The sequence below is a fragment of the Variovorax sp. Soil_C_33 genome (assembly GCF_057656935.1).
Genome location: NZ_JBDGJK010000004.1, coordinates 274,083 through 328,876, shown reverse-complemented (window position 1 = coordinate 328,876; position 54,794 = coordinate 274,083). Strand labels below are relative to the sequence as shown.

Annotated in this window: 55 protein-coding genes (2 of these 55 cut by a window edge); 8 read left to right on the top strand and 47 right to left on the bottom strand. The window is 67.8% G+C overall.

The window, feature by feature from the left end; genetic code table 11:
- The 6 genes in view from trpD to trpE are tightly spaced (at most 22 nt apart) and all read right to left on the bottom strand, a layout consistent with a single transcriptional unit that may run on beyond the window.
- A protein-coding gene (gene trpD / locus AC3A6B_RS09245; protein ID WP_214698559.1) for an anthranilate phosphoribosyltransferase crosses the window boundary here: on the bottom strand, window positions 1–295 show its beginning. Its footprint begins 731 nt before the window's first position; 295 of the gene's 1,026 nt are visible here — the first part of the coding sequence; it begins with the start codon at window positions 293–295; its stop codon lies off the left edge, out of view.
- Between the two features lie 22 nt (window positions 296–317).
- The gene (locus AC3A6B_RS09240; protein ID WP_487836417.1) at window positions 318–989 is read right to left on the bottom strand and encodes a LysE family translocator; all 672 of its coding nucleotides are present in this window, start codon (window positions 987–989) and stop codon (window positions 318–320) included.
- The gene (gene ltaE / locus AC3A6B_RS09235) at window positions 982–2,034 is read right to left on the bottom strand and encodes a low-specificity L-threonine aldolase (RefSeq protein ID WP_487836416.1); all 1,053 of its coding nucleotides are present in this window, start codon (window positions 2,032–2,034) and stop codon (window positions 982–984) included. Before ltaE ends, AC3A6B_RS09240 begins: the two co-directional genes overlap by 8 nt.
- A gap of 5 nt (window positions 2,035–2,039) precedes the next feature.
- The gene (locus tag AC3A6B_RS09230) at window positions 2,040–2,624 is read right to left on the bottom strand and encodes an anthranilate synthase component II (protein WP_487836415.1); all 585 of its coding nucleotides are present in this window, start codon (window positions 2,622–2,624) and stop codon (window positions 2,040–2,042) included.
- A complete protein-coding gene (locus AC3A6B_RS09225; protein ID WP_487836414.1) occupies window positions 2,621–3,010 on the bottom strand; it encodes a GxxExxY protein in 390 nt (129 codons plus the stop codon). Before AC3A6B_RS09225 ends, AC3A6B_RS09230 begins: the two co-directional genes overlap by 4 nt.
- Window positions 3,010–4,512, bottom strand: coding sequence for an anthranilate synthase component I (gene trpE, locus AC3A6B_RS09220; RefSeq protein WP_487836413.1), 1,503 nt, complete (start codon window positions 4,510–4,512; stop codon window positions 3,010–3,012). The genes AC3A6B_RS09225 and trpE overlap by 1 nt, the downstream gene beginning before the upstream one ends.
- A gap of 282 nt (window positions 4,513–4,794) precedes the next feature.
- On the opposite strand from trpE, the gene AC3A6B_RS09215 reads away from it, so the two are divergent.
- On the top strand, window positions 4,795–5,385 hold the full coding sequence (locus tag AC3A6B_RS09215) for a chalcone isomerase family protein (RefSeq protein ID WP_487836412.1): 591 nt from the start codon (window positions 4,795–4,797) through the stop codon (window positions 5,383–5,385).
- Here the strand turns inward: AC3A6B_RS09215 and AC3A6B_RS09210 are convergent.
- The 22 genes from AC3A6B_RS09210 to AC3A6B_RS09105 form a co-directional block, all read right to left on the bottom strand.
- Window positions 5,382–5,888 carry a MarR family winged helix-turn-helix transcriptional regulator gene (locus AC3A6B_RS09210; protein WP_487836411.1) on the bottom strand — a complete coding sequence of 169 codons (507 nt, stop codon included), beginning with the start codon at window positions 5,886–5,888 and terminating at the stop codon, window positions 5,382–5,384. The genes AC3A6B_RS09215 and AC3A6B_RS09210 overlap by 4 nt on opposite strands.
- Entirely contained in the window at window positions 5,885–6,661 is a 777-nt protein-coding gene (locus tag AC3A6B_RS09205; protein WP_487836410.1) for an SDR family NAD(P)-dependent oxidoreductase, read from the bottom strand. Before AC3A6B_RS09205 ends, AC3A6B_RS09210 begins: the two co-directional genes overlap by 4 nt.
- A gap of 50 nt (window positions 6,662–6,711) precedes the next feature.
- On the bottom strand, window positions 6,712–7,482 hold the full coding sequence (locus AC3A6B_RS09200; RefSeq protein WP_487836409.1) for an SDR family NAD(P)-dependent oxidoreductase: 771 nt from the start codon (window positions 7,480–7,482) through the stop codon (window positions 6,712–6,714).
- 7 nt (window positions 7,483–7,489) lie between these two features.
- Entirely contained in the window at window positions 7,490–9,100 is a 1,611-nt protein-coding gene (locus tag AC3A6B_RS09195) for an ATP-dependent acyl-CoA ligase (RefSeq protein ID WP_487836408.1), read from the bottom strand.
- On the bottom strand, window positions 9,087–9,818 hold the full coding sequence (locus AC3A6B_RS09190; protein ID WP_487836407.1) for an ABC transporter ATP-binding protein: 732 nt from the start codon (window positions 9,816–9,818) through the stop codon (window positions 9,087–9,089). The genes AC3A6B_RS09195 and AC3A6B_RS09190 overlap by 14 nt, the downstream gene beginning before the upstream one ends.
- Entirely contained in the window at window positions 9,815–11,599 is a 1,785-nt protein-coding gene (locus AC3A6B_RS09185) for a branched-chain amino acid ABC transporter ATP-binding protein/permease (RefSeq protein ID WP_487836436.1), read from the bottom strand. The genes AC3A6B_RS09190 and AC3A6B_RS09185 overlap by 4 nt, the downstream gene beginning before the upstream one ends.
- An 83-nt stretch (window positions 11,600–11,682) precedes the next feature.
- Entirely contained in the window at window positions 11,683–12,738 is a 1,056-nt protein-coding gene (locus tag AC3A6B_RS09180; protein WP_487836406.1) for a branched-chain amino acid ABC transporter permease, read from the bottom strand.
- Window positions 12,739–12,779: 41 nt separating this feature from the next.
- The gene (locus AC3A6B_RS09175) at window positions 12,780–13,940 is read right to left on the bottom strand and encodes an ABC transporter substrate-binding protein (protein WP_487836405.1); all 1,161 of its coding nucleotides are present in this window, start codon (window positions 13,938–13,940) and stop codon (window positions 12,780–12,782) included.
- 18 nt (window positions 13,941–13,958) lie between these two features.
- Window positions 13,959–14,423, bottom strand: a complete 465-nt coding sequence (locus AC3A6B_RS09170) for an aromatic-ring-hydroxylating dioxygenase subunit beta (protein ID WP_487836404.1) — start codon at window positions 14,421–14,423, stop codon at window positions 13,959–13,961.
- Window positions 14,420–15,736: an aromatic ring-hydroxylating dioxygenase subunit alpha gene (locus AC3A6B_RS09165; RefSeq protein ID WP_487836403.1), complete on the bottom strand. Its 1,317-nt coding sequence runs from the start codon at window positions 15,734–15,736 to the stop codon at window positions 14,420–14,422. Before AC3A6B_RS09165 ends, AC3A6B_RS09170 begins: the two co-directional genes overlap by 4 nt.
- 147 nt (window positions 15,737–15,883) lie before the next feature.
- Complete coding sequence (locus tag AC3A6B_RS09160; protein WP_487836402.1) at window positions 15,884–17,029, bottom strand: ABC transporter substrate-binding protein; 1,146 nt, start codon at window positions 17,027–17,029, stop codon at window positions 15,884–15,886.
- A gap of 133 nt (window positions 17,030–17,162) precedes the next feature.
- Window positions 17,163–18,320 (bottom strand): ABC transporter substrate-binding protein, encoded by a 1,158-nt coding sequence (locus tag AC3A6B_RS09155; RefSeq protein ID WP_487836401.1) that lies wholly within the window; start codon window positions 18,318–18,320, stop codon window positions 17,163–17,165.
- Between the two features lie 134 nt (window positions 18,321–18,454).
- Window positions 18,455–19,186 (bottom strand): SDR family NAD(P)-dependent oxidoreductase, encoded by a 732-nt coding sequence (locus tag AC3A6B_RS09150; RefSeq protein WP_487836400.1) that lies wholly within the window; start codon window positions 19,184–19,186, stop codon window positions 18,455–18,457.
- On the bottom strand, window positions 19,183–19,995 hold the full coding sequence (locus AC3A6B_RS09145) for a cyclase family protein (protein WP_487836399.1): 813 nt from the start codon (window positions 19,993–19,995) through the stop codon (window positions 19,183–19,185). Before AC3A6B_RS09145 ends, AC3A6B_RS09150 begins: the two co-directional genes overlap by 4 nt.
- Window position 19,996: 1 nt before the next feature.
- Window positions 19,997–21,247 carry an SDR family NAD(P)-dependent oxidoreductase gene (locus AC3A6B_RS09140; protein ID WP_487836398.1) on the bottom strand — a complete coding sequence of 417 codons (1,251 nt, stop codon included), beginning with the start codon at window positions 21,245–21,247 and terminating at the stop codon, window positions 19,997–19,999.
- Window positions 21,248–21,332: 85 nt separating this feature from the next.
- The gene (locus tag AC3A6B_RS09135; protein WP_487836397.1) at window positions 21,333–22,502 is read right to left on the bottom strand and encodes a thiolase family protein; all 1,170 of its coding nucleotides are present in this window, start codon (window positions 22,500–22,502) and stop codon (window positions 21,333–21,335) included.
- Entirely contained in the window at window positions 22,499–24,121 is a 1,623-nt protein-coding gene (locus tag AC3A6B_RS09130; RefSeq protein ID WP_487836396.1) for an AMP-binding protein, read from the bottom strand. The genes AC3A6B_RS09135 and AC3A6B_RS09130 overlap by 4 nt, the downstream gene beginning before the upstream one ends.
- Window positions 24,121–24,600: an aromatic-ring-hydroxylating dioxygenase subunit beta gene (locus tag AC3A6B_RS09125; RefSeq protein ID WP_487836395.1), complete on the bottom strand. Its 480-nt coding sequence runs from the start codon at window positions 24,598–24,600 to the stop codon at window positions 24,121–24,123. The genes AC3A6B_RS09130 and AC3A6B_RS09125 overlap by 1 nt, the downstream gene beginning before the upstream one ends.
- Entirely contained in the window at window positions 24,600–25,913 is a 1,314-nt protein-coding gene (locus tag AC3A6B_RS09120) for an aromatic ring-hydroxylating dioxygenase subunit alpha (protein WP_487836394.1), read from the bottom strand. Before AC3A6B_RS09120 ends, AC3A6B_RS09125 begins: the two co-directional genes overlap by 1 nt.
- A 15-nt stretch (window positions 25,914–25,928) precedes the next feature.
- Entirely contained in the window at window positions 25,929–26,912 is a 984-nt protein-coding gene (locus AC3A6B_RS09115) for a PDR/VanB family oxidoreductase (RefSeq protein WP_487836393.1), read from the bottom strand.
- Window positions 26,913–26,933: 21 nt separating this feature from the next.
- Window positions 26,934–28,433, bottom strand: coding sequence for an indolepyruvate oxidoreductase subunit beta family protein (locus AC3A6B_RS09110; protein WP_487836392.1), 1,500 nt, complete (start codon window positions 28,431–28,433; stop codon window positions 26,934–26,936).
- 10 nt (window positions 28,434–28,443) lie between these two features.
- Entirely contained in the window at window positions 28,444–30,627 is a 2,184-nt protein-coding gene (locus tag AC3A6B_RS09105) for a thiamine pyrophosphate-dependent enzyme (protein WP_487836391.1), read from the bottom strand.
- 137 nt (window positions 30,628–30,764) lie between these two features.
- Here AC3A6B_RS09105 and AC3A6B_RS09100 point away from each other — a divergent pair, with 137 nt between their 5' ends.
- A complete protein-coding gene (locus AC3A6B_RS09100) occupies window positions 30,765–31,250 on the top strand; it encodes a MarR family winged helix-turn-helix transcriptional regulator (protein WP_487836390.1) in 486 nt (161 codons plus the stop codon).
- 7 nt (window positions 31,251–31,257) lie between these two features.
- On the opposite strand, the gene AC3A6B_RS09095 is transcribed toward AC3A6B_RS09100, so the two are convergent.
- The 8 genes from AC3A6B_RS09095 to AC3A6B_RS09060 form a co-directional block, all read right to left on the bottom strand.
- Window positions 31,258–32,115, bottom strand: coding sequence for a quinone oxidoreductase family protein (locus AC3A6B_RS09095; RefSeq protein ID WP_487836389.1), 858 nt, complete (start codon window positions 32,113–32,115; stop codon window positions 31,258–31,260).
- Entirely contained in the window at window positions 32,112–32,912 is an 801-nt protein-coding gene (locus AC3A6B_RS09090; RefSeq protein WP_487836435.1) for an alpha/beta fold hydrolase, read from the bottom strand. Before AC3A6B_RS09090 ends, AC3A6B_RS09095 begins: the two co-directional genes overlap by 4 nt.
- A complete protein-coding gene (locus AC3A6B_RS09085; protein WP_487836388.1) occupies window positions 32,912–33,916 on the bottom strand; it encodes a 3-hydroxybutyryl-CoA dehydrogenase in 1,005 nt (334 codons plus the stop codon). The genes AC3A6B_RS09090 and AC3A6B_RS09085 overlap by 1 nt, the downstream gene beginning before the upstream one ends.
- A complete protein-coding gene (locus tag AC3A6B_RS09080) occupies window positions 33,906–34,979 on the bottom strand; it encodes an NAD/NADP octopine/nopaline dehydrogenase family protein (protein ID WP_487836387.1) in 1,074 nt (357 codons plus the stop codon). The genes AC3A6B_RS09085 and AC3A6B_RS09080 overlap by 11 nt, the downstream gene beginning before the upstream one ends.
- Window positions 34,980–35,063: 84 nt before the next feature.
- Window positions 35,064–35,741 (bottom strand): phosphoglycolate phosphatase, encoded by a 678-nt coding sequence (locus AC3A6B_RS09075; RefSeq protein WP_487836386.1) that lies wholly within the window; start codon window positions 35,739–35,741, stop codon window positions 35,064–35,066.
- Window positions 35,742–35,752: 11 nt separating this feature from the next.
- Entirely contained in the window at window positions 35,753–36,649 is an 897-nt protein-coding gene (locus AC3A6B_RS09070) for a DUF1266 domain-containing protein (RefSeq protein WP_487836385.1), read from the bottom strand.
- A gap of 85 nt (window positions 36,650–36,734) precedes the next feature.
- Window positions 36,735–37,265 (bottom strand): protein kinase family protein, encoded by a 531-nt coding sequence (locus AC3A6B_RS09065; protein WP_487836384.1) that lies wholly within the window; start codon window positions 37,263–37,265, stop codon window positions 36,735–36,737.
- A 233-nt stretch (window positions 37,266–37,498) separates the two neighbouring features.
- Window positions 37,499–38,173 (bottom strand): response regulator, encoded by a 675-nt coding sequence (locus AC3A6B_RS09060; RefSeq protein ID WP_487836383.1) that lies wholly within the window; start codon window positions 38,171–38,173, stop codon window positions 37,499–37,501.
- A 234-nt stretch (window positions 38,174–38,407) separates the two neighbouring features.
- Between AC3A6B_RS09060 and AC3A6B_RS09055 the strand changes: the two genes are divergently transcribed.
- Both AC3A6B_RS09055 and AC3A6B_RS09050 read left to right on the top strand, forming a co-directional pair.
- Window positions 38,408–39,733 carry a DotU family type IV/VI secretion system protein gene (locus tag AC3A6B_RS09055; protein ID WP_487836382.1) on the top strand — a complete coding sequence of 442 codons (1,326 nt, stop codon included), beginning with the start codon at window positions 38,408–38,410 and terminating at the stop codon, window positions 39,731–39,733.
- A gap of 20 nt (window positions 39,734–39,753) precedes the next feature.
- Window positions 39,754–40,842: a type VI secretion protein IcmF/TssM N-terminal domain-containing protein gene (locus tag AC3A6B_RS09050; protein WP_487836381.1), complete on the top strand. Its 1,089-nt coding sequence runs from the start codon at window positions 39,754–39,756 to the stop codon at window positions 40,840–40,842.
- Between the two features lie 8 nt (window positions 40,843–40,850).
- Here AC3A6B_RS09050 and tssJ read toward each other — a convergent pair whose 3' ends face one another.
- Window positions 40,851–41,408, bottom strand: coding sequence for a type VI secretion system lipoprotein TssJ (gene tssJ, locus AC3A6B_RS09045; RefSeq protein WP_487836380.1), 558 nt, complete (start codon window positions 41,406–41,408; stop codon window positions 40,851–40,853).
- 71 nt (window positions 41,409–41,479) lie between these two features.
- On the opposite strand from tssJ, the gene tssA reads away from it, so the two are divergent.
- The 4 genes from tssA (at window position 41,480) to AC3A6B_RS09025 (ending at window position 45,215) form a co-directional block, all read left to right on the top strand.
- Window positions 41,480–42,508, top strand: coding sequence for a type VI secretion system protein TssA (gene tssA / locus AC3A6B_RS09040; RefSeq protein WP_487836379.1), 1,029 nt, complete (start codon window positions 41,480–41,482; stop codon window positions 42,506–42,508).
- Window positions 42,509–42,553: 45 nt separating this feature from the next.
- A complete protein-coding gene (gene tssB / locus AC3A6B_RS09035) occupies window positions 42,554–43,075 on the top strand; it encodes a type VI secretion system contractile sheath small subunit (protein ID WP_487836434.1) in 522 nt (173 codons plus the stop codon).
- Window positions 43,076–43,108: 33 nt separating this feature from the next.
- The gene (gene tssC / locus AC3A6B_RS09030; protein ID WP_487836378.1) at window positions 43,109–44,605 is read left to right on the top strand and encodes a type VI secretion system contractile sheath large subunit; all 1,497 of its coding nucleotides are present in this window, start codon (window positions 43,109–43,111) and stop codon (window positions 44,603–44,605) included.
- Window positions 44,606–44,729: 124 nt separating this feature from the next.
- The gene (locus tag AC3A6B_RS09025; RefSeq protein WP_487836377.1) at window positions 44,730–45,215 is read left to right on the top strand and encodes an Hcp family type VI secretion system effector; all 486 of its coding nucleotides are present in this window, start codon (window positions 44,730–44,732) and stop codon (window positions 45,213–45,215) included.
- Window positions 45,216–45,273: 58 nt separating this feature from the next.
- On the opposite strand, the gene AC3A6B_RS09020 is transcribed toward AC3A6B_RS09025, so the two are convergent.
- The 10 genes in view from AC3A6B_RS09020 to AC3A6B_RS08975 are tightly spaced (at most 28 nt apart) and all read right to left on the bottom strand, a layout consistent with a single transcriptional unit that may run on beyond the window.
- Entirely contained in the window at window positions 45,274–46,059 is a 786-nt protein-coding gene (locus AC3A6B_RS09020; protein ID WP_487836376.1) for a PP2C family protein-serine/threonine phosphatase, read from the bottom strand.
- Between the two features lie 22 nt (window positions 46,060–46,081).
- On the bottom strand, window positions 46,082–47,689 hold the full coding sequence (gene tagH, locus AC3A6B_RS09015) for a type VI secretion system-associated FHA domain protein TagH (RefSeq protein ID WP_487836375.1): 1,608 nt from the start codon (window positions 47,687–47,689) through the stop codon (window positions 46,082–46,084).
- A gap of 28 nt (window positions 47,690–47,717) precedes the next feature.
- Window positions 47,718–47,891 carry a hypothetical protein gene (locus AC3A6B_RS09010; RefSeq protein ID WP_487836374.1) on the bottom strand — a complete coding sequence of 58 codons (174 nt, stop codon included), beginning with the start codon at window positions 47,889–47,891 and terminating at the stop codon, window positions 47,718–47,720.
- Between the two features lie 4 nt (window positions 47,892–47,895).
- A complete protein-coding gene (locus tag AC3A6B_RS09005) occupies window positions 47,896–49,164 on the bottom strand; it encodes a TIGR02270 family protein (protein ID WP_487836373.1) in 1,269 nt (422 codons plus the stop codon).
- 15 nt (window positions 49,165–49,179) lie between these two features.
- Window positions 49,180–50,139 carry a hypothetical protein gene (locus tag AC3A6B_RS09000; RefSeq protein WP_487836372.1) on the bottom strand — a complete coding sequence of 320 codons (960 nt, stop codon included), beginning with the start codon at window positions 50,137–50,139 and terminating at the stop codon, window positions 49,180–49,182.
- 17 nt (window positions 50,140–50,156) lie between these two features.
- Window positions 50,157–51,233 (bottom strand): PAAR-like domain-containing protein, encoded by a 1,077-nt coding sequence (locus AC3A6B_RS08995; protein WP_487836433.1) that lies wholly within the window; start codon window positions 51,231–51,233, stop codon window positions 50,157–50,159.
- 26 nt (window positions 51,234–51,259) lie between these two features.
- Complete coding sequence (locus AC3A6B_RS08990) at window positions 51,260–52,285, bottom strand: hypothetical protein (RefSeq protein ID WP_487836371.1); 1,026 nt, start codon at window positions 52,283–52,285, stop codon at window positions 51,260–51,262.
- Window positions 52,286–52,287: 2 nt separating this feature from the next.
- Complete coding sequence (locus AC3A6B_RS08985) at window positions 52,288–53,412, bottom strand: DUF2169 family type VI secretion system accessory protein (RefSeq protein ID WP_487836370.1); 1,125 nt, start codon at window positions 53,410–53,412, stop codon at window positions 52,288–52,290.
- A gap of 17 nt (window positions 53,413–53,429) precedes the next feature.
- Window positions 53,430–53,894 (bottom strand): DUF6484 domain-containing protein, encoded by a 465-nt coding sequence (locus AC3A6B_RS08980; protein ID WP_487836369.1) that lies wholly within the window; start codon window positions 53,892–53,894, stop codon window positions 53,430–53,432.
- 23 nt (window positions 53,895–53,917) lie between these two features.
- A protein-coding gene (locus AC3A6B_RS08975) for a type VI secretion system Vgr family protein (protein WP_487836368.1) crosses the window boundary here: on the bottom strand, window positions 53,918–54,794 show its end. It continues 1,505 nt past the right edge of the window; only the last 877 of its 2,382 coding nucleotides appear in the window; its start codon lies off the right edge, out of view; it ends in the stop codon at window positions 53,918–53,920.

Sequence of the window (54,794 nt, the reverse complement as noted above, 5' to 3'; positions counted from 1 at the left end):
AGCAGGTCGAGATGTTGAAGGTATGCGAGCCGTCGCCGCCGGTGCCGACGATGTCGACCAGGTTCGTGGTGTCGGCCACGGGCACCTTGGTCGATACCTCGCGCATCACCTGCGCGGCGGCGGTGATCTCGCCGATGGTTTCCTTCTTGACGCGCAGGCCGGTGATGAGCGCCGCCATCATCACCGGCGAGCATTCGCCGCTCATGATGAGGCGCACGATGTGCAGCATCTCGTCGTGGAACACCTCGCGGTGCTCGATGGTGCGCTGCAGGGCTTCCTGGGGGGTGATGGGCATGATGAAGTCTCCCTCGGTAGTTTCAGTGAGCATGGGCTGCCGCGAGCGGATTCTCGGACAGTGCGAGCTTGATGCCGAAGCCGACGAACAGGGCGCCCGCGCCGCGCTCCAGCCAGTGCATGCCGCGCTGCACCGCGCCGACGCGGCGCGCGGTCCAGCCGGCCAGCGCGGCCCAGGCGACGTTCACGAAGATCGCGTTGACGTTGAACAGCGCACCCAGCAGGAAGAACACCAGCGGCTTGTTGGCCGCATCGGGCGCGATGAACTGCGGCACGAAGGCCAGGAAGAACAGCGCCACCTTGGGGTTGAGCACATTGGTCCAGAAACCGCCGAAAAACACGCTCTTCATGCCGGCGGGGCCTGCCGCATCCGCATCGACGCGCACCAGCGCCGGCGGCTCTTTGTCCGGCCGCGACAGCAGCATGCGCACGCCGACCCACAGCAGGTAGGCTGCGCCCAGCCACTTGAGCGCGGTGAACAAGGTGGTCGATGCCGCCATCAGCGCGCTCACGCCGACCGCGGCGGCGGCGATGTGCACGAAGCAGCCGGCCGTGATGCCCATGCCCGCCACGATGCCTGCGCGCGTGCCCGAGCGCAGCGCGCGGCTCACGATGTAGAGCACGTCGGGTCCCGGCGTGAGATTCAGCAGCAGGCCGGCGGCGATGAACAACAGCAGGGAGTGGAGCTCAGGCATGGAAGAAGCTCCGGATCGCGCCGATGGCGCGGTCGATGCCGGCTGCGTCGACGTCGAGATGGGTGGCAAAGCGCAGCCGATACAGGCCCGTCGCGAGCACTCCGTTCTGCTTCAGGTGCGCCAGCAGCTCGGCAGAACGCGCTTTCGCCTCGTCTTTGAGGTCGATGAACAGCAGGTTGGTCTGCGGCGCCTCGACCTGCAGCCCGGGAATCCCCGCCAGGCCGTCGGCCAGCCGGCGCGCAAGCGCGTGGTCCTGTTCGAGGCGGTCGATGTGGTGCTGCAGTGCGTGAGAAGCGGCAGCCGCCAGCATGCCGGCCTGCCGCATGCCGCCGCCGGCCATCTTGCGGATGCGGTGGGCGCGCGCGATCAGCTCGCGCGAACCGCACAGCGCCGAGCCCACCGGGGCGCCGAGGCCCTTGCTGAAGCAGACCGAGACGCTGTCGAAGCACTGTGCGATGCGGCGCGCCTCGGCGCGCGCCTCGCTGCCGCGCTGGGCGGCCTGGGCGACCGCGGCATTGAAGAGCCGCGCGCCGTCCAGATGACGCGCCAGACCCTTGCGCTGCGCCAGTTGCGTGGCCGCTTCGACATAGCCGAAGGGCAGCAGCTTGCCACCGATCGTGTTCTCCAGCGCCAGCAGCCGGGTGCGCGCGAAATGCGCGTCGTCGGGCTTGATGGCAGCCTCGATGTCCTTCAGCGCCAGCGAGCCGTCCGGCTGGTGCTCGAGCGGCTGCGGCTGCACGCTGCCGAACACTGCGGCGCCGCCGCCTTCCCAGCGGTAGCAATGCGCCAGCTGGCCGACGACGTACTCGTCGCCGCGCTGGCAGTGCGAAAGGATGGCGCAGAAGTTGCTCTGGGTGCCGGTCGGCACGAACAGCGCCGCCTCGAAGCCCAGCATCTCGGCGATCTGCGACTGCAGCGCGTTGACGCTCGGGTCGTCGCCGAACACGTCGTCGCCCAGCGGCGCCTCGAACATGGCCTGGCGCATCGCTGCGGTCGGCCGGGTGACGGTGTCGCTGCGCAGGTCCACCAGGGTCGTCGTGCTCATGCGGCTCACTCCAGGAAGTTCTTGAGCATGGCATGGCCGTGCTCGGTGAGGATCGATTCGGGATGGAACTGGACGCCTTCGATGCGCACTGCGGGCGCAAAGCCGGTGTGGCGCACGCCCATGATCTCGCCGTCGTCGGTCCAGGCCGTGATCTTGAGCTCGACCGGACAGGAGTCGCGCTCGATGGACAGCGAGTGGTAGCGATTGACGCTGAATTTCTCCGGCAGCCCGGCGAACACGCCCTCGCGCGTGGTCGTGATCTCGCTGGTCTTGCCGTGCATCAGCTGCTGCGCGCGAATGATCTTGCCGCCGAAGGCCGCCCCGATCGCCTGGTGCCCGAGGCAGACGCCGAGGATCGGCAGTCGGCCTGCGAACTCCTTGATGGCCGCCACCGACACGCCCGCTTCGGCCGGCGAGCAGGGTCCCGGCGACACCACCAGCCGGGCCACGCCGGCAGCGACGCGCTCGCGCAGGCCTTCGATCGTGATCTCGTCGTTGCGAAACACCTCGACCTCGGCGCCGAGTTCGCCGAAATACTGCACCAGGTTGTAGGTGAAGCTGTCGTAGTTGTCGATCATCAGGAGTTTCATGGCTTGGCTCCGATCCGATGCACGCCCTTGACCACCGGGAACACGTTGAAATTGATGAGCAGGCCCAGCGGCAGCCCCGACAGCCGCACCGCGGCCTGCGCCTGCGCGCGATGCAGGTCGGTCAGTGCATCGACGGCTTTCACCTCGACGATGAGCGATTGCTCGACCACGAAGCCCGCGCGGCAGACCTCGCCGAGCGAGCGCCCCTTGTAGCTGGCCGACACCGGCACGTCGCGCGCGAAGCCGATCTCGCGTTCGGCGAGTTCGATCGCCAGCGCGGCGGCATACGCCTCCGCTGGCAGGCCGATGCCGAGCACCCGCTGCACCTCGACCGCGGCGCCGATGATCTCGTGCGAGAAGTCGTTGTTCTGAAATTCGTCGGCCATCACTCGAGCCCTTCCTCGACCAGTTCGGCAGCGCGCAGCAGCGCACGCGCCTTGGCCTCGGTTTCCTTCCACTCCAATTCGGGCACAGAGTCGGCGACCACGCCGGCCGCCGCCTGCACGTGCAGCATCTGGTCCTTCACGATGCCGGTGCGGATCGCGATTGCGACGTCCATATCGCCGGCGTAGCTGATGTAGCCGCAGGCGCCGCCGTAGAGGCCGCGCTTGGTCGGCTCCAGCTGGTCGATGAGCTCCATCGCGTGCACCTTGGGCGCCCCGGTCAGCGTGCCGGCCGGGAAGGTGGCCTTGAGCACGTCGATCGCGGTCATGCCGTCCTTCAGCGTGCCTTCGACATTGCTCACGATGTGCATCACGTGGCTGTAGCGCTCGACAGCGAAGGCCTCCGTCACCTTGACGCTGCCGGTCTTGGCGATGCGGCCGATGTCGTTGCGCGCCAGGTCGATCAGCATCACGTGCTCGGCGCGCTCCTTGGGGTCGTTGATCAGCTCGGCCTCGGCCGCGCGGTCGAGCTCGGGCGAGGCGCCGCGCGGGCGCGTGCCGGCCAGCGGGCGGATGGTGATCTTCTGCTCGCCCTCGCCCGTGTTTTCCTGCCGGACCAGGATCTCGGGCGACGCGCCGACCACGTGGAAATCGCCCAGATGGTAGTAGTACATGTAGGGCGAGGGATTGAGCGAGCGCAGCGCGCGGTACAGCGACAGCGGCGACTCGGTGTAGCGCTTGCTGATGCGCTGGCCCACCTGCACCTGCATGAAGTCGCCGGCCGCGATCAGCTCCTTGGCGCGCTCGACCGCCGCCAGGTAGTCGGCCTTGGCGAAGCTGCGTTCGGGCGGGTGCGCCTGCGTCGGCCTCACCTGCGGCGCGCTCACCGAGTACTTGAGCTGCTCGCGCAGTTCGCGCAGGCGCCGCTTCGCGTTGGCGTAGGCCTCGGGCTGGCCGGGGTCGGCATAGACGATCAGGTAGAGCTTGCCCGACAGGTTGTCGATGACCGCGAGCTCCTCGCACTGCAGCAGCAGGATGTCGGGGCAGCCCAGCGTGTCGGGCGGGCAGCTCTTCTGCAGCTTCTTCTCGATATGGCGCACCGTGTCGTAGCCGAAATAGCCGGCCAGGCCGCCGCAGAAGCGCGGCAGCCCCGGCCGCAGCGCCACCTTGAAGCGTTTCTGGTAGGCCGCGACGAAATCCAGCGGATTGCCCTTGACGGCTTCGACGACCTTGCCGCCGGTCACGACCTCGGTCAGCGCGTCGTCGCCGAAGCCGCTCGCGCGCAGCAGGGTGCGCGCCGGCAGCCCGATGAAGCTGTAGCGGCCGAAGCGCTCGCCGCCCACCACCGATTCGAGCAGGAAGCTGTGCTTGCCGCCCTCCTTGGTATGGGCGAGCTTCAGGTAGAGGGAAAGCGGGGTTTCGAGGTCGGCAAAGGCCTCGACCATCAGCGGTATGCGGTTGTAGCCCTGCGCGCTGAGGCTCTTGAATTCGAGTTCGGTGATCACGGGTGGGGTCTCCGTCGGCCAGTGGCGCTTCGAGCTCGCTGGCGGGGTCATTCAGATGAGTGGCCGGGTCGGGATGACCGCTGGCCGCGGGCGCACGGCGTGCGCCATGCAATCAAACAGGCAACGACGATGGCGTGCGCCAAGGCCAGGCTCCCCGGCTGCCTTGACCTGTCTGAATGACGTGATGAATGAACATGGAAGTGTGAGTTTAGCCCAGCGACAAGGCCCGTACAAAAAGATACATTGAGGCACTTTAAATTTCGCTGACGGAGACAGACCCCGATGACCCTGCCTGCCCTGCGGCGCGCTCTTGCGCTGACCACCCTCGCCCTCGCCTCGCTCGCTGCTTCGGCCGCCCCGGTCGAGGTGGCCGGCGTCAAGCTCGACGACGCGCTCGATCTCAAGGGCAGCAAGTTGCAGCTCAACGGTGCGGGTGTGCGCTACAAGGCCGTGTTCAAGGTCTACACCGCCGGCCTCTACCTGGGCAAGAAGGCCTCGACCACCGAGGAAGTGCTGGCCGTGCCGGGCGCCAAGCGCATGGCGATCACGATGCTGCGCGACATCGATGCCAACGAACTCGGCAAGCTGTTCACGCGCGGCGTGGAAGACAACTCGCCCAAGAGCGAGATGCTGCAGCTCATTCCCGGCCTGGTTCGCATGGGCCAGATGTTCGCCGACCAGAAGCAGCTGAAGGCCGGCGACGCCTTCACCGTCGACTGGGTGCCCGGCACCGGCACCGTGATCTCGGTCAAGGGCGTGGCCCAGGGCGAACCGATCAAGGAGCAGGCCTTCTTCAACGCGCTGATGCGCATCTGGCTCGGCCCGAGTCCGGCCGACTGGAAACTGAAGGACGCGCTCTTAGGAAAAAATTAGCGCACCAGGTGCACGCGCAGCGCTCCAAGTTGCGCGTACAGCTGCTGCACCGCTTTTGCGTCCAGGCCCGAGAACATCTCGAGCAGCCATTCCTCGTGCGCCTTGGCCATGGTCTCGAAGCTGCGGTGGCCCTTGGGCGTGAGGCTCACGATCCAGGCCCTGCGGTCTTCCGGGCTGGCCGAACGCTGCACCACGCCTTCGCGCTCGAGCTCGTCGGTGAGGCCGGTGACATTGCCGCCGGTCACCATCAGGTAGCGTGAGAGCACGCGCATCTTGAGCCCCTCGCGGTAGCGGTAGAGCTGCGCCATGTAGTCGAAGCGCGCCAGCGAGATGTCGAAGCGTTCGCGCAGCCGCTTGCGGATCTCGGCCTCGATCTGCGTGGTGCTGGCCAGCATGCGCAGCCACAGCTTGAGCACCGCATGGTCGCCGGTGCCGGCGCGCGCTTCGTGGCCCAGCTCCTGCGCGTCGCTGAGCAGCGCGTGCGAGGCGTCGTTCTGCTTCATGTGACTTCGCCTCCAGACACCGAGATCGACTGGCCGTTGACCGAAGCCGCACCCGCGCCGCACAGCCAGCGCACCGCATCAGCCACTTCCGTGGGCTGCACGATGCGCCGCTGTGGATTGACGACCGCGAATTCGGCCAGCGCGTCGTCCGCGCTGCGGCCGGTCTTCTGAACCACGTTGGCCACGCTGTCGCGCAGGATGTCGGTGTCGGTGTAGCCGGGGCAAACGGCGTTGACCGTGATGCTCTTCCGCGCCACCTCCAGCGCCAGCGAACGCGTCAGGCCGATCACGCCGTGCTTGGCAGCGGTGTAGGCCGAAACGTAGGCATAGCCCTTCTGCCCCGCCGTGCTCGCGATGTTGACGATGCGGCCCCAGCCGGCTTCGAGCATGTCGGGCAGCGCGGCCTGGGCGCACAGGAAGCTGCCGGTCAGGTTGACGGACAGCATGCGCTGCCAGAGCTCGACCGAAGTTTTCAGGAAGGGCGCGCTCTCCGCCGCACCGGCGTTGTTGACGAGGATCGCGATCGGGCCGCGCGCCGCGCGGGCCTGGGCGAACGCGCCTTGCACGGCCTGTGCGTCGGCCACGTCGGCCGCGACCACGCCGTGGCCGCTGCCCGCGAGCGAATCGACGACGCGCTGCAGCGCGTCAGGGTCGCGTCCGAGCAAGGTCAGCACCGCGCCATCGGCGGCCAACGTGCGCGCGATCTCCGCGCCGATGCCGCGCGCGGCGCCGGTCACGAGGGCATGGCGCCCGGTCAGTGAATTTGTTTGCATGCCTGAATGGTTTAGTTCTGAATCATTCTAGTGGTGCAGCGTGCCGAGCCTCAGCGCATGAGCCGCCCGCCGTTCAAGTCCAGCGTTGCGCCGGTCATGAAGGCCGCGGCCGGCGATGCGAGGTAGACCACGGCCGCAGCCACCTCCTCCGGTTCGCCGAAGCGGCCGAGCGGAATGCCGGCCGCCAGCGTGCGCTGCTGCATCTGGCTCATCGCATCGAGCACCGGGCTGCGCACCGCGGCCGGCGCAAGCGCGTTCACCGTGACGCCGTGCGGCGCCAATTCCTGCGCGAAAGAACGGGTCAGCGCCACGATGCCCGCTTTGGACGCCGCGTAGTGAACACCGGTCGCCGCGCTGGCCTTCTGTCCCGCGATCGACGACAGGTTGATGATGCGACCCGAGCCCCGCTCGCGCATGTGGCGCCCGGCGATGCGGCAGCCGAAGAAGCTCCCGCGCAGGTTCACGGCCAGCACCTCGTCCCACTCGTCGGCCGTGATGTCCCAGATCGGGGTGGGCAGCGTGCGCGCGGCGTTGTTCACCATCACGTCGACGCCGCCGAAGTGCTGCACGGCCGCGTCGAAGCACAGCCAGAACGCCGCCTCGTCGCGCACGTCGAGCTGCATCCCGATGCAGTCGTGGCCGTCGTTGCGCAATGCCGCCGCGGCGGCATCGACCGCGCCGTCGACATCGGCGAGCACAACGCGCGCCCCCGCCTCGGCCAGGCCGCGCGCGATCGCGGCGCCCAGGCCTTGCGCGGCACCGGTCACGAAAGCGCCCTGCCCGGCCAGTGAGAACAGCGGTGCGTCCGGATGCGCAGCCATGGCGTTTTCAGCCCTTGGCCGGGGGCCGCGCCGCGGGTCCGCGGTCCCAGGAGGTGGCGCTCACGCCGCGCTCGCGCAGCTTGTACTTCTGCACCTTGCCGTTCTCGGTGCGCGGCAGGTCGGGCAGCAGGTCGACATAGCGCGGCAGCGCGAAATAAGGCAGGCGCGATTCGCAGTACGCCAGCAGCTCGGCCGGATCGATGCGCTGACCGTCGCGCGCCACCAGCGCGGCCATCACCTCGTCTTCGGCCAGTTCGGAACGCACCGGGTACACCGCGCAAGCCGCCACACGGGGGTGGCTCAGCAGCACCTGCTCGACCTCGAAGGAGGAGATGTTCTCGCCGCGCCGCCGGATCGCGTCCTTGATGCGGTCGACGAAGCGGAAGGCGCCGTCGGCATCGCGCACCACGCGGTCTCCGGTGTGAAACCAGAGGTTGCGCCAGGCCTCGACGGTCTTCTCCGGCATGTTGAGGTAGCCGCTTGCGAAGGCGTAGGGCTCATCCGCGCGCAGCAGCAGCTCGCCTGCTTCGCCGTCCGGGAGTGCAGCGTCGTCCTCGTCCGCCACGCGCGCCTGGAAGCCGGGCCGCAGCCAGCCCATCACGCCGCCGCGCGGCGAATCGGGCGCGGTGGCGATCGCGAAGTTGGTTTCGGTGGAGCCGTAGCCTTCCAGCAGCCGGACGCCAGTGCGCTCGAAGAAAGCCTGGCCCGCCGCAGCCGGCACGCCGGGGCCGAGCCCGGTGCGCACACGGTGCCCGCGCTCGCCGGGCCCCTCGGACTGCGCGAGCAGGATCGGCACCATCGCGCCGAGCAGATAGACCACGGTCGCCCCCGAGGCGCGCATGGCCGGCCAGAAGCCCGAGGCCGAAAAGCGCGCTTCGAACACCACTTCGCAACCCGTGATCGCGGCCTGCGCGAAGGTGTTGAGCGCGTTGATGTGAAAGAGCGGCAGCGTGGTGCACAGCACGTCGTCCGCTCCCACGCCCAGCACGTCGGCGCTGTTGACGCCCCACCAGTGGTACTGCGCATGCGGGCAGACCACGCCCTTGGCCGGGCCGGTGGTGCCGGAGGTGTAGAGGATGGCGAGCGGATCGCCGGGCTGCACCTCGGCCGGCGCGAGCGACGACGCGCTCGCGGCGGGATACGGCCGCACGCGAATGCCCGGCCATGCAGCGCGATCGGCGCCCTCACCCAGCACCCAGATCTCGCGCAGCGAGGTGCGCGCAAGGTCGGCCGCCTGCAAGCGTTCGACGAAGGCCTCTTCGACCACCAGCAGCTTCGCCTCGCTATTGGCAAGGAAGTACTCGATCTGCGGCCCCATCGATGCGGTGTTGATCGGCACCGTCGAGGCGCCGAGCCAGCCGCAGCCGAGAAATACTTCGAGGAACTCGATGCGGTTGCCGCTCATCACGGCGACGCGGGCGCCGCGCTGCACGCCGGCTTCGGCCAGCGCCGCGGCGCGAAGGCCGGCGGCCTGCACCGCGTCGCGGTGAGTCCACGACCGGCCCGCGATGCGCAGCATAGGACGTTCGCCGAACAGCGCCGCCTGCCGCTGCAGCATCGCGGGCAGCGTGCGCTCGCCCGGAGGCAGCGGACTCGCCGCTCGCTCATCCGTCGCCATTGGTGCCTCCGCCAAGGTAGGTGGCCTGCACGCGCGGATCGCTGGCCAGTTCCTGCGAAACGCCCGAGAGCGCGATTTCGCCGGTTTCCAGGACGTAGCCGTGGTCGGAGGTCTCCAGCGCGGCGCGCGCGTTCTGCTCCACTAACAGGATCGACACGCCGTCCTCGCGCAGCTTGCGCACGATGGTCAGGATGTCGCGCACGATCAGCGGCGCCAGCCCGAGGCTGGGCTCGTCCAGCATCAAGAGGCGCGGCGCCGACATCAGCGCGCGGCCCACGGCCAGCATCTGCCGCTCGCCGCCCGAGAGCGTGTCGGCACGCTGCGCGCGGCGCTCGGCCAGGCGCGGGAAGCGGTCGTAGACGGACTGCAATCGGCGCTTGAGCGCATCGCTGCGGAGCTTGCTGCCGAAGGCGCCGAGCTGCAGGTTGTCGAGCACGGTCAGTTCGCCGAAGAGCTCGCGCTTCTCGGGCACCAGGCACAGGCCGCGCTCCACGCGCGCCTCGACGTCGAGCCCGTGCAGGTCCTCGCCTTCGAAGCGCAGCAGTCCCTTGCAGGGCAGCAAGCCCATCGCCGCGGCAAGCAGCGTGGTCTTGCCGGCGCCGTTGGGTCCGATCACCGAGATGATCTGGCCGTGCTCCAGCTTGAGCGACACGCCGCGCACGGCATCGACCTGCCCGTAGGACACATGCAGATCGCCGATCTCGAGCATTGCGCTCATACAACGCTCCCGAGATAGGCCGCCTGCACGCGCTCGTCCGCGCGCACCGCCGAGGGCACGCCCTCGACCAGCTTGGAGCCGAAGTTCATCACCACCAGGCGGTCCACCAGTTTCATCACGAAGTCCATGTCGTGCTCGACGATGAGGATGGTCACGCCCTCCTCGCGCAGCTTGCGCAGCAGGTCGCCGAGCGCCATCTTTTCCTTGCGCCGCAGGCCGGCGGCTGGCTCGTCGAGCACCAGCAGCACCGGGTCGGCCGCCAGCGCGCGCGCGATCTCCAGGATGCGCTGCGTGCCCAGCGGCAGGCTGCCCGCGAGCTCATGCGCGCGGTCGCCGAGGCCGATGCGGTCGAGCTGGCGCTGGGCCTCCTGCAGGATCTGGCGTTCCTCGGTGCGATCCAGCCGCAGGCCGGCCTTGAGCACGCCGGAACTCGTGCGCGAATGGGCGCCGAGCGCGACGTTGTCCAGCAGGCTCATGTGCGGCCTGAGCTTCACGTGCTGGAAGGTGCGCGCCAGGCCCAGCCGCGCGACCTTGCGCTGCGGCAGCCCCGCGATGTCCTGCCCCAGGAAGCGCACCTGCCCGGCCGTCATCGGCAGCGTGCAGGTCAGCAGGTTGAACATGGTCGACTTGCCCGCGCCGTTGGGACCGATGAGGCCCATGATCTCGCCGGCCTTCACCTCGAAGCTGACGTCGTTGACGGCCACCAGCCCGCCGAAGCGCTTGACCGCGCCCGTGACCGACAGTATCTGCGAGCCGCGATCGGGCAGCGTGCGATGCGGCAGTGGCGCAACGAGCGGCATGGGCTCGCGCGGCGCGTGCGCTCCCGAGAACCGGTGCGTCCAGCGCCGCACGAAGCCCATCAACCCGCCGCGCGCGAAGTGCAGCAAGAGGATGAAGAGGGTCGCGAAGGCCACCGCCTCCAGCTGTCCGGCACGCTGGGTCAGGAGCGGCAGCACGTCCTGCAGCCCGTTCTTCAGGATGAGCACCAGCGCCGAGCCGACCAGCGCGCCCGCCAGGTGCCCGAGCCCGCCGGCCACGGCCATCAGCAGGTACTCGATGCTGGCGCGTACGTCGAAGGGCGAAGGGCTCACGAAGCGGTTCATGTGCGCATAGAGCCAACCCGCGAGGCCGGCGAAGAGGGCAGCCGTCACGAAGAGCGTGAGCCGCACGCGATAGGCGTCCGCGCCCACGCTGGCCAGCAGGATCGCGCCGCCGCGCAGGCTGCGGATCGCGCGGCCCGGCCGCGACTGAAGCAGGTTGCGGCTGAACAGCATGGCCAGCCCGACCAGGACCCAGATCAGGTAGTAGATCGCGCGCGGATCGGCCAGCGACCAGGGGCCGATGGTCAGCGCCGGAATGTTCGACAGGCCGGTATGGCGCCCCAGCGCGTCGACGTTGCCGAAGAGCATCGCGATCGACAAGCCCCAGGCGATGGTGGACAGCGGCAGGAAGTGCCCGCCCAGGCGCAAGGTGAGCAGGCCGATGGCCAGCGCCGAGAGGCCGGTCAGCAACAGCGAGAACGCCAGCCCCAGCCAGGGCGACATGCCCTGCGTGGTGCTGAGCCAGGCGGTCGCATAGGCCGCGATGCCGACGAAGGCCGCCTGCCCGAAGGAGGTCGCGCCGCCGATGCCGGTGAGCAGCACCAGGCCCAGTGCGACCAGCGCGCCGATGCCGATGTCGTTGAGCAGCGAGACGGTGAAGTTGCCGGCGAGCAGCGGCACGACGGCCAGCGCGGCGACGACGAGGCCGATCCAGAGCAGGCGCCTGGAAGCGAGGTTCATCGATCTCACCTCCGCGGGCTTGCTCGCGGCGCCCGCGGCTTCATCGAACACGGGACGCACGACTTCGGGTGTGGGCGCGGCGCTCATTGGTCCACCTCCTCTTCTTCCTCTTCTGCATGCACGCTCAGGAACGAACGCAGCATCAGCACCGGGATCAGCAGGCTGAAGACGATCACGTCCTTCAGCGCGCCGCTCCAGAAGGAGGCGAAGCTCTCGACCACCCCTACCGCCAGCGCGCCGATCGCGGTCATCGGATAGCTCACCAGCCCGCCAATGATCGCCGCCACGAAGGCCTTGAGGCCGATGATGAAGCCGGAGTCGTAGTACATGGTGGTGACCGGCGCGATCAGCACGCCGATCAACCCGGCCAGCAGCGAGGCGCAGCCATAGGCCAGCAGCGCCGTGCGCGCCGGCCGGATGCCGACCAGCCGTGCGCCCACGCGGTTGACGGCGGTGGCGCGCAGCGCCTTGCCGGCCACCGTGCGCTCGAACACCAGGAAGAACATGCCGCTGAGCACGATCGCCGCGCCCACCATGAGGATCACCTGCCCGCTCACGGCGAAGCCGTCGCCGAGCGGCAGCGAGCCGCCGGCCAGCGGCTGCGTGCGCGAGCCTTCGGGGCCGAAGAACAACAGGCCCAGGCCCGAGAGCAGGAAGTGCAGCGCGAGCGACACGATCAAGAGCACCAGCACGGACGCATCCGCGATCGGCTGGAACACCACGCGCGAGAGCAGCGGCGCGATCGGCACCACCAGGAGCACCGCGACCGCGATGTGCACCGGCGCCGGCACGCCCGGCCGGCTCGCCAGCCAGGCCAGCAGGCAGGGCACGAGCGGCAGCACCCCCCAGCCCAGCACGGCCTTGGGAATGCGCGCGATTTCGCCGCGGCGCACCAGGCTGCCGACCTCGGTCGCCAGCGCGAGCGCGGTGAGCACCAGCACCAGGCCGATGGTGGGCGGCACGCGCCCGGTTTCGAATGCAGCCAGCGACAGCGCGGCAAAGGCCGCGACGTCGCCGAAGGGCACGAAGACCACGCGCGTGACCGAGAAGATCAGCACCAGCCCCAGCCCGGCCAGAAGATAAACAGCGCCATTCGCCAGGCCATCGATGCCCAGGATCAGTGCCACGTCCGGTGTCATTGAAAAGTCCTCCGCTTTGTCTCGCTCTTGCTAGCGCCGGCTCAGTTGGCGAGCTTCCACTGGCCGTTTTCTAGCTTGACGATCACGCGCGCGCGCTCGTCCACGCCGTAGAGGTTGCCGGGCTTGAAGTTGTAGACGCCGTGCGTGCCCACCACCTCCTTGGTGCTGGCGATCGCGTCGCGCAGCGACTGCCTGAATTCGGGCGTGCCCGGCTCGCCCTTGGCGCGCGCCGCGGCATCGGCGAACACCAGCCAGCCGTCGAAGGAATAGGCCGAGTAGGCATCGCTGGTCGGCGCGTTGTTGACCTTCTGGAAGGCGGCGCGGAAGTCCATGGCGATCTTCTTGGTCGGGTAGCTGGCCGGCAGCTGCTCGGCCACGATCACCGGGCCGGTCGGCATCAGCGCACCCTGCCCCGAGGCGCCGACGACGCGCACGAAGTCGGGATTGATGAGCCCGTGCTGGCCGTATACCGGCCCCTTGAAGCCGCGCTCGGCCAGCGCCAGGAAGGGCAGCGCGCCCGGCGTGCCGGCTCCGCCGGTCATGACGGCATCGGGACGCATCGCGACCAGTTTCAGCACCTGGCCGGTGACCGAGGCGTCGGCCCGCGCATAGCGCTCGTTGCCCAGCACCTTGATGCCGGCCGCGGGCGCGGCCTTCATCAGCGCGTTGTAGACCAGGTCGCCCCAGGCATCGGAGAAGCCGATGTAGCCCACGGTCTTGATGCCGTCCTTCTTCATGCGCTCGACCACCGCGTCGATCATCAGCTGCGTCGGCTGGGCGACGGTGAAGACCCAACCGTTCTCGGCCGGATCGAGCTGGATCGGCGTGAGCCCGATCATCGGCACCTTGGCATCGCGACCGACCTGCGCCATCGCGATGGCGGCGGGCACGCCGGAGGTGCCCATCAGCACGTCAACCTTCTCCTCCTCGACCAGCTTGCGCGCATTGCGGCCCGCCGTGGTCGGGTCGGAGCCGTCGTCGAGCACGATCAGCTGGATCTTGCGGCCGTTGACCTCGGGCTTGTACGCCAGCGCGGCCTGCATTCCCTTGGCGTAGGGCACGCCGAGCGAGGAGTTGGGACCCGAGAGCGACACGCTCAGGCCGACCTTGAGGTCGGCCGCGAGCGCGGTCATCGCGAATCCGGCGGCAAGGGCGGTGGGCAGCGCACTCTGCGCCAGGGTCTTCATCAAGCTCGTCTTCATGTCGGGGCTCCTGGTGGGTCAAATGAACAACTGGATGGCCGGCAGCGCGCGGCCGGCATTGAGCAGGTCGATGCGCTTCTGGCGGATCAGGAAGCCCTCGCCGTGGCGCACGAGCAGGTGGCGGCAGGTGCCGGCCAGCAGCACTTGGTTTTCGCCGCGCGCTTCCACATAGATGAAGGGCGTGGTGAGCGCAAGTCCGGTCTCGTTGTCGTGCTCGATCACGGAGCGCTGCATCACGTGCTGGCAATGGCTCTTCGGATGCTGCGAGTGGGCGCGCGGGTTCTTCAAGCGGTCCACGCGCAGCTGCAGCAGCAGCCGGTCTTCGTAGGCGATGGAGTTGTGCAGGTGCGGGTCGACCTGCACGGCTCCCAGCAGAGGCACCCAGTAGCGTCCGTCTTCCGCGAACAGCGCGAGCCAGTCGTCGAAGCGGCCGGCATCGAGCAATGCAGCCTCGTGGGCGACGAAGTCCTGCGCCGGCGTCATGCCGAAGGCTCCGTCATGTACTTCGCCCAGGCCCGGAACTGATTGCGCATCAAGAGCTCGTTGGTGCCGTTGGTCGTGATCGTGTCCTGCCCGAGCTCTGCAGCATCGAAGTTGCGATGCAGGCTCACCCATTCGTTGCCTTCGGCGGCGAGGCCCTGCTGAATGCTCTCGAACAGGTGCACGTCGTCGTGCGCCACCACCGACATGGGCGAGAAGACCAGCCGGTTGTAGGTCATTGCGCGCTCGAACAGCAGGTCGGGCGCACCGGCGGCGCGGAAGCTCCAGGCCTCGATCAGCGTGCGGTTCGCGGCGAGTGGTCGGATCACGCGGATCGCCTGCGGCGAGCCCTTGACCGACAGGCTGGGGAAGAGCACCGAGTTCTGCGGCGAGCGCTGCAGGATCTCCATGGCCCGCTCGGCGCCGTGCGCCTCGCGCATCGCCGCCTCGTAGTCGGGCAGCTGTGCGTAGTTCGAGTGGATGCTGAAGTTCACGCCCAGCACACTGTGGCCGTTGGCGAACACGCGCCCGCCCATCTTGTCGAAGAAGTCGTAGCCCGAGCCGAAGGGCAGGATCTGCTCCATCGCCATCGGCTTGGGCTCGTCGGGTGCGCGCCCCTGCCACAGCGCACCGGCCGCCTGCGTGGCCGACTCGTGGGTCGACATCGGATGCACCGTGTCGTTGATGTTCTCGAGGTACATCTTCCAGTTGCAATGGACGATGTTGCGCAGCACGCCGCCGCCCGCCGTGAGCCGGCCCTCCGGCGAGCGGGCGACCATGTTGTCGATGGCCTGCAGCACCTCGCCGAAGTAGGCCTCGAAGTCCGGGCCGTGTTCGGCAATGCGGGTGAAGACGAAGTCGCGGTAGACCGCCGTGTGCTTCAGCTCGGCCAGGCCCTGCCCCGATTCGCATTCCTTCAGTCGCGTGCCTTCGTAGCCGGACTTGAGCGGAATCGCGAGCGGCGCGCCGTCGAGCTTGTAGGTCCAGGCGTGGTAGGGGCAGCGGAAGAACTTGCCGGTGTTGCCGCACTCGTCAGTCACCAGCCGGGTGCCCTTGTGCGCGCAGCGGTTGTAGAACACGCGTACCGCGCCATCGGGCTGGCGCACCATCATCACGGGGCGGCCGGCGAGCTCCAGCGACCAGAAATCACCGGCGTTCGGCACTTGGCTCGCGTGGCCCACATAGAGCCAGGTGTTGGCGAAGAAACGCTCCTGCTCGAGCGCGAACAGCTCCTCGCTCAGGTACACGTCGCGGTGCACGCGGTCGTCCTGGACGAGCGCGCGGATCGCTTCGGGCTGGGCGCGGTAGGCTGGCATCAGCGCACCATCCTTCCAGAAGAGCGCAGGAATCCCTCTTCGCCAGGAACACCGCGGAACCGGCTTTGCCGGGCCGCTGGTGTTGCCCCCGGTGAGGGGGTTGGCGAAGCGACACGAGGTGCGCGAAGCCTGGGGGAGAGCTTCATTTCAGGGAACCAGCTTCCACTGGCCCTTTTCCATCCGCACCACGACTACCGCGCGCTGGTCGGAGCCATAACGGTTGTCCGGCTTGAAGTTGTAGACGCCGTGCGTACCCACCAGCTCCTTCGTGCCGACGATCGCATCGCGCAGCGCCGTGCGGTAGGCGGGCGTGCCGGGCTCGCCCTTGGTGCGCGAGGCGGCGTCGGCCAGCAGCAGGTAGGCGTCGTAGGCATAGGACGAGAAGGCATCGGTGGGCGCGACGCCATGCGCCTTCTGGTAGGCGCCGCGAAAGTTCATCGACACCTTCTTGATCGGGTTGTCCGCGGCGAGCTGGTCGGCCACCAGCACCGGGCCGCTGGGCACCTGCAGGCCTTCGATCGATGCGCCGCCGACGCGCACGAAGTCGGCATTGATCAGACCGTGCGTGCCGTAGATCTGGCCCTTGTAGCCGCGCTCGGCAAGGGCGAGGTAAGGCAGCGCACCCGGCGTGCCGGAGTTGCCGGCGAACACCGCATCGGGACGGCCCGAGACGATCTTCAGCACCTGGCCCGCCACCGACGAATCGCTGCGCGCATAGCGTTCGTTGGCCACCACCTTGATGCCGGCGGCGTCGGCGCTCTTCACGAGCGAGTCGTAGGCCAGGTCGCCCAGCGCATCCGAGAAACCGATGAAGGCCACCGTCTTCACGCCCGACTTCTTCATGCGCTCGACCACGCCGGCCACCATCAGCGGGAAGGGCTGCGACACGGTCACGGTCCAGGCGCCCTCGGGGCCGGGAATGGTGACCGGCGTGGGCGAGATCAGCGGCGTGTTGAGCTCGCGCGCCACGGCGGCGATGGCCATCGCGCTGGGCACGCCCGAGGTGCCTATCAGCACGTCGACCTTGTCCTCGACCACCAGCTTGCGCGCATTGCGCCCGGCGGTGGTGGGGTCGGAGGCGTCGTCGAGCACGATCAGCTCGACCTTGCGGCCGGCCAGCATCGGATGTTCGGCGATGGCGGCGCGGATGCCCTTCTCGTAGGGAATGCCGAGCGCGGAGATCGGGCCCGAGAGCGAGCTGATGAAGCCGATCTTGAGGTCGGCGGCCGTAGCCTGCGCGGCAGCCAGCGCAATGGCCGTGAGGCCGGCAAGTTGAAGAAAGGTTCGCTTCATCTCAGTCATCCAATAAGGCATGTTCGTTCGGGGAACACCGCGGAACCGGCTCTGCCGGGCCGCTGGTGTTGCCCATGGCGAGGGGGTTGGCGGCTACACGAAGTGAGCAAGCCTGGGGGAGAGCTTCATCCTTTCAGGGCACCAGCTTCCACTGGCCTTTCTCGAGCTTGACCACTACGCGCGAGCGCTCGTCCGAGCCGTAGCGGTTGTCGGGCTTGAAGTTGTAGACGCTGTGCGTGCCGACCAGCTCCTTGGTGCTCACGATCGCGTCGCGCAGCGCCACGCGGTAGGCCGGTGTGCCGGGCTCGCCCTTGGTGCGCTGCGCCGCGTCGAGGAAGAGCAGCCAGGCGTCGAAGGTGTAGGCCGAGAAGGCGTCGGTCGGCGCCGCGCCGTTGGCCTTCTGGTAGGCCGCGCGGAAATCCATCGAGACCTTGCGGATCGGATTGGCGTCGGGCAGCTGCTCGGCCACGATCACCGGGCCGGTGGGTGCCAGGAGGCCCTCAACCGAGGTGCCGCCCACGCGCACGAAGTCGGGGTTGATCAAGGCATGCATGCCGTAGATCTGGCCCTTGTAGCCGCGCTCCGACAGCGCGAGGTAGGGCAGCGCGCCCGGCGTGCCCGAGGTGCCGGTGATGACCGCATCGGGACGCAGCGCGACGATCTTCAGCACCTGGCCGGTGACCGAGGCGTCGGCGCGCGCATAGCGCTCGTTCGATACCACCTTGATGCCGGCCGGCTCGGCGCTCTTGGTCAGCGCGTCGTAGACCAAGTCGCCCCAGGCGTCGGAGAAGCCGATGTAGCCGACCGTCTTCACGCCCGACTTCTTCATGCGCTCGACCACCGCGCTCACCATCAGCGGCGCGGGCTGCGGCAGCGTGACCATCCAGGCGCCCTCCTCGCCGGGCAGGTTGGCATTGGCGATCGAGATCAGCGGCGTCTTGGTTTCGCGCGCCACGGCGGCGATGGCCAGCGCACCGGGCGAGCCTGCCGTGCCGATGATGACGTCGACCTTGTCCTCGTCGATCATCTTGCGCGCGTTGCGCGCGGCGGTGGACGGGTCCGACGCGTCGTCGAGCTGCACCAGCTGGATCTTGCGCCCGCCCAATTCGGACTTGTAGGCCAGCGCGGCCTTCATGCCCTTCTCGTAGGGAATGCCCAGCGAGGACACCGGCCCGGAGAGCGAGGTGATGAAGCCGACCTTGTAGTCGGCGGCCCAGGCACTCGCGGCGCTCAACGCACCGAGGCCGAGGACGACGCCCGCCAGGACGCGGATGGGGCTTGGAACTTTCATGACAATCCTCCTTGGGTTGAACTGAGCCTTAACATGATTTATGAAATGTTTAGACCTAAACTATGCTAGCGAGCCGATGCGGCGATGACAAGAGAAACAACCAGGGGTTTCTTCGTAGAGCGCGCGATGCACCGCTACAGCGCGAGACTGCCCACGCTGGTGCCGCCGCACACATAAAGAACCTGGCCGGTGACGAAGCTGTTGGCCGGGTCGACGAAGAAACGCACGGCCCGTGCCACATCGGAGGATTCGCCGAGGCGCTGCACCGGCACCGAGGCGGCGAGCGCGCGTTCCTTGTCGCTGCCGGCCTCCACCACGTCGTAGAACATGTCGGTGCGAATCGGTCCGGGCGCCACCACGTTCACGGTGATGCCGTCGGCCGCGAGCTCGAGCGCCCAGGTGCGCGCCATGCCGAGCATGCCGGCCTTGGTGGCCGAATAGTTCGTTCGCGTGGCCAGGCCGACCGCTGCGCGCGAGGACAGCAGCACCACGCGGCCGAAGCGCTCGGCACGCATCGCCGGCAGGGCCGCCTGCACCAGCTGGATCGCGCAGCCCAGGTGCAGCTCGACCAGCGCATCCAGGTCGTCGAGCTTCGCGTCCTCAAGCAGCGCGGGACGGATCACGCCGGCGTTGTGGACCACGGTCCGCACCTCGAAGCGACGCGCCATCTCGCGCGCGGCCTCGGCCGTGGCGGCGCGGTCCATCAGGTCGACCTCGATGTTGAACAGCTTGGGATGGTCGATCTCGCAGCGGCGCCGCGCCAGCGACACCACCTCGTAGCCCTGCGCGAGCAGGTCCGCGCAGATGGCCTTGCCGATGCCGGCACTGCCGCCGGTCACGGCGGCGACGGGATGCGCGAGGTTCATGGCGCAGCTCCCACCAGCGCCAGCACGCGCAAGGGACTGCCGCTGCCCTTCTCGATCTTGAGCGGCGGGCAGATCAGCACCGCGCCGGCCGGCGGGAGCAGGTCGAGGTTGCTGAGGCACTGCAGCCCGTAGCGCCCTGCCCCGTGCATGTAGTAGTGGCAGGGATAGGGCGGGCGCAGGTGGTAGCCCTGGCCGGCATCGGTGCCGATGGCTTCCGAGCCGAAGCCCAGCACCTCGCGCTGCTCGACCAGGAAACGCACGGCCTCGGTGCTCGGGCCCGGCGTGTGCTGTCCGGTCTCGTCGAAGTTCTGATACGCCTCGGGGTCCTGGCGCTTCGACCAGTCGGTGCGCATCAGCGCCCAGGCACCCTTCGGGATGCGGCCGTGCTTCGCCTCGTAGCGCTCGATGTCTTCCACCGTCAGCAGGTAGTCGGGGTCGGTCGCCGACTGGGCGGAGCAGTCGATCACGCAGGCCGGCGCCACGAAGTGCTGCACCGGAATCGTGTCGACCGAGTTGTTCGGCAGCTCGCGGCCCGAGATCCAGTGGATCGGCGCATCGAAGTGCGTGCCCGTGTGCTCGCCGCAGGAAAAGTTGTTCCAGTACCAGCCAGGTCCGCGCTCGTCGTACTTCGACACCTCCTCGATGCGGAAGGGCCAGCACTGGCCCATCTCGGGCGGCAGCGCGATCTGCGGGAACTCGGGCGAAAGCGTCTGCGTGAGGTCGATCACGCGGATGCGGCCGCTGGCCATCGCGCCCACGAGGCCGCCGAGGATCTCGGCGGCGGACATCAGTTCGGTGGTTGTCGTCATCTCATCCTCCAGCTGCGAGCTCACGTTCGAGCACCTTGGGGTTGTCGCGCCAGCGCTCCAGCCACTCCTGCGCCACGTCGCCCGGGTACACGTCTTCGACGCCGTCGCGCAATGCCTTGACGATCGCGTTGGCCAGCGCGCTCGGCGCCAGCTTGGGCGGCGGCATGTGCTGGTTCCACTCGTCGTCGATCGGGCCGGGGAACAGGTTGATCACGCGGATGCCGGCCGGCCGCATCTCGGCGCGCAGGCATTGGGCGAGCGAATAGGCCGCGGCCTTGGATGCGCTGAAGGTGCCGTGCGGCGGGAAGTTGGAAAGCGCATAGATCGACAGCAGGTTGACCCAGGCCGTGGCGCTGCTCACGCCGTCGGCCGAGCGCCCCTTGAGCGCCGGGCCGAACTCCTGCGCCAGGCGCAGCAGGCCGAAGTAGTTGATGTCCATCTCGGCCTTGGCCACGTCGGTGCCGCGGCGCGCACCGATGCCGAAGTTGCGGTGCACCTCGGCGTTGTTGATCACGATGTCGACCTTGCCGCCGATCTCGCCGGCCAGCTCGCTCACCGAGCGGCCGTTGGTCAGGTCCAGCGGCACCATCGTCACCTGCGGCAGTGCGGTGATGTCTTCCAGGCCGCCCATCTTCTTCCACGGCTCGGCATGGCCGACCCAGACGATGTCGGCACCGGCCTTGACCAGTGCACGCACGATGGCCTGTCCCACTTCGGTCTTGCCGTCGGTCACGAGCGCCTTGCGGAACTTCGGATCGCTGGTCATCTCGCGCAGCATCTTGTCGTCGGCCATATGGGCACTCCCTTCGTTCGGAAAACCAATGAGGACGGCCTGTCCCGCGCGGTCGAGACGGGCGCCGACACGCACACGCGCCGGCGCCTCGCCGACCTCGCCATGCAGGTGCACCATCAGCGTCGGGCCGGCATCGAGATGCACCAGGCCCAGCCGCCAGGGCAGGCGTTCACGGAAGAACAGGTCATTGCTGTGATGCAGCGTGGTGCTGCTGACGAGCTCGCCCTCTCCGCTTTGCTCGCGCCAGTGCAGACGCGGCGAGAGGCATTTGTGGCAGGCCTCGCGCGGCGGATACTGCACCGTGCCGCAGTCCTCGCAGGTCTGCAGCTCGAAGCGGCCCTCGGCGGCCGCGGCCGTGATGCCCAGCGCGACGCGGCCGCGCGCCCAGGGCGGCAGGTTCATCTGCCGCGTGCGCAGGACGGGGTTCTTGCGCTTGGGGCGCATCAGGGGCATGGTCATCGCGCCTCCGTAGGGCCGCCCCAAGGCAGGCGCGCGGCCCCCTCGGGGCGCAGTGCCGCCGCGCAGTGGCAAACATGGGGGCTCATCATGCCGGTCTCCCTAGGATGACGGCGCCCGTGCAAAGGCAGCGGTCGTAAGTGACCATGCCGAAGCCCGCGACCAGGCCGAGTTGGGCATCGGGCACCGTGCGCGGTCCGGCGGTGTCGGTCAGTTGGCGGATCGCTTCCACCATGCCGAGGAAGCCGCCCGCCGCACCGGCCTGCCCGGCGGACAGCTGTCCACCGCTGGTATTGTTGGGAAAGCTGCCGTCGAAAGTCATCGTGTTGGCGCGTACGAAGTCCGGGCCCTCACCCTTCTCGCAGAAGCCCAGGTCCTCGAAGTGCATCATCACGATGACCGGGTAGTCGTCGTAGGTTTGGACGAAATCGAGCGCAGCGGGCTTCACGCCGGCCTGCGCATAAAGATCGTCACGATCCTTCAGCCAGCCGCCGCGCACCATCACCGGGTCGTCGGCATACGCGTTGTGTCGCTCGATCGCGCCGCGGATCACGACGTGCGCCAAGCCCAGGTCGCGCGCGCGCGCCTCGCTCATCACCAGAAAGGCTTCCGCGCCCGCACAGGGCATCACGCAGTCGAACAGGTGGATCGGGTCGGAAATCGGCCGCGCCGCCATGTACTCGTCGAGCGCGAGCGGCTTCTTGAACATCGCATGCGGGTTGCCCAGTGCGTTGGTGCGCTGGTCCACGGCGATGCGGCCGAAGTCCTCGCGCTTCGCGCCGAAGGTGCGCATGTAGTTGGCGGTGATCATCGCGAAGATCGAGTTAGGTCCGCCCGATCCGTAGGGGTAGCTCGCATCGCGCGCGAAGTTGCTGAAGCTGCCCAGCGTCTGGCGGAAAGAGTCGACGTGGTTGGTGTCGGCGCCGACGCAGGCCACGATGTCGGCATCGCCGGCCTGCACCGCACGCGCCGCGCGCCGCAGGCACATCACGCCGGATGCGCCGCCGGTCGGCATGTGGTCAAGCCAGCGCGGCGAGAGGCCCAGGTGCTGCGTCACGCCCACGGCCGTGTCGGGGGCCAGCGAGAAGCTGCTGAGGCACAAGCCGTCGATCTGCTCCTTCGGCACGCCGCTGGCTTGCACCAGCGCTTCGAGCGCCTGCCCGATGAACCAGTGCGCGGTGCGCGCCGAGTAGCGCACATAGGGCACCGTGATGGGCACGGCCACCGCGACGCCTTCGTAGGACTGCCGGCGCGTCATGCCTGCCTCTTTTTCATGGCGCGGGTGTCGATGCAATGGCCCTGCCCCGGCAGGCTCTGCGCGAGTTCACGCAACTGCCCGCGTTGGATCTTCTGCGAGGCCGTGAGCGGCAGCGCGTCGACGAAAGCCACGTAGCCCGGCGCCTTGTAGTAGGCCAGCTGCGCCAGCGCGTGCTCGACGATGCTGGCCGCGATCTGTGCGCGCGCCGACGCGTCGAGCTCCTCGCGCACCACGATGCAGGCCAGCACCTCGTCGCCGCGCACCGCATCGGGCGTGGCGGCGACGGCCGAGGCCTTCACCGCCGGGTGCTGGTTGAGCACGCTCTCGACCTCGACCGCCGAGATGTTCTCGCCGCTGCGGCGGATCACGTTCTTCTTGCGATCGACGAAGAAGAAGTTGCCCTCGGCATCGCGCCGCACCAGGTCGCCGGTGTGGAACCAGCCGCCGGCCCAGGCCTCGCGCGTGGCTTCCTCGTCCTTCAGGTAGCCGGAGAAGAAGTAGCGCCGCGGATCGTCGCCGGCGGAGCGCACCAGCAGTTCGCCCGGCGCGTCGCCAGCCACCTCCTGGCCTTGGTCGTCGAGCAGGCGGATCTCGACGTAGTCCTGCTGGCGGCCGAAGCAGCTCGTGCCCACCAGGCGCGGCTCGCGATTCGCCATCACGCAGGCGGCGGCGCCGGTCTCCGTCATGGCCCAGGCCTCGACCAGCGGGAAGCCGAAGCGCGCTTCGAAGGGCGCGTGGTTCTTGCGATCGACGCCGGCACCGAAGCCCCAGCGGATCGCGTGGTCACGGTCGGCGGGCGACGGCGGCGCCGCGAGCAGCATGGCCGGCATCACCCCGAGGTAGTGCGCGATGGTCGCGCCGCTCTCCCGCGCACTCGCGAGCCAGGTCCTCGGATGGAAGCGATCGAGCTGCACCAGGCAGCCGCCCGCGACCAGCACCACCATGGTCGAGAAGGCCATCGCGTTCATGTGGTTGAGCGGCAGCGGCGTGATGACGCGCTCCGCATCGCGACGGATGGCGCACACGCCGTCGAGCGCGGCATACCACTCGCCGGCGCGCAGGAAGTACGCATTGCTCAGCATGCAGCCCTTGGGCCGGCCGGTCGTGCCCGAGGTGTAGAGCAGCGCGCATTCGGTGTCGAGGCCGATCGGCTCGCCTGCCCGCGGCGGCGCCGTCGTGGCGGCCGGCACCGCACCGTCGGGGCCCAGGGTGCGGAAGGCGACGCCGGCCTGCACCGCCGCCGCGAGCAGGTCGGGCTCCCGCTCGGGAAGGGTCACGGCCAGGCCGATCTCGCTGTGGCCGATCAGGTAGACCAGCTCCGCCGAACGCATCTCGGCATTGATCGGCACCACGCTCACGCCCAGGGCGTTGAGCGCGAACCAGTGGAACAAGAAGGCGGGCCTGTTCTCCAGCAGCAGGCCGACACGATGGCCATGGCCCCACCCGGCCGCCGAGTAGGCGCGGCGCAGGCGCTCGACCCGATCCGCGGCCTCGCCCCAGCGGATGGCGCCGGACGCGACGCCGTAGGCTTTCGCCGTCACCGACTCGGTGAACAGGAACTCAGCCTGCGGCGTGCGGGCCGCCGTCGTGGTGAAGCATTGGTGGACGGTGCGCATCATCAGATGAACAGTTGAACGGCCGGCAGGGCGGCGTCGCAGTTGAGCAGGTTCACGCGCTTGAGCGTCATGCGCAAGGCGCCGTCCACGAGCGTGAGGTGATGGAAGAAGGTGCCGACATAGAACTGCAGCTCGTCGCCCTGCGATTCGGTGTAGTGGAACTCGGTGCGCACGACGAAGCGATTGCCGGCCTCGTTGAACTCCTCGACCGTGGGCGTCTGAAGCAGGTGATGGCAGCGGCTCGGCGGCTGCTGCGAGAAGGCGCGCGGGCTTTTGAGACGCTCGACGCGCAGGTCGCGCAATAGCTTGTCTTCGTAGAGATGCGAGGTGTGATTGACGCCGTCTTCCTGGTCGGGGATAAGCGGCACCCAGTAGAAGGCATCGTCGGTGAAGAGCGCATTCCACTCGTCGAAGCGCTTGGCGTCGAGCAGGCGCGACTCCTGCACGACGAAAGCGATCAGGTCCTGAGGCGTGACGGCCATCACATGGTCTCCGTCATGTAGCGGGCCCAGCTGCGGTACTGGTTGCGCATCGGCAGTTCGTTGGTGCCACCCGTCGTGATCTCGCCGCCCTTCAGCTCGGCGGGGTCGTAGTTCCGGTGCAGGCTGACCCACTCGTTGCCGCTCGCATGCAGGCCGGCCTGGATGCCGCGGTAGGCCTGCAGGTCGTCATGGCCGACGACCGAGAAGGGCGAGTTGATGAGCCGGTTGTACATGGTGGTGCGCGCAAGCAGCTCGGGCGGCGCGCCCTTCAGGCGGAAGGTCCAGCTTTCGATCAAGGTCTTGTCGACTGCGATCGGCTTCACCACGCGGATCGCCTGGATCGCGCCCTTGATCGTGAGGTTGGGGTAGTACACGGTGTTGTGCCGCGCCATGCCGAGGATCTGCGCGGTGCGCTCCTCGCCGTACTTCGCCTTCATCGCGTCGTCGTAGGCGGGAATCGCCTTGTACTTGCTGTGGATGCTGAAGTGCACGCCCGTGAAACTGTGGCCGTTGTCGTAGGTGCGGATGCCCATGTCCTCGAAGAACTTGTAGTCCGACATGAAGGGCACGAACTGCTCGACGGCCATGGGCTTGGGCTCGTCTTCGGGCTTGTCGGCCCACATGCGCTTGGCGGTGCCGGCCGAGGACTCGTGCGCCACCATCGGATGCATGGTGTCGTTCAGGTTCTCGACGAACATCTTCCAGTTGCACTGGTGCATGAAGCGCAGGCAGCCGCCGGCGATCTCGAGCTCGCCTTCGGGCGAGCGATCGGCCATGTTGTCGATGGAGCTCAGCGAGTCGCCGAAGTAGTCCTCGAAGTCCGGCCCCACGTCGTTGATCTTGACGAAGATGAAGCCACGGTAGCTGCGCACGTTGCGGATGGTCGTCAGGCCCTTGGCCGATTCGCATTCATGCAGCTGCGTGCCCTCGTAGCCGTTCTTGAGCGGGATCGCGAGCAGCGAGCCGTCGGTCTTGAAGGTCCAGGCGTGGTAGGGGCAGCGGAAGAACTTGCCGGTGTTGCCGCAGGGTGCCGTCACCAGCCGCGAGCCCTTGTGGGCACAGCGGTTCATCATCGCGCGCACCGAGCCGTCGGTGTGGCGCACGATGATCAGCGGCCGGCCGCCGATCTCGTTGCTGATCCAGTCGCCGGGCTTGGGAAGCTGGCTCTCGTGCCCGGCGTAGTTCCAGGTGTTGGCGAAGAAGTGTTCCTGTTCCAGCTCGAACAGTTCCCGGCTGGTGTAGAGATCGCGGTGCACGCGGTCGGGCTGCACCAGCGCACGCACGGCATCGGGGTTGTCTCGGTACGAAGTCATGTTCCTGCTGCTCCTTCAGATGTCCAGCACCAGCCGCGGCCCCTTGGCGCGCGAGATGCAGATCTGCATGACATTGCCTTCGGCCTTCTCGCGTGCGCTCAGCACGTAGTCGCGATGATCGATCTCGCCTTCGAGCACGGCCGTCGTGCACACGCCGCATTCGCCGCGCTTGCAGTCGAACATTGGGTCGCAGCCGTGTTCGATCAGGCAGTCGAGGATGCTCTGATCGGCCGGCACCGTAAAGCGCTGGCCCGACTGCGCCAGCTCCACCTCGAAGGCCTGGTCGCCCTCTTCGGCCACGGTGGTGGTGAAGAGCTCGAAGTGCACGCGGTCGTGCTCCCAGCCGCAGGCCTGGGTGCGGGCCAGCACGGCATCGAGCATCACCTTCGGTCCGCAGACGTAGACGCGGTCGCCGGCCGGGCAGTCGTCGAGCAAGGCGTCGATGTCGAGCGGGCCGCCGGCCTCCGCATCGGCATGGATGCGCAGATCGTCGCCCAGCAGCGCCTGCAGCTCGGGCAGGAAGGCCATCAGCTCTCGGCTGCGGCCCGCGTAGTGCATGCGCACGGGCGCGTCTTCGGCCCGGCGGCGTGCGGCCATGCTGGCGAGCGGCGTGACACCGATGCCGCCGGCGACCAGCACCGTGCCGCCGGGGCCGGTGTGCAGCGGGAAGTCGTTCTTCGGCGGCTCGATGGTGAGGAGGTCGCCTTCCTTCAATCGCTCGTGCATGAAGCGCGAGCCGCCGCGGCCGTCGTCTTCCTTGCGCACCGCGATCCGGTACTCGGCGGGCGCGTTGGTGGCGTTGCGCGCGGTCGCGAAGTTGATGAGCGAGTAGTGGCGCCAGTCCTGCGCACCGTCGGGCAGCTGCACCTGGACACGGATGTGGGCGCCGGCGGCGTAGCCCGGCAGTTCGCGGCCGTCGTCGGCGCGAAGCCGCAGCGTCCGGATCAGCGGATTCAGTTCGCGCGCTTCGACGACGCGCAGTTGGAGGGTGGCGGTCATGATGTTGTTCGCATCCCTTGTTCAGGCCAGCGCGTGCTGCGCCAGCAAGGCGCACAGCTTGTGCCCATGTTCATCGGCCAGCGCGGCATCGCGCAGTTCGCGCAAAGTGGCCGGCGCGAGCCCTGCGCCGGCACGCTGGAAGGCGGCCATCACCGTGTCGTAGTTGCGCAGCCCGCGTTCGTGCGTGTCGCTGTAGCCCTTGACCAGGCGCTGGCACTGCGCGACTTCGACCGCGAGTTCGGGATGGCTCACCGCGGTGGCAGCGATGCGCTGCAGCCATTCCTCGATGCGGCGGTTCTCCTCGGCATAGCGCAGCGTGGACCGGCGCCAGCGCTTCATCGCGGCGACGGTGCTGAGCATCAGGTAGCCGTGCAGCGAGCTGGTCTGGATCACGCGGCCCTTCTGCGTGAGCCGCTCCACCAGCTTGCGGGGCAGGCTCGAATTCATCAGCCAGCGCCCGAAGCCGGCCGGCAGCGTCTCGCAGATCTCCTGCAGGCGGGGGTGCATGTACTCGTTGATCGCCAGCACCTGCCCATCCTTCACGCCGGCCTCGCCGCGCACGCGATCGAAGCGCGAGGAACGGGTCTTAAGCGCTGCGACGCGGGCCGTGTCTTCGTAGGACATCCACAGCGCCAGGTGGCGCGCGGTCTCGCGCAGCAGGCGGTGGTCGTCGTTGCTCGGCAGCGCGGCGATCGCGGCCGCACGGTCGAGGTAAAGGCCTGCGTAGGCCAGGTCCTGGTAGTCGATGAGCCGGCGCACGCCTTCCAACAGCACTGGATGCGCGGCGGCGGGAAAGTCACGCTGCACGCGCTCGACCAGCGCGCGCACGGCCGGGTGCTTCGGCTGCGGCGCCGCGGCGGGCAGGTCCATCGGCGCCTCTTCCACCGCTGCGCCTTGCGCGCGCACGAAGGCGGCGCCGAAGGCTTTGAGGCTGGGCTTCACGCCCACGCCGCCGCGCTCGATGGTGGCCTCGAACTGCGCGCGGCTGAAGGGCAGCACACCCGCCCCGGCCAACGCACCGAAGAGCACCGCGCTGATCACGCTGCCCGCGTCTTCGGCCGCCTGCGCCATGTCGAAGCGGATGAAGCGCTTGGCCGCCTTGTCCGCGTGCGCGAGCAGCTCGGCGCTGTCGACGCGCCCGTCGCCCATCGCGCTTTTTTCGGCGATCGAATAGACGCGGTGCGTCGACGCGACCAGCGTCGTGCGGTCGCGTGTGACCAGCCCGCGCTGCACCGCGCGGCCGGCTTCCATCAGCTCCGAGGCCAGCACCACGTCGACGTCACCCGGCAGCGGCATCAGCGCCAGCACCGGCTTGCCGCCGTCGGCACGGGCCTGCGCCTCGGGATAGAGCTCGACGTAGTAGATGGTGGCGCCGGTGCGCTGGGCCACGCCCGGCACCGAGGTGGTCTGCGCCACGTAGCCGTTGGCCTCGCCCATGTCGACGATCCAGTCGGCCAGCACGCCGCCGCCCTCGCCGCCCATGGCCAGAATTGCGATCTTGATCGGTTGTTGTTGCGTCATCGCGTGACCATCAGAAGGCGTACTCGGCGCGGCGCTTGGCCTCGCCGCGCTGGAGCCAGCCGATCACGCCGCTGCGCACGCGTTCGCGCAAGCGGTCCCAGCCGTTCGGGTTGCTGACGATCTGTGCCTTGTAGAACGAGGGGCAAAGCACCGCGGCATGCGAGACGTCGCCGCAGTTGCCGCAGCCGACGCAGCTCTCCAGCACCGTGGCGACCGGGTCGGTGCGCAGCGGATCGGGATTGGCCTTGATCGACAGCGAGGGGCAGCCCGACAGCCGGATGCACGAGTGGTCGCCAGTGCAGGTGTCGGAGTCGACGCCGAACTTGTCGCGCACCATGCGCTTGCCCTCGGCGATCGCCTTGCGCACCAGCGGCTTCTCGCGCCGCTGCTTGTTGAGCATGCATTCGGACTGCGCGATCAGGACTTTCGGGCCCTTCTCCTTGGTGGTCAGCGCTTCCTTGAGCGCATCGCGCATGCCGGCGACGTCGTAGGTGCGGCGGATCGTCCGCACCCACTTCACGCCCACGCCGCGCACCGCGCGCTCGATCTCGTGGCCGGTGCTGCGCGTCGCGTTGTGCGCGGTCGACGACAGGATGTCCTGGCCGCCGGTGGCCGAGGTGTAGTTGTTGTCGACCACGATGGTCAGGTTGTCGCTCTTGTTGAAGACGGCGTTGGCGACGCCGCTGGTCAGGCCGTTGTGCCAGAAGCCGCCGTCGCCCATCATCGAGATCGCCCGCTTGCCCGCCGGCGCATTGAGCGCCGCGGCGCCGGCGCCGCCCAGGCCATAGCCCATGGTGGTGTTGCCGATGTTGAAGGGCGGAAGGATCGAGAACAGGTGGCAGCCGATGTCGGCGCTCACGTGATGCGGCCCCAGCTCGCGCTCCACCAGCTTCATCGCGCTGAAGATCGGGCGCTCCGGGCAGCCGGTGCAGAAGCCCGGCGGGCGTGCATGCACGTTCTCGTCCAGCGGCAGGGCCGGTTCGGGCGCGCCATCGACACCGACGTCGGCGACCTCGATCAGCGGGATCACCTTGCGCACCGGGGCGGGCACCGGCAACGGCTGCAGCCGGCCGTAGCGCTCGCCGAAGCTGCGCGCGCCCTTCAGCAGCTCGGCCGCGGTGTATTCGCCGGCCACCGGCAGCATGTCCTTGCCGTGCAGCGCCGTGGTGGAGCCGGCCTGGCGCAGGATGGTCGCGAGATTCTGCTCGACGAAGTTGGGCTGGCCTTCTTCGACGATCAAGACCGCGCGCTTGCCTTCGCAGAAGCGCAGCACCTCGCTCTCGATGACCGGGTAGGCCACGTTCATCACGTAGAGCGGCACCCGGCTGTTGCCGTAGACGTCGGCCAGGCCCAGGCGTTCGAGGGCACGCACGAGGGTGTTGTAGCTGCCGCCCTGCACGATGATGCCGATGTCGTCGGCGTCTTCCGAGAAGAACTCGTTGAGCCTGTTCTCCTCGATGAAGCGCACCGCGGCGGGCCAGCGCTCCTTCACCTTTTCCTGCTCGTGCACGAAGCTCGCCGGCGGCAGCACGATGCGGCCAACGTCGCGCTGCGGGTTCTCGAGCGCGTCCTTGATCGTGAACGCGGGCCGCCGGTTGGCGCCGGCCACGAACTGCCCGTGCACGTGGCAGGCGCGAATGCGCAGTTGCAACATCACCGGCGTGCGGCTGGCCTCCGAAAGCTCGAAGCCCTTCTTCACCGCGTCGACGATCGAGGGCAGATTGGGCCGCGGATCGAACAGCCAGATCTGCGACTTCATCGCGAAGGCGTGGCTGCGCTCCTGCATGATCGAGGAGCCCTCGCCGTAGTCCTCGCCCACGATGACCAGCGCGCCGCCGGTCACGCCGCCCGAAGCCAAGTTGGCCAGCGCGTCGGACGCCACGTTGGTGCCCACCGTCGCCTTGAAGGTCACGGCGCCGCGCAGCGGGTAGTTGACCGAGGCGGCCAGCGTGGCGGCGGCTGTGGCCTCGCTGGCGCTGTTCTCGAAGCGGATGCCCTGCTCGGCTAGGATGTCCTGGGCATCGGCCAGCACGTCCATCAGGTGCGAAATGGGCGCGCCCTGGTAGCCGGCGACGTAGGAAACCCCGGATTCGAGCAGTGCCTTGGTGACGGCCAGGATGCCTTCGCCCCGGAACAGCTCCCCCTCCGAAAGTCGGAGCTTCTTGACCTCCTCGACGAACGATCGTTCAGCCATGATGTGCCTTGTTCCTCATGACGGCGCGCGCCGCCTCATCGTGCAGCCCATATAATGTTGACAACTGAATGTATCCACAATCATGAATTACCCTAGACATGCAAGCTGCGTGCCTGGCACAGCACCGGGGGCCCTTCATGGCAACGAAGCCTGCTAAGCCGCTGCGCTTCGTCGACGATTACCTGCCGGCGCTGCTGGCACAGGCCAGCCAGCTGATCTCCACGGAATTCCACGTGGTGGCGCGCCAGCACGGTTTCTCGGTCTCCGAGTGGCGGGTGATGGCCTCGCTGGCGGGCGGCGAGCCGATCAGCATCGGCCAGCTGGCCCAGGTTACGGTGACCAAGCAGCCGACGGTGACGCGCCTTCTGGACCGCATGGAATCCAAGGGCCAGGTGGAGCGCCTGCCCCATGACAGTGATCGCCGCATTACGCTGGTGCGCATCACGCGCAAGGGCGCCAAGACGGTGGAGCACTTGATGGAGCTCGCCAGGGAACACGAACTGCGGGTGCTGGAGCCCTTCGGCCTGCTGCGCGCGGAAGAGCTGAAGACCACCCTGCGACAGATGATCGAGCTGCACGCGCACGCGCCCCAGGAGACCGAAACCGACGAGAACGAGGAGTGAACTGCGCTCAGGGGATCAGGACGGCGCGGCCACGATGCCCGCGCTGCGTGATCCATTCGAACGCCGTGGCCGCCTCGTCGAGCCGGAAACGCTTCACCTCGAGCTTCAGCCGCCCATTGCCCAGGCGCTCCAGCAATTCGGGCGCAGCGGCGCGGCCCGCGGCCTCGCGCCGGAACATGTTGAGCGGCAGCAGCGCCACGTCGCGCTGCAGCAATTGCGCGATGTCCAGCGCCAGCGTGTTGCCGGCCGTATAGCCGACCAGCACCGCACGCCCGCCGGGGGCCACGCAGGTCAAAGCCGCTTCGAGCACCGGCCCGCCGACGGTATCGACCAGGAGCGTCACCGGTTCGCCGGCCTCGGTGATCACTTCGGCGCCGGCATCGCGCGCCAGCTGCACCGCCATCGATCCGACCGCGCCGGTGGCTCCGGTCACCCGCACGCGCTCGCCGGCCTGGAGCTTCGCGATCTCGTGCAGCGCGATCCAGGCCGAGGTGCAGGGCGAGAAGAAGGCTGAACCGCGGGCCATGTCGACTTTGTCGGGAAGAAGGCCCAGCGCCTCGTCGGGTGCGTCGATCAGCTCGCGCCAGGTGCCGTCGGCCGTCGTGCCCAATCCGGCGCCGCGCAGCCAGACGCGCTGGCCCGGCGCGAAGCGCTCGCTCGCTACCACGGTGCCCGCGGCTTCCACGCCTGGTACATAAGGCAGCGGCGGATGCTTGAGAAAGCCGCCGCTCCAGACGGTGCGGTCGATATGGCCCACGGTGGCCGCGGCCATGCGCACAACGCTGCGGCCGGCGCGAGGCTGCGGATCTTCCATCTCTTCCAACACCGGCGCTGCGTCGAAAGCATGGATGCGCACGGCCTTCATGGCAGCGTCTCCAGGAAATCGAGCACCGCCGCGGCGAAGGCTTCGGGCATCTGGTCGGGCAAGGGCACCATGCCGCCGGCGATGTCGACGATGCGCGCGTGCGGCAGGTGCGCCTGCAGTTCGATTGCATGCGGCGCGGCGAAAGGATCGTCGGTGGCGCGCAGGATCAGTGTCGGCTGCTCGATCCTCCCGATGCGCTCTTCCATGCGATAGGCGGCCACGGCGCGATGGCCTTCTTCGAGCCGAGCCCCGACCATGAGCGCGTCGCGCACGAAGGCCTCCAGCAGCTCGGGCCGGCCCGGCGGATAGAAGGACTGGCGCTTCTGCCACAGCGCCGCGAGATGGCTGCCATCGTCGCTCGGCGCGACCTCGTCGATGGGCGGCCGCTCGGCGCGGGCGCGCCGGAAGGCCGCGTCGGTGTACGGCGTCGAAGACAGCACCAGCCCATGCACCCGGTCCACGAAGGAAGCGGCCAATTCGACCGCGATCACGCCACCCGTGTGATGCCCCACCACGTGCGCACGCGCAATGCCCAGCGCATCGAGCAGCTCGACCGCGATGCGCGCCCATTGCTCGATGCTCGCCGGCGCCGAGCCGGCATCGGAATCACCGAAGCCCGCGGTGTCCATTGCCACCGCCCGGAAGCGCGCGCCAAGCAGAGGAAGCACGTGCCGGTACTCGGCCCAGCTGCGCGGCGACTGGTGCAGCAGCAGCACCGTCTCGGCGCGCGGATCGCCGCAACTCGCGTAGTGCACCTGCCCGACCGACAGGTCTGCGAAGGCGCGGCGGATCTTCATCATGGCTGCGTCTTGTCGGCCGGCGGCTGCCACAGCCCCGCATGCCGGAGCATGCCCAGCGTGCGCGCAAGCACATCGCGCCGGTAGGCCGCGATATCGCGGCCTTCGTAGTCGTAGAAGCCGCTGCCGGTCTTCAGGCCCAGCCGGCCCTCGGCCACCATGCGGGCGACGATCGCCGGCGCGGCATAGCGCCCCTTGTCGATCGAGGCCGACATCTCGCGGCTCGCGTGGTGCAGGATGTCGCAGCCGCCGAAATCGATGAACTCCACCACGCCGAGCGCGGCGAAGCGCAGGCCCAGGCCGTAGCGCGTGGCCTTGTCGATTTCTTCGGCGGTGGCCGCGCCCTCCTCGATCATCCGCGCCGCCTCGTTCATCACCAGCGCCTGGAGCCGCGGCACGATGTAGCCGGGCGAAGCGCCGCAGACCACCGGGAGCTTGCCGATCTGTTCCATCAGGCGCTTGGTGCGTTCCAGCACCGCGGCATCGGTGCCCGGGTGGCAGCTCAGCTCCACCACCGGGATCACGTAGGCCGGGTTGAGCCAATGCATGTTGAGGAAGCGCTCGGGCTTCTTCACCAGCGCCGCGAGCTGGGTCACGAGGATGCTGCTGGTGGTCGAGGTCAGGATCGTGTCGTCGCGGCAATGCTGGTTGAGCTGCTCGAAGGCCTCGCGCTTGGCCTCCAGCGTCTCGGGCACGCCTTCGAAGACCAGCTCGGCCTGGGCCAGCGCGCGCGGCGCGTCGGCGGCCCCCACGAGCTCGACGCGATCGGCGATCGCGCTCACCTGGCCGGCCTCGACGACACCGAGTTGCGCGAGCCCCGTCAGGCTGGTCTCGATCTCGGCCCGCGCCTCAGTGCGCAGCTTCTGCCAGGCCTCGCCGCTGCGCGGACGCAGATCGACCAACGCGATGGGGTGGCCCGCGTAGGCAAAGGCGGTCGCGATGCCGCGGCCCATCCGGCCCGCGCCGACGGCGGCGAAGCGCGGCGCCGGTGCCTCATTCGCCATCGTGCAGCCTCTTCTTCAGCTCGGTTTTGTCGAGCCCGGCCAGGCCCAGTCGTTCGAAGGTGCGCGGGCCCTGGCGCAGGTCGCGCCCGAGGAAGCCGCCGACGATGGCCAGCAAGCCGTGCGCGATCGGCGCATCCACGCCGGCGTAGCGCGCCGCCGAGGCGAGAAAGGCCAGGCCCAGCTCGGTGTCTTCGGTGATGTAGCGATGGGCGTAGAGGTCGATGTTCTCGCGCCAGTCGCCCGACTTGACCAGCTGCTTGTGGGCGTCGCCATACATCCACCGGTCGCTGTTGTAGTGGTCAGCCAGCGGGTAGTGCGGCGCGCCATGCCCGAAGGCCTCGCGCACCGCGATGCGCTCCTGGTCGAGCCGGTCGGTCACGTCGCGCACTGCGCGCTGCGTGCCTTCGTTGTGGATGTCCCAGCGCTCGAAGTGCTGCAGCGGCGCGGCGTTCATCACCATCAGCGGCGGGTGGATCACCGGGCCGGCGTTCATCAGCGCGCCCGACAGCGCATCGCCGCAGCCATGCACGCTCGGGTAGGCCTGCCGGATCACTTCCAGCGCCTGCGCTTCCTTGCGCGCGGGGTAGACGCCGGTCGGCAGGCGGATGGCGCGGATGGTGACGTTGACCTCGCGCTCGCCATGCTTGCGCGCCAGGTAGGGCAGCGTGCCGGTCTCGGCCCAGGCGACGTCGGCGCGGCTGCCGGCCTGCTTGACGACGCGCGCCATCACGAAGCTGCCGAAGGTGCCGGGCGGCAGGAACACCACCTGGCCGTCCGCCAGGTGCGGCGCCATGGCGCGGGCGATGTCTTCCTGCGCAATGGCCGGGGTCGGGATCACGATCAGCGCCGCGCCGCGCAGGGCCTCGGCGATGTCGGCGGTCGCCAGGGCGATCGGCACCTCGCGCGCGCCGCGCGCGTCCTTCAGCATGATCGATGCGGCTTGCCGCACAGCGGCGAGCGCATCGGCGTCGCGCCGCCAGAGCCGCACTTCATGGCCGGCTTCGGACAGGTCGGCAGCGGCGGCATAGCAGCCGTGGCCGCCGCCCAGGATCGCAATTTTCATGGTCGAGAAGAAGTTGTGGGCCACGGACCGTCGATTCGCGAATCGACGGGCTCGCAGATACATTACTTTTCAACCATTCAATTGTCAACTATCAGGAACCCGACCCAGCTCCGCCATCGAATCCACAAAGCCGTCAGCGTCCACGGCGCGCACCGGCTCGCCGTGGTTGTAACCGTAACTCACCAGCACCACCGGGCAGCCCGCCGCCCGTGCCGCGCGCGCGTCGTTGCTCGAATCGCCCACTATCAAGGTGCGTGCCGGCGCGCTGCCGAGCGCTGCGCAGGTCTTCAGCAGCGGCAGCGGATCAGGCTTCTTGCGCTCGAAGGCGTCGCCGCCGAACACCACGTCGAAATAGCCATCGAGTCCCTTTGCGGCCAGCAGCGGACGCGCGAAGGCGGTCGGCTTGTTGGTCAGGCAGGCCAGGCGGATGCCGTGCGCACGCAGCGCTGCCAGCCCGTCGACGACGCCCGGGTAAACCTCCGCATGCCGGCCGTTGATGGCCAGATAGTGGTGCTGGTAGCGGCGCCACGCCTGGTCGTACAAGGCATTGTCGACTTCCCGGCCTTCGCGCACGTGGCGCAGCACCGAATGGATCAGGTGTTCCGAACCCTTGCCGATCATGGTCGCGATGGTTTCGGCCGTGACCTTGTGCAACTCGAGCCCGTCGAGCATGCAATTCAACGCGACGACGAAGTCGCCGAGAGTGTCGACCATGGTGCCGTCGAGGTCGACGATCGCGGCGTCGAAGTTCGAAAGGTGCAAGCGAGTGGAGTTCAAGGCGCGCGGTGGGAAGCCCGGGAATCGCCTTGATTCTGCCGCGTCGCGAGCAGGGCTCGCAGCGGCAGTGGCAAGCGCCAGGCCTCGGCCAACTGCGGGGCTGGTTCGAGCCGGCGGCTCGAAGGCGCAGAGACCGCGGTGAAAACCTTCCAGCGCACGGCATGTGCGAGCGTCGTTCGCCGCGCGCGGAGCAATACCTCATGGCTGCGCGCAATCTTGCGCCAGTTGACGAGGTCGAAGCTATCGATCGGGCCGCGCACGCCCAGGGCGATCAACCCCGACAGCGAGAAGTCCTCCCAGGACGCGTAGTGCGCGCGGGCTGCCTCCTGCAGGCGCCTGAGCGCAGCTTGCGCGTTCGCTCTGGACAAGTATTCGGCCGAAAAACCCAGACGCACCAGGTAGACCGCCTGCTGGATCTCCCAGGCCGCCGGATTCAGATGAACGTTCTGGATCTGCCGGGCCTCGACCACGCGCGCATCCTGCACCAGGAATCTGCAGATTTCCTCCAGGGCCGCGTACGCGTCGGAGTCGGCGACGTGACCGCTGCGCCAGGCCGCATAGGCGGCCGCCGGGAAACCAGTCCCCAGGGATCGAAGCCAGCGCTCGACGAGCCAGACGCATTCGCATCCGCGCTGCACGCGCCAATGCTGAATGAGGATGGCCTCGACCCGTTCTTTGGCAAGCGAGCTCCCCAGTTGATTGAAATCATCCCCTTCGAGCACTGCGAAATTGGCGCTCAGCAGGTAGCCGAAGAGCTGGTCCGGCGACACCGGCTCCGTGGGCCGAACTGCGATCCGCCGAGCCCGGCGGGCGACGGACTTTCCTCCCCAGGCATTCAACAGAAGAACCGCGCAGAGGGTCCACAAGGCGACAAGAGCAATCCGGAAATTCATGACGACTCCGGCTGGGCAGGCTTGATGTCTCGATGAACGACCCGTTGCGCCTGGACATACTCGACCGCCATGCAGACCTCGAGCATCAGCTGATGCGGGCTCGCATATCCAGCCGCTTGCGCGCACAGTACTTGTCGATGCGCTCACCCTCGACATGCTCGAGAAGCATGAAGGGGTGATCGTCCAGCACGCCGGTGTCCACCACCCGTGCGATACACGGATGACGAAGCGCCGCGTGGATGCGGCGCTCCTGGTCGAACCTTCGACGCAGCATTGCGGACGTGCCATCGCCTCGCACGACCTTCACGTCCAGCGTCTCGCCAGGCCCGCCATCGTCGCGCGACGCGAGAAATACATGGCCCATGCCACCGAATGCCAATTTGCCGTGGATCAGGAACGCCCCGATTCGCTTCCCGATCCACTCAGGTTCGCGTGGCTCGAAAACCATGGGAAGCGTCGCTGGAAGCTCGAGAAACCCTTCCGTTGCCTCATCCGCTTCGTCGAGAAGCGATCCCACTTCTTCCCGCAAGCGCATGTCGCTGCCGCAAGCCTGCAACACGTACTCGCGTCGCGCCGCATGCGTTTGCTCGAGTGCGCGCTCGAGAATCAGCTTCATTCGATGCCAGGAGGCAGTTTTCACCGGGAGTTCCTTCCGCGACATCGAGCTCATCGAGAGTCGTTGCTCGCCGGGTGTGATGGTGCCGGCGCCGGAAGGCGTGCGCGTACATTGCGACAATTGGTCAGGATCACCGCCGTCAAATCTGACGCAGTGCGCCTTGCGTGCAAGGCGTCTCCCGCTCGACGCAGCAGGCCTGCGCCCGGGTACGGCAAAGGCCTTCCGGATGAAGCTCAGGCTTCGGTCAGTGACTGCGCAGCCACCACCGCCTCGGTGCGGTTGCGCACGTTGAGCGCGCGGAATATCGCCGCCAAGTGGATCTTGACCGTGCCCTCGCTGATGCCCAGCGCGCGCCCGATCAGCTTGTTGGGCTTGCCCTGCGACAGCAGTTGCAGCACCTCGACCTGGCGCTCGGTGAGCACGCTGCGCAGGTGCTCGAGCGTCTGCGCCGCCGCGGCGGCCGACGCGCGCTGCGCGGCATCTCCCGCCGCCACGCCGGCCACGATGCCGGGCGGCACGGCCGACAGCATCATCGGCGGCACGTAGACGCCGCCCGCCAGCACCAGCCGCACGGCCGACAGCATGACCTCGGGCGAGTAGGCCTTCGGGATGAAGCCCAGCACGCCGCGCTCGAGCGCGCTGCGCATGATGGCGGGGTCTTCGTAGCCCGAGAGCACGATGACCGGCACCGTCGGATGGCGGCGCCGGATCTCGTCCACGTGGGCCTGGCCGTCGGCGCCGGGCATGTTCAGGTCGATCACGGCCAGGTCGATGTCGTCGGAGGCACCGGCGAGCAGTTCGTCGACGCTCATCGCCAGAACGAATTCGATGCCGGGTTCGATTTCCGACAGTTTGGCCTTGACCGCCTCGATGACGAGCCGGTGGTCGTCGGCGATCAGGATTTTCATGGCGGCCCCAACATAAGTGAACTCAACGAGTACGAAAGATAACGGCGATCGCGGCGCGCGGCAAGGCTCGCCGGCTCCACGAACGACATAGTCCCCAAGCGATATGGTGGGCCCTGGGGGGCGTTGAAAGAATGAATCCCACATCCAACGAAAAACAGGGACATCGGCATGTGCCATCGATGCAGGCGCAAACCCAAGGCTCCCGCCATCACCGAAGAATAGCGCGGGCGTTTCATGGCTCGCTTGTTCGACTGTTTCTGCGACCTGTTCTCCTATGGCCTCGAGCTCGACGCGGCGATCGCCGGCGGGCGCACGACCTTCTCGCCCGACGCGGTGCAGCGCCGCGCCCTGGATCTGCTCGAGGAGGCCCGCGTTGCAGCCGGGGTCGCGGGCATCCCGGCCCAGCGCATCGAATCGGCATCCTTCGCCATGGTCGCCTGGCTCGACGAGATCGTCGCACGCAATCCCGGCTTCGGCACCGGCGTGACGCCGCTGCAGGTGCAGCTCTTCAATTCCAACAACGCGCACAGCGAGTTCTTCCACCATCTGTCGGCGCTGCAGGCCGACGACGGCGAGGTGCGCGAGATCTACTGGCATGCGCTGGTCCACGGCTTCAAGGGCCAGTACTACTTCGAAAACGGCGACCGCGGCGAGCTCGGCAAGCTCAAGGAACTGCATGGACAGCAACTGCCGGTGCAGCCGCTCGCACCGGAGGCCCTGGCCGCAGACCGCATCACGCCCCAGCCCTACAACGTGCCCGACCCGCCGGGTCCGCGCATCCCGGAGCGGCGCGAGCGGGCGCTCCTGCGTGCCACCGGCGCGCTCGCGCTGCTGATTCCGCTCCTGTACCTGCTGGGCTCGATGCTGAACGGCCCGCGCGAGGCGCCACCCACGCTGGCCCAGCGCGTCGAGCAGCAGCTCCAGAACTACGCCTGCGCGGACCTTGCCGCCACGGTGGGCGACGGCGGCGCGACGCGCGTGAGCGGCTTCGTCTCGCTGGCGGAAGACATGGCGCGCGTGGAGCGCGAGGTACGTGCCATGCCGGGCGTGAGCGCGGCGAGCTTCCAGCTCCAGCTGCGCGTATGGCCGCACTGCGAGGTCGTCGCCATCCTCAAGCCCTACCAGGCGCGCAACCGCGACAAGCGGCACGGACTGAAGGTCGCGGCCCTCGGTGCACAGAACGGCCGGCTGCGTGAAGGCGATCTCGTGCTGGTGCAGGCCACGAACGCCGACTACGACGGCTATCTCTGGGTCGACTACTTCACGGCCGACGGCGCGGTGATGCATCTCAATGCGAACCGCGGCCAGGCCCGCCTGCGCGCCGGCGAAAGCATCGAGCTGGGCCGCGACATCCCCTCGAGCTGGCTCGTGAGTCCGCCCTTCGGCACGGTACTGGTCACGGCCCTGTCCTCCCCCACGCCTTTCAACGGAGCCGCAGAGAGGCCACCCTTCGAACTGGCCTCGGCCTATCTGCAACGGCTGCGCGAATCGCTGGCCGCCAACGAAGCGGGCGGTCGGCCGATCGCCGATGTCGTCTTCCTCGAAACCGTCTCGCGCTGAGCGGCGTCTTCCACCCTTCCATGAATGCCCTGCACCCCTTGCCCACGTACTACTGGCCGCTGCTCGCTCTGTGCCTGCTGGGGCTTCTCGCCTTCTGGTGGTTCATGCTGGGCGCGCGCTATGTCGCGCGGCGGCGGCTGCTGCGACGGCGCATCGAAGTCCTCGGCCCGCCGTCGACAGCGCCGGAGCAGGCAGCGCTCGCCGCCCTGCGGCAGGCCATCGTGCAGGCGCGCGAACTGCTTCTTCGTTCGCCGGCGCAGCGCGCGGTGCGCAATCCGCTCTATGACCAGCCCTGGTTCCTGTTCATCGGCGACGCGTCGGCCGATCTGCCCGGGCTGCTGGCCACGGCCCGCCGCGCCTCCCCGCCGCCGCTTCAATCGGAGCCCGACGCCGGCGGCGATCGCTTCTGGCGCTGGCACTTCCTGCGCTCGATGATCGCGATCGAAACCAGCCCGGGCGCGGTGCGCGAGCCGGCGTCGCGGCACGAGCGAAGCCTTTGGTACCAAGCGCTGCTGGCGCTCGCCAATCAACGCGAGCGCCTGCCGCTCAACGGCATCGTGGTCTGCGTGAGCGCCGCAAGCCTGATTGGCGACGCCCAGGCGTTGGCTGCCGATGCGACGCGCCTGCGGCAGCGGGTCGACGAAGCGGCCGAGCATCTGCGGCTGCACCTGCCCGTCTACCTGGTCGTGACCGGCCTGCAGCGGCTCGCCGGCTACGAGGTGTTCCGTAACGCATTGCCGCCCGGGGCGTTGGCCCAGGCGCTGGGGCATCGGCTGCCGGCCAATGCGGCGGGTCCCCGGCTCGACGATCTGTTCGGCCCGCTGAGCCTGCGGCTGCATGCCTTGCGCATGGGCTTGCTGCGCAGCCAGCCGGAGCCGGCGCGCCGGCTGGCCACGCACGGCTTCGTGGAGCAGTTGCGCGCATTGCAGCCCGGCCTGCGTACGCTGGCGGAACACATGTTCGACAACGGCCTCGGCCGCACGCTCGCACCGGCGCACTGGCGCGGCCTCTATCTCACCGCCGCCCCCGCGGACAGCGAGGACGACGCTTTCGTCGCCGATCTGTTCCAGCGCTTCCTGCCCGGCGACCAGCCGCTGGCGCGTGCGTAGCGATGCGGCTACTTCTTCGGCGCCGGCGGCGGCGGTGCCGGCTCGATGCGGATCTGGATCTGGCGCGCACCGAAGTTCACGCCGACCAGCAGCGGCTTGCCCGGCTCGATCGCGCGCACCTCGCGCCAGCGCGCGCGGTCGAGGTCGCGGTAGGCCGCCATCACGCCGATCGCCTTGATGTCGGCCGCCAGCGTCATCTCGAGCTTCCTGCTGTCGCCGGGCCGCAGCAGCAGCTCTTCGCGCTGGGCCATCTCGGCGCCGAGCGTGGCCTGGTCTTTCTCGAACAGCGAGAAGAAGTCGGCGGCCTCGAAGGCGCCGCTGGTCTTGAGCGCATAGACGCGCACCGTGAGCGGCGAGGCCCGCCCGCGCGCGTCGGGATTGGCATCGGCGCCGGCCGCCAGCGTCATCGCGATCGGCGTGACCACCGGCTTTGGCGGAGGCGGCGGGCTCGAACAGCCGGCGGCGAATGCGAATGCCAGCAGCAGGCCCAGGCCCGCCAGCACGCGCCGAAGCCCCGCATCGTGAAGACGTCCATAGGGCGAACGGCGTGTACCAGGGTCTCTCATGCTATTTCCTTCGTTGCATTGACCGGTCGGTGGGCATCTTTGATTATCCCCAGTGAACTTCAACAGGCAACATGCTGACACCCGAACTCGTCGAGGCCCTGCAGGCTCCCATCAGCGAAGCCTCGCCATGCGGTGACGACCTCGAGTACGACCCGGCGTTCACCGCCTTGGCCTCGGCAGCACAGGGCAAGCCCGAGCAGCAGTTCGGCGACACCGTGATCCCAGCGGTGGAACCCGAGTGGCGCACCGTGGCCGAACACGCGCAGGCCCTGCTGGGCCGGACCAAGGACGTCCGGGCCGCCGTGCTGCTGCTGCGCGCCAGCACCCGGATGCAAGGCATCGCCGGCTTCGTGATGAGCCTGCGCCTGCTGACCGGCCTGCTCGACCGCCACTGGGAAGGCATACATCCAAAGCTGGATGCCGACGACGACAACGACCCCACGATGCGCCTCAACGCGCTCGCACCGCTGACCGACGAAGGCATGGTGCTGCGCGACCTGTACGAAGCCAGTGTCGGCGTGGCGCGCGGGGTCGGGCCGATCCGCGTGCGCGACATCGCGATCGCGCACAACGCGCTGGCGGCGGCGGGCGAAGCCGGCTACTCCGCCGCGCAGGTCCACGGCGGGCTCGAGGCCATCCACGGCGAGACGCCCGAGGTGCTGCAGACGCTGATGGAAATGCCCACGCTGGTCACGCAGTTGCAGACGCTGATCGTCGAGCGCACCGGCCGCACGGACCTGATCGATCTCGGGCCGCTGCGCGCGATCGCCAACGTATTGGGCAAGGCCTGCGCCGCGGTCGCCGGCCCCGCGGCGCAAGCCGAGGCAGAGGCCGAAGCTGCTGCAGAAACCGGCACCGGCAACGCCGCCGTCGCGCGGGCCGCGGTACCCGGCGAAATCCGGACCCGGCAGGACGCGCTCCAGACCCTGGACCGCGTGATCCGCTATCTCGAACAGGCCGAGCCGGGCAACCCGGCGCCGCTCCTGATCGCACGCGCCAAGAAGCTCATCGGCGTGAGCTTCTTCGAAATCATGGCCGATCTCGCGCCGAACGCACTCGACACCATCGAGACCGTGACCGGCAAGCAGACCACCGCGTGAGCGCCACGCGTCTCTCACCCTCCGACACCCACCCTCGCAAGGAGCATTTCCATGTCCAAGAGCAGCCAGAAATTCATCGCCCGGAACCGGGCGCCGCGGGTCCAGATCGAGTACGACGTGGAGCTCTACGGCGCGGAGAAAAAGGTCCAGCTGCCCTTCGTGATGGGCGTGCTCGCCGACCTCTCGGGCAAGCCGGCCGATCCGCTGGCGCCGGTGGGCGATCGCAAGTTCCTCGAGTTCGACACCGACAACTTCGACACGCGAATGAAGGCCATGAAGCCGCGCGCGGCCTTCTCGGTGCCGAACACGCTGACCGGCGAGGGCGAGCTCAAGGTCGACATCACCTTCGAGAACATGGAGGACTTCTCTCCCGCGGCCGTGGCCAAGAAGGTCGATGCGCTCAACAAGCTGCTGGAAGCCCGCACCCAGCTGTCGAACCTGGTCACCTACATGGACGGCAAGGGCGGCGCCGAAGACCTGCTGGCCAAGGTGCTGGAAGACCCGGCACTGCTGCAAACGCTGGCCGCCAGCAAGAAGCCCGACGAAAGCGCCGCGCCGGCCGCGTGACGCCCATTTTTTTGCACACGAGGAGAACCCGACATGGCTGAAGCACTCGAGCAGCAGAGCGCCCTGAAAGACGTGGCCTACGAAGGAAGCGACTTCTCGTCGCTCCTGCAGAAGGAGTTCAAACCGCGCAGCGACGAAGCCAAGAGCGCCGTCGAAGCAGCCGTGCTCACGCTGGCGCAGCAGGCACTGGCCAACACGCAGGTCATCGGCAAGGACGTGACCAAGTCGATCCAGGCCATGATCGCCGCGATCGACCAGAAGCTCACCGAGCAGATCAACAAGATCCTGCACAACGAGGAGTTCCAGAAGCTCGAGAGCGCCTGGCGCGGCCTGCACTACATGGTGAACAACACCGAATCGGACGAGAACCTCAAGATCCGCGTGATGGACATCTCCAAGAAGGAGCTGCACAAGACCTTGAAGAAGTTCAAGGGTGCCGCCTGGGACCAGAGCCCGCTGTTCAAGAAGATCTACGAGCAGGAATACGGCCAGTTCGGCGGCGAGCCCTTCGGCGCCATCGTCGGCGACTACCACTTCGACCAGAGTCCGCCCGACGTCGAGCTGCTGGGCGAGATGGCCAAGCTCGCGGCCTCGGCGCATGCGCCCTTCATCACCGGCGCGAGCCCCAACCTGATGCAGATGGAGTCGTGGCAGGAGCTCGCCAATCCGCGCGACCTCACCAAGATCTTCGGTACGCCCGAATACGCGGGATGGCGCAGCCTGCGCGAGTCCGACGATGCCAAGTACATCGGCCTGTGCATGCCGCGCTTCCTGGCCCGCACCCCCTACGGCGCGAAGACCAATCCGGTCGAGGAGTTCGATTTCGAGGAAGAGGTTTCGGGTTCAGACCATGGCAAGTACAGCTGGGCCAACGCGGCCTACGCCATGGCCACCAACATCAACCGCTCGTACAAGCTCTACGGCTGGGGCTCGCGAATCCGCGGCATCGAGTCCGGCGGCGCGGTCGAGAACCTGCCGCTGCACACCTTCCCGAGCGACGACGGCGGCGTTGACCAGAAGTGCCCGACCGAGATTGCGATCAGCGACCGGCGCGAGGCCGAACTCTCCAAGGCCGGCTTGCTGTCGCTGATCCACCGCAAGAACTCCGACTTCGCCGCCTTCATCGGCGCCCAGTCGCTCAACAAGCCGGCCGAGTACGACGACCCCGACGCGACGGCCAATGCCAACCTCGCGGCGCGCCTGCCCTACCTCTTTGCCTGCAACCGCTTCGCGCACTACCTCAAGTGCATCGTGCGCGACAAGGTCGGCAGCTTCAAGGAAAGAGCCGACATGGAGCGCTGGCTCAACAACTGGATCATGAACTACGTGGACGGCGACCCGGCCAACTCCTCCGAGGAGACCAAGGCCCGCAAGCCGCTGGCCGCGGCCCAGGTGGTGGTCGAGGAAGTCGAAGGCAATCCCGGCTACTACAGCTCCAAGTTCTTCCTGCGCCCGCACTACCAGCTCGAAGGCCTGACCGTGTCGCTGCGCCTGGTCTCGAAGCTGCCGTCGGCCAAGGGCGGCAAATAAATTTCGGCGAATCGTTGCAAACGGAACGCGCAGTTCGTTCTCTTTACAGCTGCCGAGCTTGCCCGCGGGGCGTACTGCAAGGAAGCTGATTTTTCTTGGGTTCACAAACTGAAAGGTGGGAATCATGGCCGTAGACATGTTTATCAAGGTCGGCGACGTCAAGGGCGAGTCGCAAGACAGCAAGCACAAGGAGGAGATCGACGTGCTGGCCTGGAGCTGGGGTGCCAGCCAGTCGGGCAGCATGCACCTGGGCAGCGGTGGCGGCGCGGGCAAGGTCAGCGTCCAGGACCTGTCCTTCACCAAGTACGTCGACTCCTCTTCCAATGCGCTGCTGCTCGCGTGCTGCAACGGCAAGCACTATCCCGATGCGACGCTGGTGGTGCGCAAGGCAGGCGAGAACGCGCTCGAGTACCTCACGATCACGCTCACCGAGGTGCTGGTCTCGGCCATGTCCACCGGCGGCAGCGGTGGCGAGGACCGTCTCACGGAAAACATCACGCTGAACTTCGCGAAGTTCAAGTACGAGTACAAGCCGCAGAAGGCCGACGGCACGCTCGACGCGGCCAAGACCGCGGCCTGGGATATCCGGGCCAACGTAAAGACGGGCTGATCTTGGCCCGGGCGCCCGCGACGCGCGGGCGCCGCTGGAGGAGGAGGAACAAGAAGAATCAGGGCGGCAGCCGCTGCGTCACCTGGTCGTCCGGGTCGTCCGGGTCGTCGGGATGGGCCCACAGCGTTAACGCGGTGTAGTTGTCGTAGCCCGGCTTGGCCTTGGCCCTGACCTGCTGGTCGATTTCCTCCACCCATCGGCTTGCGCTGTTCGCAGCGCGCAGCGTGTCGAGCAGGCAGCCGTCTCCGAGCGGCTCCCAGATCCCGTCGGTGCACAGAAGCAGCACGTCGCCCGCCAGCAGCGCGATGGGTTCGGCGACGGCGATCTCGAGCGGCTCGTCGACCGAGCCCAGCGCCGACAACAGCATGTTGCGCTGCGGATGAAGGCGCGCGCCCTCCTCGTCGAGCATGCCGCCGGCCACCATCTGCTGGACCAGGCTGTGGTCGACCGTGCGCGCTACCGGCGCACCGGCGCGAAACAGGTAGGCGCGGCTGTCGCCGCTGTGGGCCCAGGCGATCTGGTTCTCGTGCAGGTCGACCACGGCCAGCACCACCGTGGACCGCATCGCAGCCAGCTTGCCGCCCTCGGCCTGACGCGCCACGATATCGAGGTTGGCGCGCACTATGAGCCGGCGCAGCAGCCCGGCATCGAGCCCCGGATTCGCAGCGAAGCCTTCCAGCACGCTGCTGCGCGCGATGGCCGCCGCGACGTCGCCGCCGCCGTGGCCTCCCGCGCCGTCGGCCACCAGACAGGCGACGAAGCGGCCGTCGTTCCAGTGGCCGAACACGTCTTCGTTGTAGCTGCGGCCGCCTTGCTTCGACAGGGTGACGATCTCTATGTCCACATGCCCTCCTCTTTTGTTCTCTTCAGCCGCCGCCGGATTTGAGGCGCGCCATCTGCTCTTCGTAGGCCTCGAGGAAAGCCTTGCCGAACAGGGTGTGGAAGTCGTCTTCCGCTTCGCTTGCGATGCCGGCGTAAAGCGCGACGAACTGGTCCCACAGCTTGGCCTTGCGATTGGCGGCAAACAGGCTGTCGAGCGCCGACCTGGCCGCGATCTTCTTTTCGAGCTCTTCCGGTCCGAAGCGCTCGATCACGTGGGCCAGCGCGGCCTGCATGCCGACCATCACGCCGAACTGGTGGGCGCGCAGGTCGTCGTAGGCATCGCGCATGGCCGCATCGGCCGGCATGAAGCCGCGCACGCGGGGCCCCAGCAGGTGCGCGAGCGCGACCTCGGCCGTGGGCGAGAACTTGAGCGGGTTGTTGGCCTGGGCGGCAATCATCGTGACCTCGGCGCGCACCTCGCGCTTGAACTCCTGGCGCGTGAGCAGCAGTTGCAGCGTGCCTTCGGTCGCGGCGCGCAGCAGCACGCCCACGCGTTCCATCAGTCCCGGCGTGAGCATCTCGGGCATCTGGTGCGTGCTGCCCAGGCCGCGCAGGAAGGCGGCCAGCAGCGCATCGGGCGAGGACGCAGGAATCGAAGCGGAAGCAACGCCAGCCGCAGGAGCCGCCCGCGGCAGCGGTGCAGCAGCAGAAGCCTGCGCCGCGATCGGCAGCCCCGTCATGTCGTCGAACTTCAGTGCGTTGTCCGGCGACGCCTCTAGGTCGTCCAACGAGGATGACGCCCCTGGCGGCGTGGTCGCCCTGGGCGGCACATAGCCGTACTGGCCGATCGGCAGGTGGTCGCTGCGTGCGGCCGGCGCCAGCTGTGCGCTGCCCTGCAGGGCCGCGAACGGATCGCTGGCACCGGCCGTGTTCGGCTGCAGCAGCGGGTCGGCCAGCGGCGAAAGAGCCAGCGGATCGCCGCCCATGCCGCTCCCGCCGGTGCCGCCGAACAGCGCGTCGATGCCGGCGGCCTTGCCGGCCGGCCGCGCGGCAAGGTCGGAAAAGTCATCGAGCGCGCCTCCGCCCACGACCGATTTCGCGCCGTCGGAAGGCGCCGGCGCAAGCAGGTCGGCAAAGGGATCGATGTCCGTGGGACTGCTGCGGCTGCCCGCGCCGCCGGCGAACGGATCGGGGAGCGGCACCGGCGAAGCGGCTGCGGGCGCCGCGCGGTGCGCCGGCGCGGGCGGCGTCGCAGGCCCGAGCCCGGCGAGCAGATCGGCAAAGGGATCGTCGTCGCTCGCGGCCGGTCCGCCCGGCGATGACGCCAAGGCTCCCAGCGGATCGGCTGCGGCTGCCACCTGCTGCACCGAAAGCTCGAAACCGCCGATCGTGAGCCGATCGCCGTCGGACAGTGCGGCTTCCTTGCCCGATCCGAGCGTTACGCCGTTGTGCACCATCGGGTTGGCGCCCCGATCGACCACGAAGAATCGCTCGCCGCGACACAGCACCTGCGCATGGACGCGCGATACCGTCCGGTCGGGATCGTCGAGGACGAGCGTGTTGGTATCGGCACGGCCGATGGTGCCGCCGGCAGGACCGAACTGTGCCGACACCGCCCTCCCGACCGGTGCCCCGCGGAGTTTGACAACCACCAGATTGATCACGATTCGTGCTCCCAAGTCATGAATGCATCGGAGAGAAGAAGAGCCACCCGGAAACCACACCGAACAGTACCGCGATCGTCAGCCATGTGCGACTGGCAGGACCGAATTTGAAGCCGTCGCGCGACAGGCGCCAGAGGGCCGCCAGCAGGAATGCGGCGGCGAGCAGGGGGAGGATGTATTTGGCGGCCATGCGGTCAGGCGTTCATCGTTTCAAGCCAGCGCTGCTGGCGCCATGCGGGTGCGCTGGTGGGGAACAGCGGCGTGCCGGGTTGCAGCAGGCACAGGTACTCTGCGGCTGCGATGCGCTGGCGCTGGTAGCCGTCCTTTCGCACTTGCAGGCAGTGCTCCCACGTGGGTGGTGCACCCATGAAATAGCGCATGCCCGGCTGGAAGTTCTGCGAATTCGCCGACCACCACGCCTGCACTTTCGACGGGTCCGGCCAAGGCAGGCCCTCGTCTTCGTCCATGGCGATGTCATCGTCCTCGGGGTCGTCGGCGGGTCCCATGTCGACGCCTTCCGGTGGCTTGCGTTCGAGATCGAACCACGCGAGGTCGAGCCCGGTGATCATGCTGAACGACTCGCCGGCCAGACGCGCAAGCTTCAAGTCTTGCATCTGACCGATCAGCCAGGGAACGAAATGCGGATCGCCGGTCACGCCCAGGCCTTTGATCAGCGTGCGGGCACCGTCCGGCTCTTCGACGAATTCCTTGAGGATAGGAATCCCTTGCGCTGGCGTAGCGAGCTTGAGCAAGAGCGCGAGTGCACGCGAGCGATGTTGCCCGGCCGCGAGCGCCACCTCGTGCAGCGCATGGACCGCAGCGTGGCACTCGCCGAGCAGCGCCGCTGAGCGCGCCGCCCAGAAGCGGCAGTCGCCGTCTTCGTCGTTCATCGCGTGCACGCAGTTCGCAAGCAGATCGCGCCGTCCGCATTCGCCTGCGGCGCCCAGGGCCTGCGCGCGCAGCAGTGGATCGCCGTCTGCGAGCGCCGCAGTCAGTGCGGGCCCCGGATCGATCAGATGAGAATCGCACGCAGCGATGCCAACCACTCGCCGGAACGCGCTCGGCGAGTTCAACAGGTCCCGCGCAATGCCACGCAGCGACTGGACCGAAGCCCAGTTGAACGCGAGCAGCAACCCGGGTTGCGATTCCGGCAGCACCTCGGCCAGCGCCAGCATCTTGTTGACGCCCGCTGTATAGCCTTCCAGGAGCGTGGTCGCGGCTGCCGTGAAAACTTCCCCCAAACCCGGCCGCTCCAAGGCGACATCGCAGCATCGCGATCCGAACTCGCCTGCCACCGCGACGCCATCGAGGTGCGCCGCCAACCGGTCATCCAGGCGCCGCAGGTGCCGCAGCTTGACGTGCGGCGCACTGACCAGCGTGGAGCGGGTGTTGCAGAGGACCGCACTGTCCTCGACGTGCTGCCGAACGATCGTCAGCAGGGGATGGGCGGCTTGGTTCGACATCGGAATCTCGACCTGTCATCCACCCAGGATGCAGTTCCAGCGCAATCCGTCTGCGGTTTCCCAGACCTCCTGCCCGGCCAGGGACAACAAGCGCTGCGGGCTGGCGACAACGACGGCACAAGGAACGATGTCTTCGCGTCCGTGATCGACGAGTCTCAGCTCGTCACCCACCAGGACTCTCAATGAGTGGCCATCTGCCAGATAAAGAGCGCCCGAGAACCAGCCAATGGAACAGAAGTCCAGCTTCTGTGGTCCTTCGTAGCTCACCGTCTCCCAACGGTCCACATCGCTCCGAATCAACGTACCCAGCTGACCGCATACGAACAAGGTCCCGTCGTCCAGCTCGACCATGTCCTTCAACATCAGATTCGTCGGGCTGTCGATCGGTTTCCACTCGTCGACCACAAAGCGCCAGATCTCCCCACGCATGCCGACCGCGACGAGGTAACCCGACGCATCCCTGGCCACCGCGTTGATGCCGCCGACGTTCCCGACGCGCGCTTTCATGCGCTCTGCAATGGTCATCCTTCGGTTCGGCCCGGGCGCTTCGAACCCCTTGGCAAGCCTGATCCAGGCTCCCGACGGATCGCGCCAGTACACCTCACGCTTCATTCCGTATGCGAAGAGCGTGTCGTGCAGCAGTCGCAGCCCGCGGAAGGGGCCAACGGCCCTTCCTGTATCGATGTGCGTTTCGGTCTGGACACCGCCGACCACGGTCCCGACCTGACCATCACGTCCGAGTACCTCGAATGTCAGCGGGACTGCCTCGCCGACAACTTCGATGGCCACTGCCTGCCATGGCCAGGTTGCCAGCAATTGCCATTGCCCGGCCCTGTATTCGATGACTTGGCATCGATACGACCCCTTCTGCAGTTCATGCTCGCGGTGCGCGACGAATGCATAGTGGTCCGGCGCAAGAACTCGCCCATCGAGCAGGACGCTGCCGGAGATCGAGAAGTCTTTCGAAACTGCCATGGCATGTGCCCTTTGCATCAATCTTCGGCCGCCCCGACCCGCTTCGTGTGCACCAGCGTGCCGTCCCGCACCCCTACCGACTTCTGCCGATGGTAGGCATTGAGCTGGGCGGCCAGGCACTTCTCACTGCAGGGCGGATCGTTGTCCGGAAAGCACTGCTGGTGGGCGTCGATGGCCTGGTCCCGGGTCTCTCCATAGCTGGCCGCGTGGTCGGCCGTTCGATTGCCCACATCCTCGCCGCCGGCCGCCAAGGACTCGACTGTGTTGATGGCATCCCGTTCCGCGGCATCCTGGATGTCGTGCAGGTCCGGGTGCGTCTTGTCGGCCTTGTTGAAAGGTGCCTTGCAGTTCCGGTGCCATGAATAGCCCTCGGCGCAGACGCAGGGCGCGTCGCCTTCGTCATAGCCCGGAAACTCGCTGGCGGGAAAATGGTGCTTGGGAACTAGATGATGCGCGGTCTGTCCCGGGCAGCACCCCCCCTTCTTGTTGTCCTGCCGCGAGTATGGGACCAGCATGCAGCGCTTGGCCTTGACGCACGGCTGATCTCGATAGCCGCTGTTCTTCGACCCGTTCGCGTAGATGTGAGGGCAGTCCTTGTCCGCGTGCTTGGTGGTCTCGCAGTTCTTGCACTTGTCCTTGACCTCCTCCATCTCGTCGCCGCAAGCCTTTTCCTTCTCGGGGCCGGTCATCGCGTCCAGGTAAGGCCAGGTCGCGGTGTTGCCCGGAACCGAAGCGTGGTTGTGCGTCATCAAGTCGAGATGGCGCACAACGTTCTCGCCCTCCACCATCACATCCATCGACCAGGCGTTGAAGTACGCCTTTCCCATGTTCGTGCTGGTCACGACGCCCTTCTTCGGCGCACAACCGGCCTCGTCGCCCGAACTCCTCTTGAAGTACGACTTGTTCTTGAGCATCACCTCCTGCCCGGAGATCTTCACGGTGCTGGATCCTTCGCTCGCATCGGATGCCATCGCCGTGTTCGGATAGGGAAGAGGCGTGCCGGGCGGTGTAGCCGGCGTCAGCGGCGGCGTGAAACAGCTGTCGGGAAAGGCGCATATGGATTTGCCGTCGGCCGCCTTGCACGACACCTCCATCTCGTTGGCATAGACCTGATTGCCCATCACGCCACCCCGAAGCGCAACACGGCGGCAGCGCGCTGGCCGGCATCGCCGGCCATGTGCGTGAGGATGTTGACGCCCGGCGCATAGGCCTTGCGGCAAGCCGCATCCGCCAGCGCGATCTGAGAGGCTCCCGACAACGCGCCGGCCTCCCCGGTGCATTCGGCAGGATGCCAGATGTCGAAAGCCTCCTTGCGCTGCCGGAGGGTGCGCGACAGTGCAAGTGCCGCTTCCTTGAAGTAGTACTGTTCGCCCGAGACATCCGCGATGCGGAAGTCGAGGTCGTGCACCTGGCAGCCTGCCTCGTCTGTCGCGAACCTGATTGCCATAGCCAGTCCGTCTGCGCGCAGCGGCTCCTCGGAGCCGATAGGAGCGGTTTCGACGCCGAAGCCGATTCCCGTGCACAAGAGCTCGGGCTGGCCGCCGGGCGGCGCCAGAAGCAGCGCCCCGGCACCCTCTCCGGGCATGAATCCGTCGGAATTTCTCGCGGTGAGCAGTCGATCGTTGCGCTCGTAGTGGCTGAGCGTCGGCCAGCTCAACAGGCTGTCGGTCGCTGCGACGAGTACGTGCCGCAGCTTGCGCTCGTGAATCAGGCTGCGCGCCTGCATCAGCGCAATGGCCATGCCCACGCGTCCATGAGCGACGATGGCGGAGCCAACGGCGAACTCGATGCCGAGCGCGCGCTGCAAATCGACGAACAGCCGATCGTCCAGGCCCTCCACGCGGCCCGGCCGATCACGCTCGGCGACGCACAGCAGCAGCGGGATGCTGGACCATTCCTCGCGCGGCACATCGGCCAGACACTCTTCGATCGCCATAGCGGCCATGTGCCCGAGCTTGGCGAGCCCGCGCCACGACTGCTCCAGCGGCACCTGGTGCGCCATGATCCATTCCCCAGCCGAATCGATGAATCTGGTTTCGCTCGGGTTCTTGAGCTTGGCCCGGATCGCCGCGCACGCCGCCGGCGCAGAAAGGCCCACGCTGGTCACCAGACCCGTGCGCTGAATGGCGATAAGGAGAGAGGACATGGTCAAGCCGTCTCGACAGAGTCCGGATTCCCCGCGGGAACCGCAACGATCGGAATCGGGAAAGGAACAGCATCCCGCCGCTGCCACCACTCTCGCCCCTTCCTGCCCACCAGCACCTGCGCAATCTCGAGCATGTTCTTCTTCAGCGGCCGCGCGACGCGCCAGGTCAAGCTGAAGCGTTCGGCGTCAGGCTCGATCACCACCGTGTCCAGCGCCGCCGTGTAGTCCTCGCGCTCCCCGCGTTTGGGGAATACGTGCACCGGCGCGACAAGGTGGGGGATGGTGAAACGCGTCAGCCCTTCGGGCGTCAAGTTGGCCAGCAGCACTTCGGTCGGTCCGCTTTGAAAGTATTGCAGCGGCACTTGCTGGTCCAGCGGAGCGGCCTGGAAATACAGTTCGTCGAAATCCGGCGGCAGAAAAGGAAAGTGCTTCTCCAGCCACTCATCGTCGTAGGTGCCTGCGAAGCGATAGCGTGGATCCCAGCCGCGACCGACGGGGCCGAAGGCCATTGGTCGATAGTCCCCGCCAGGGTCGCGCACGCTGCGGTCGATCTCTTCGGTGGACGACAGGGGCGAGCCCTCGACCCAGTCCATGCGGATGTGCTTGTGAAAGCCGCGACCGACCGGATTGGGCATGAAGGCGGCGTGCTCCGACGGGTCGTCGTGCAACAGATCGGTGCCGCCGAATGCTACGTCGTAGGAGATCGGCTGCCTCACGAACGCGCCAGGCGCGGTCGTGGTGGCGTTGACCAATCCGCATTCCCAGTGCCGCGGCCCGATGGCCGCGAGTGCTTTGCTCCAGTGGCCCACACGCACACCGACCTCGACGCGCGTCGCGGGCCGGCCCTGCGGCGCATACGCACTCCCCAGCAGCAGGATGTCGCAGCGCGGTTTGCGCGGCGCGAAGTCCACCTCGTACACCGGCGCCGAAAAGCCCGGCGCACCGGTGAAGGTGTCTGCCATCACCAAGGGGAGTTGCGTCTCGTGCAATGCGAAGTGCCCGGCCGGATCGCCGGGTTGCGGGAAGCGGAAGGTCCCCTTGATGACCACCACCAGCAGCTCGCGCCCGCTAGGCTCCAGGCCCATGGTGTAGCCGGCGACCATGCGGGTGGCATTGATCAACTCCATAGCTTTGCCCCGCCGGTTCAGTTCAACTGCACCGAACCGCCCTTGACGCGGTTCACGCCAGTGGAACGGCTCGATACATAGCTGCCCTGGATCAGCACCTTGCCCGCCTTGGTGAGCGTGACGCTGGCCTTGCCGCAGCGAAGCACCAGTTGCTCCTTGGCGCTGACGATCATGCGCTCGCCGTTTGCATCCACCTCGACTTGCGCCGGCGACTCGGCGAGCGGCCAGCCCCCCGCCTGGCGTAGCACGCCCATCACGATGGGACGGCTCGCGTCGCCGCCCTCGAACATCAGCACCACGGAGTGCCCGATGTGGGCGCCATGCAGATCGACCACGGTGCGCGCACGCACGGCAGCGCTGCCCGGCTGGCCCGGAAAGAGCACCAGCGGCGTGCAGCCCTCGTCCGCGATCGCGATCAGTTCGCCCACCACCACACGCGGCGCTGCCGACAACTGTTGTTCGATCGAATCTCTGGCGCTCATGGTTCCACCTCCGTTGATCCCCATTAGTTCTGCAGGATCTTCGAACCCTTCATCACGATGTCGCTGCTCGCCTTCACGTTGATCTTCCCCGAGCCCTCCACCGTGATGTCCTTGCCCTTGATGACGATGGTTCCGTCCTTCTTCATCGTGATGCTGGCACTGCCGGTCGTGATCGAGACCGAGTCACCCGCACTGATGACCAGGTTCTTGCCGACTGTCAGCGCGTCGTCCTTGCCCACGCTGGCCGTGCGCCCCTCGCCAACAGAGCGCGACTCGTTCTTGCCGATGCTGGTCGACAGATTCGACCCCACATCGACCGAGCGGTTCGAGCCCACGCTGGTCGATTGATTGGCACCGACGTTGACGGTCTGGCTCGCACCCACCGTCACGGCCTGCATCGCGCCTACGGTGATCTCCTGCGCCGCGCCGACCGAGATCGTTTCGTTCACGCCCACGCTGTGCGTCCGCTGCAGCGCCACCGTCGCCGTTTCGCTCGCGCCGACGCTGATGCTGCGATTGGCCCCGATCGTGATCGTTTCATTCGCTCCCACCTTCTCGGTCCGGTTGACACCGATCGTGATGTCCTCGTTGCTGCCGACCTCCTCCGTGCGGTTCACGCCGATCGTGATCGTCTCGTTGTTGTCCACGGTCTCCGTGCGGTCGTGCTTGACGTGCGTGGTCTCGTCGTGGTCGATGGTTTTCGTGCGGTCGTGGCCGACCGAGTGCGTCTCGTCGTTCTCGACCGAGATATCCTGGTTCTTCTCGGCATGCAGGTACACCTGCTCGCTGCCTTTCTTGTCGTCGAAGCGGAACTCGTTGCAATTCGAGGCGCTGCCCTTGGGCGTGGAGCGCGTGCGGAAGCCGCTCTGCGTGTGCGAGTCGAAGGGCTTGGGCTGGTCG

Excerpts from the sequence above, each read along its gene's own strand:
- AC3A6B_RS09125 (WP_487836395.1), bottom strand. The coding sequence starts at position 24,600 with ATGGCCGTCACGCCTCAGGACCTGATCGCTTTCGTCGTGCAGGAGTCG.
- AC3A6B_RS09050 (WP_487836381.1), top strand. The coding sequence starts at position 39,754 with ATGAATGCCCTGCACCCCTTGCCCACGTACTACTGGCCGCTGCTCGCT.
- AC3A6B_RS09115 (WP_487836393.1), bottom strand. The coding sequence starts at position 26,912 with ATGACCGCCACCCTCCAACTGCGCGTCGTCGAAGCGCGCGAACTGAAT.
- AC3A6B_RS09165 (WP_487836403.1), bottom strand. The coding sequence starts at position 15,736 with ATGCCAGCCTACCGCGCCCAGCCCGAAGCGATCCGCGCGCTCGTCCAG.
- AC3A6B_RS09175 (WP_487836405.1), bottom strand. The coding sequence starts at position 13,940 with ATGAAGACGAGCTTGATGAAGACCCTGGCGCAGAGTGCGCTGCCCACC.
- AC3A6B_RS08980 (WP_487836369.1), bottom strand. The coding sequence starts at position 53,894 with ATGAGCGCCAGAGATTCGATCGAACAACAGTTGTCGGCAGCGCCGCGT.
- AC3A6B_RS09195 (WP_487836408.1), bottom strand. The coding sequence starts at position 9,100 with ATGGCGACGGATGAGCGAGCGGCGAGTCCGCTGCCTCCGGGCGAGCGC.
- AC3A6B_RS09090 (WP_487836435.1), bottom strand. The coding sequence starts at position 32,912 with ATGAAGATCCGCCGCGCCTTCGCAGACCTGTCGGTCGGGCAGGTGCAC.
- AC3A6B_RS09190 (WP_487836407.1), bottom strand. The coding sequence starts at position 9,818 with ATGAGCGCAATGCTCGAGATCGGCGATCTGCATGTGTCCTACGGGCAG.
- AC3A6B_RS09230 (WP_487836415.1), bottom strand. The coding sequence starts at position 2,624 with ATGAAACTCCTGATGATCGACAACTACGACAGCTTCACCTACAACCTG.
- AC3A6B_RS09160 (WP_487836402.1), bottom strand. The coding sequence starts at position 17,029 with ATGAAGCGAACCTTTCTTCAACTTGCCGGCCTCACGGCCATTGCGCTG.
- AC3A6B_RS09200 (WP_487836409.1), bottom strand. The coding sequence starts at position 7,482 with ATGGCTGCGCATCCGGACGCACCGCTGTTCTCACTGGCCGGGCAGGGC.
- AC3A6B_RS08995 (WP_487836433.1), bottom strand. The coding sequence starts at position 51,233 with ATGGAGGTGTCGTGCAAGGCGGCCGACGGCAAATCCATATGCGCCTTT.
- AC3A6B_RS09105 (WP_487836391.1), bottom strand. The coding sequence starts at position 30,627 with ATGGCTGAACGATCGTTCGTCGAGGAGGTCAAGAAGCTCCGACTTTCG.
- AC3A6B_RS09185 (WP_487836436.1), bottom strand. The coding sequence starts at position 11,599 with ATGAACCTCGCTTCCAGGCGCCTGCTCTGGATCGGCCTCGTCGTCGCC.
- AC3A6B_RS09155 (WP_487836401.1), bottom strand. The coding sequence starts at position 18,320 with ATGAAAGTTCCAAGCCCCATCCGCGTCCTGGCGGGCGTCGTCCTCGGC.
- AC3A6B_RS09065 (WP_487836384.1), bottom strand. The coding sequence starts at position 37,265 with ATGAAGCTGATTCTCGAGCGCGCACTCGAGCAAACGCATGCGGCGCGA.
- AC3A6B_RS08985 (WP_487836370.1), bottom strand. The coding sequence starts at position 53,412 with ATGGAGTTGATCAATGCCACCCGCATGGTCGCCGGCTACACCATGGGC.
- AC3A6B_RS09120 (WP_487836394.1), bottom strand. The coding sequence starts at position 25,913 with ATGACTTCGTACCGAGACAACCCCGATGCCGTGCGTGCGCTGGTGCAG.
- AC3A6B_RS09060 (WP_487836383.1), bottom strand. The coding sequence starts at position 38,173 with ATGAAAATCCTGATCGCCGACGACCACCGGCTCGTCATCGAGGCGGTC.
- AC3A6B_RS09110 (WP_487836392.1), bottom strand. The coding sequence starts at position 28,433 with ATGACGCAACAACAACCGATCAAGATCGCAATTCTGGCCATGGGCGGC.
- AC3A6B_RS09240 (WP_487836417.1), bottom strand. The coding sequence starts at position 989 with ATGCCTGAGCTCCACTCCCTGCTGTTGTTCATCGCCGCCGGCCTGCTG.
- AC3A6B_RS09080 (WP_487836387.1), bottom strand. The coding sequence starts at position 34,979 with ATGAAAATTGCGATCCTGGGCGGCGGCCACGGCTGCTATGCCGCCGCT.
- tssC (WP_487836378.1), top strand. The coding sequence starts at position 43,109 with ATGGCTGAAGCACTCGAGCAGCAGAGCGCCCTGAAAGACGTGGCCTAC.
- AC3A6B_RS09130 (WP_487836396.1), bottom strand. The coding sequence starts at position 24,121 with ATGATGCGCACCGTCCACCAATGCTTCACCACGACGGCGGCCCGCACG.
- AC3A6B_RS09025 (WP_487836377.1), top strand. The coding sequence starts at position 44,730 with ATGGCCGTAGACATGTTTATCAAGGTCGGCGACGTCAAGGGCGAGTCG.
- AC3A6B_RS09210 (WP_487836411.1), bottom strand. The coding sequence starts at position 5,888 with ATGAAGCAGAACGACGCCTCGCACGCGCTGCTCAGCGACGCGCAGGAG.
- AC3A6B_RS09055 (WP_487836382.1), top strand. The coding sequence starts at position 38,408 with ATGGCTCGCTTGTTCGACTGTTTCTGCGACCTGTTCTCCTATGGCCTC.
- tssA (WP_487836379.1), top strand. The coding sequence starts at position 41,480 with ATGCTGACACCCGAACTCGTCGAGGCCCTGCAGGCTCCCATCAGCGAA.
- AC3A6B_RS09085 (WP_487836388.1), bottom strand. The coding sequence starts at position 33,916 with ATGGCGAATGAGGCACCGGCGCCGCGCTTCGCCGCCGTCGGCGCGGGC.
- AC3A6B_RS09010 (WP_487836374.1), bottom strand. The coding sequence starts at position 47,891 with ATGGCCGCCAAATACATCCTCCCCCTGCTCGCCGCCGCATTCCTGCTG.
- AC3A6B_RS08990 (WP_487836371.1), bottom strand. The coding sequence starts at position 52,285 with ATGTCCTCTCTCCTTATCGCCATTCAGCGCACGGGTCTGGTGACCAGC.
- AC3A6B_RS09150 (WP_487836400.1), bottom strand. The coding sequence starts at position 19,186 with ATGAACCTCGCGCATCCCGTCGCCGCCGTGACCGGCGGCAGTGCCGGC.
- AC3A6B_RS09005 (WP_487836373.1), bottom strand. The coding sequence starts at position 49,164 with ATGTCGAACCAAGCCGCCCATCCCCTGCTGACGATCGTTCGGCAGCAC.
- tssJ (WP_487836380.1), bottom strand. The coding sequence starts at position 41,408 with ATGAGAGACCCTGGTACACGCCGTTCGCCCTATGGACGTCTTCACGAT.
- AC3A6B_RS09000 (WP_487836372.1), bottom strand. The coding sequence starts at position 50,139 with ATGGCAGTTTCGAAAGACTTCTCGATCTCCGGCAGCGTCCTGCTCGAT.
- AC3A6B_RS09140 (WP_487836398.1), bottom strand. The coding sequence starts at position 21,247 with ATGACCATGCCCCTGATGCGCCCCAAGCGCAAGAACCCCGTCCTGCGC.
- AC3A6B_RS09205 (WP_487836410.1), bottom strand. The coding sequence starts at position 6,661 with ATGCAAACAAATTCACTGACCGGGCGCCATGCCCTCGTGACCGGCGCC.
- ltaE (WP_487836416.1), bottom strand. The coding sequence starts at position 2,034 with ATGAGCACGACGACCCTGGTGGACCTGCGCAGCGACACCGTCACCCGG.
- AC3A6B_RS09095 (WP_487836389.1), bottom strand. The coding sequence starts at position 32,115 with ATGAAGGCCGTGCGCATCCATGCTTTCGACGCAGCGCCGGTGTTGGAA.
- AC3A6B_RS09135 (WP_487836397.1), bottom strand. The coding sequence starts at position 22,502 with ATGACGCGCCGGCAGTCCTACGAAGGCGTCGCGGTGGCCGTGCCCATC.
- AC3A6B_RS09145 (WP_487836399.1), bottom strand. The coding sequence starts at position 19,995 with ATGACGACAACCACCGAACTGATGTCCGCCGCCGAGATCCTCGGCGGC.
- AC3A6B_RS09215 (WP_487836412.1), top strand. The coding sequence starts at position 4,795 with ATGACCCTGCCTGCCCTGCGGCGCGCTCTTGCGCTGACCACCCTCGCC.
- AC3A6B_RS09180 (WP_487836406.1), bottom strand. The coding sequence starts at position 12,738 with ATGACACCGGACGTGGCACTGATCCTGGGCATCGATGGCCTGGCGAAT.
- AC3A6B_RS09070 (WP_487836385.1), bottom strand. The coding sequence starts at position 36,649 with ATGAATTTCCGGATTGCTCTTGTCGCCTTGTGGACCCTCTGCGCGGTT.
- AC3A6B_RS09225 (WP_487836414.1), bottom strand. The coding sequence starts at position 3,010 with ATGGCCGACGAATTTCAGAACAACGACTTCTCGCACGAGATCATCGGC.
- AC3A6B_RS09170 (WP_487836404.1), bottom strand. The coding sequence starts at position 14,423 with ATGACGCCGGCGCAGGACTTCGTCGCCCACGAGGCTGCATTGCTCGAT.
- AC3A6B_RS09100 (WP_487836390.1), top strand. The coding sequence starts at position 30,765 with ATGGCAACGAAGCCTGCTAAGCCGCTGCGCTTCGTCGACGATTACCTG.